This window comes from Amycolatopsis sp. CA-128772 (assembly GCF_002904295.1).
Classification (GTDB): domain Bacteria; phylum Actinomycetota; class Actinomycetes; order Mycobacteriales; family Pseudonocardiaceae; genus Amycolatopsis.
Genome location: NZ_PPHG01000070.1, coordinates 1 through 41,830 on the forward strand (window position 1 = coordinate 1; position 41,830 = coordinate 41,830).

General features: G+C 71.8%; 44 protein-coding genes and 2 pseudogenes. 23 read left to right on the plus strand and 23 right to left on the minus strand.

The annotated features are described in order from the left end of the window. The 5 genes and pseudogenes from C2L59_RS24750 to C2L59_RS24770 form a co-directional block, all read right to left on the minus strand. A pseudogene (locus C2L59_RS24750) lies at positions 1-226 on the minus strand (hypothetical protein); the annotation flags it as partial. A 157-nt stretch (positions 227-383) separates the two neighbouring features. Then, complete coding sequence (locus C2L59_RS24755) at positions 384-1,367, minus strand: Ppx/GppA phosphatase family protein (protein WP_103351902.1); 984 nt, start codon at positions 1,365-1,367, stop codon at positions 384-386. Positions 1,368-1,759: 392 nt separating this feature from the next. Then, a complete protein-coding gene (locus tag C2L59_RS24760) occupies positions 1,760-2,449 on the minus strand; it encodes a response regulator transcription factor (protein ID WP_103351903.1) in 690 nt (229 codons plus the stop codon). After that, on the minus strand, positions 2,446-3,687 hold the full coding sequence (locus C2L59_RS24765) for a cell wall metabolism sensor histidine kinase WalK (protein ID WP_199199243.1): 1,242 nt from the start codon (positions 3,685-3,687) through the stop codon (positions 2,446-2,448). The genes C2L59_RS24760 and C2L59_RS24765 overlap by 4 nt, the downstream gene beginning before the upstream one ends. 146 nt (positions 3,688-3,833) lie before the next feature. Then, positions 3,834-4,694: an oxidoreductase gene (locus C2L59_RS24770; protein ID WP_103351904.1), complete on the minus strand. Its 861-nt coding sequence runs from the start codon at positions 4,692-4,694 to the stop codon at positions 3,834-3,836. A gap of 67 nt (positions 4,695-4,761) precedes the next feature. Here C2L59_RS24770 and C2L59_RS24775 point away from each other — a divergent pair, with 67 nt between their 5' ends. Together C2L59_RS24775 and C2L59_RS24780 are read left to right on the plus strand one after the other, a co-directional pair. After that, positions 4,762-5,400 carry a LuxR family transcriptional regulator gene (locus C2L59_RS24775; RefSeq protein WP_103351905.1) on the plus strand — a complete coding sequence of 213 codons (639 nt, stop codon included), beginning with the start codon at positions 4,762-4,764 and terminating at the stop codon, positions 5,398-5,400. Further along, positions 5,397-6,269, plus strand: coding sequence for a hypothetical protein (locus C2L59_RS24780; RefSeq protein ID WP_103351906.1), 873 nt, complete (start codon positions 5,397-5,399; stop codon positions 6,267-6,269). The genes C2L59_RS24775 and C2L59_RS24780 overlap by 4 nt, the downstream gene beginning before the upstream one ends. A gap of 60 nt (positions 6,270-6,329) precedes the next feature. Here the strand turns inward: C2L59_RS24780 and C2L59_RS24785 are convergent, their stop codons facing one another. From C2L59_RS24785 to C2L59_RS24815, 7 genes are all read right to left on the minus strand, one after another. After that, a complete protein-coding gene (locus C2L59_RS24785) occupies positions 6,330-7,079 on the minus strand; it encodes a phosphoglyceromutase (protein WP_103351907.1) in 750 nt (249 codons plus the stop codon). A gap of 421 nt (positions 7,080-7,500) precedes the next feature. Further along, positions 7,501-8,364, minus strand: a complete 864-nt coding sequence (locus C2L59_RS24790; RefSeq protein ID WP_103351908.1) for a DUF4349 domain-containing protein — start codon at positions 8,362-8,364, stop codon at positions 7,501-7,503. 70 nt (positions 8,365-8,434) lie between these two features. Then, entirely contained in the window at positions 8,435-8,947 is a 513-nt protein-coding gene (locus tag C2L59_RS24795; protein WP_103351909.1) for a YbjN domain-containing protein, read from the minus strand. After that, positions 8,944-10,248 carry a D-inositol-3-phosphate glycosyltransferase gene (mshA, locus tag C2L59_RS24800; protein ID WP_199199244.1) on the minus strand — a complete coding sequence of 435 codons (1,305 nt, stop codon included), beginning with the start codon at positions 10,246-10,248 and terminating at the stop codon, positions 8,944-8,946. Before mshA ends, C2L59_RS24795 begins: the two co-directional genes overlap by 4 nt. A 22-nt stretch (positions 10,249-10,270) precedes the next feature. After that, entirely contained in the window at positions 10,271-11,086 is an 816-nt protein-coding gene (locus C2L59_RS24805; RefSeq protein WP_103351910.1) for an alpha/beta fold hydrolase, read from the minus strand. 3 nt (positions 11,087-11,089) lie between these two features. After that, the gene (locus tag C2L59_RS24810) at positions 11,090-12,268 is read right to left on the minus strand and encodes an Ig-like domain-containing protein (RefSeq protein WP_103351911.1); all 1,179 of its coding nucleotides are present in this window, start codon (positions 12,266-12,268) and stop codon (positions 11,090-11,092) included. Between the two features lie 228 nt (positions 12,269-12,496). After that, on the minus strand, positions 12,497-13,549 hold the full coding sequence (locus C2L59_RS24815) for a UDP-N-acetylmuramate dehydrogenase (protein ID WP_103351912.1): 1,053 nt from the start codon (positions 13,547-13,549) through the stop codon (positions 12,497-12,499). A 24-nt stretch (positions 13,550-13,573) separates the two neighbouring features. Between C2L59_RS24815 and C2L59_RS24820 the strand changes: the two genes are divergently transcribed. The 4 genes from C2L59_RS24820 to purU all read left to right on the plus strand — a co-directional run bounded on the left by C2L59_RS24820 (position 13,574) and on the right by purU (position 16,700). Then, complete coding sequence (locus tag C2L59_RS24820) at positions 13,574-14,080, plus strand: DUF2505 domain-containing protein (RefSeq protein ID WP_103351913.1); 507 nt, start codon at positions 13,574-13,576, stop codon at positions 14,078-14,080. After that, entirely contained in the window at positions 14,059-14,859 is an 801-nt protein-coding gene (locus C2L59_RS24825) for an SAM-dependent methyltransferase (RefSeq protein ID WP_103351914.1), read from the plus strand. Before C2L59_RS24820 ends, C2L59_RS24825 begins: the two co-directional genes overlap by 22 nt. A 151-nt stretch (positions 14,860-15,010) precedes the next feature. Beyond that, positions 15,011-15,697: a DedA family protein gene (locus C2L59_RS24830; protein WP_103351915.1), complete on the plus strand. Its 687-nt coding sequence runs from the start codon at positions 15,011-15,013 to the stop codon at positions 15,695-15,697. A 127-nt stretch (positions 15,698-15,824) separates the two neighbouring features. Next, positions 15,825-16,700 (plus strand): formyltetrahydrofolate deformylase, encoded by an 876-nt coding sequence (gene purU, locus C2L59_RS24835; RefSeq protein ID WP_199199245.1) that lies wholly within the window; start codon positions 15,825-15,827, stop codon positions 16,698-16,700. A gap of 22 nt (positions 16,701-16,722) precedes the next feature. Here the strand turns inward: purU and C2L59_RS24840 are convergent, their stop codons facing one another. Next, complete coding sequence (locus C2L59_RS24840; protein WP_103351917.1) at positions 16,723-17,772, minus strand: NAD(P)-dependent alcohol dehydrogenase; 1,050 nt, start codon at positions 17,770-17,772, stop codon at positions 16,723-16,725. 97 nt (positions 17,773-17,869) lie between these two features. Here C2L59_RS24840 and C2L59_RS24845 point away from each other — a divergent pair, with 97 nt between their 5' ends. The 4 genes from C2L59_RS24845 (at position 17,870) to C2L59_RS50405 (ending at position 20,813) form a co-directional block, all read left to right on the plus strand. Beyond that, complete coding sequence (locus C2L59_RS24845; protein ID WP_370444769.1) at positions 17,870-18,469, plus strand: TetR/AcrR family transcriptional regulator; 600 nt, start codon at positions 17,870-17,872, stop codon at positions 18,467-18,469. A gap of 9 nt (positions 18,470-18,478) precedes the next feature. After that, on the plus strand, positions 18,479-19,093 hold the full coding sequence (locus C2L59_RS24850; protein WP_103351919.1) for a pyridoxamine 5'-phosphate oxidase family protein: 615 nt from the start codon (positions 18,479-18,481) through the stop codon (positions 19,091-19,093). A 4-nt stretch (positions 19,094-19,097) separates the two neighbouring features. Beyond that, a complete protein-coding gene (locus tag C2L59_RS24855) occupies positions 19,098-19,721 on the plus strand; it encodes a haloacid dehalogenase type II (RefSeq protein WP_103351920.1) in 624 nt (207 codons plus the stop codon). A 144-nt stretch (positions 19,722-19,865) separates the two neighbouring features. Then, on the plus strand, positions 19,866-20,813 hold the full coding sequence (locus C2L59_RS50405) for a cold shock domain-containing protein (RefSeq protein ID WP_103351921.1): 948 nt from the start codon (positions 19,866-19,868) through the stop codon (positions 20,811-20,813). A gap of 342 nt (positions 20,814-21,155) precedes the next feature. On the opposite strand, the gene C2L59_RS24865 is transcribed toward C2L59_RS50405, so the two are convergent. Both C2L59_RS24865 and C2L59_RS24870 read right to left on the minus strand, forming a co-directional pair. Beyond that, positions 21,156-22,163: an NADP-dependent oxidoreductase gene (locus tag C2L59_RS24865; protein WP_103351922.1), complete on the minus strand. Its 1,008-nt coding sequence runs from the start codon at positions 22,161-22,163 to the stop codon at positions 21,156-21,158. Positions 22,164-22,257: 94 nt separating this feature from the next. Continuing rightward, positions 22,258-22,692 carry an SRPBCC family protein gene (locus tag C2L59_RS24870; protein WP_103351923.1) on the minus strand — a complete coding sequence of 145 codons (435 nt, stop codon included), beginning with the start codon at positions 22,690-22,692 and terminating at the stop codon, positions 22,258-22,260. Between the two features lie 198 nt (positions 22,693-22,890). On the opposite strand from C2L59_RS24870, the gene C2L59_RS24875 reads away from it, so the two are divergent. From C2L59_RS24875 to C2L59_RS24910, 8 genes and pseudogenes are all read left to right on the plus strand, one after another. Then, positions 22,891-23,607, plus strand: a complete 717-nt coding sequence (locus C2L59_RS24875; protein WP_103351924.1) for a GntR family transcriptional regulator — start codon at positions 22,891-22,893, stop codon at positions 23,605-23,607. Between the two features lie 12 nt (positions 23,608-23,619). Then, a complete protein-coding gene (locus tag C2L59_RS24880) occupies positions 23,620-23,847 on the plus strand; it encodes a ferredoxin family protein (protein WP_103351925.1) in 228 nt (75 codons plus the stop codon). After that, positions 23,844-25,232 carry an ABC transporter substrate-binding protein gene (locus tag C2L59_RS24885; RefSeq protein WP_103351926.1) on the plus strand — a complete coding sequence of 463 codons (1,389 nt, stop codon included), beginning with the start codon at positions 23,844-23,846 and terminating at the stop codon, positions 25,230-25,232. The genes C2L59_RS24880 and C2L59_RS24885 overlap by 4 nt, the downstream gene beginning before the upstream one ends. After that, a complete protein-coding gene (locus C2L59_RS24890; RefSeq protein WP_103351927.1) occupies positions 25,229-26,062 on the plus strand; it encodes an ABC transporter permease in 834 nt (277 codons plus the stop codon). The genes C2L59_RS24885 and C2L59_RS24890 overlap by 4 nt, the downstream gene beginning before the upstream one ends. Next, positions 26,059-26,778, plus strand: coding sequence for an ABC transporter ATP-binding protein (locus C2L59_RS24895; RefSeq protein ID WP_103351928.1), 720 nt, complete (start codon positions 26,059-26,061; stop codon positions 26,776-26,778). The genes C2L59_RS24890 and C2L59_RS24895 overlap by 4 nt, the downstream gene beginning before the upstream one ends. Beyond that, complete coding sequence (locus C2L59_RS24900) at positions 26,775-29,447, plus strand: fumarate reductase/succinate dehydrogenase flavoprotein subunit (RefSeq protein ID WP_103351929.1); 2,673 nt, start codon at positions 26,775-26,777, stop codon at positions 29,445-29,447. The genes C2L59_RS24895 and C2L59_RS24900 overlap by 4 nt, the downstream gene beginning before the upstream one ends. Before the next feature lie 10 nt (positions 29,448-29,457). Next, on the plus strand, positions 29,458-29,928 hold the full coding sequence (locus tag C2L59_RS24905) for a MarR family transcriptional regulator (RefSeq protein WP_103351930.1): 471 nt from the start codon (positions 29,458-29,460) through the stop codon (positions 29,926-29,928). Positions 29,929-29,938: 10 nt separating this feature from the next. Further along, positions 29,939-30,733 (plus strand): annotated as a pseudogene (locus C2L59_RS24910) (class I SAM-dependent methyltransferase); the annotation flags it as partial. A gap of 144 nt (positions 30,734-30,877) precedes the next feature. Here the strand turns inward: C2L59_RS24910 and C2L59_RS24915 are convergent. Further along, complete coding sequence (locus tag C2L59_RS24915; protein WP_103351942.1) at positions 30,878-31,798, minus strand: ABC transporter substrate-binding protein; 921 nt, start codon at positions 31,796-31,798, stop codon at positions 30,878-30,880. 137 nt (positions 31,799-31,935) lie between these two features. Here C2L59_RS24915 and C2L59_RS24920 point away from each other — a divergent pair, with 137 nt between their 5' ends. Together C2L59_RS24920 and C2L59_RS24925 are read left to right on the plus strand one after the other, a co-directional pair. Beyond that, a complete protein-coding gene (locus tag C2L59_RS24920; RefSeq protein WP_103351932.1) occupies positions 31,936-32,628 on the plus strand; it encodes an ABC transporter permease in 693 nt (230 codons plus the stop codon). Further along, positions 32,625-33,335 carry an ABC transporter permease gene (locus C2L59_RS24925; protein WP_103351943.1) on the plus strand — a complete coding sequence of 237 codons (711 nt, stop codon included), beginning with the start codon at positions 32,625-32,627 and terminating at the stop codon, positions 33,333-33,335. Before C2L59_RS24920 ends, C2L59_RS24925 begins: the two co-directional genes overlap by 4 nt. Positions 33,336-33,366: 31 nt before the next feature. Here the strand turns inward: C2L59_RS24925 and C2L59_RS24930 are convergent, their stop codons facing one another. After that, the gene (locus C2L59_RS24930; protein ID WP_103351944.1) at positions 33,367-33,930 is read right to left on the minus strand and encodes a cadmium resistance transporter; all 564 of its coding nucleotides are present in this window, start codon (positions 33,928-33,930) and stop codon (positions 33,367-33,369) included. Between the two features lie 61 nt (positions 33,931-33,991). Between C2L59_RS24930 and C2L59_RS47150 the strand changes: the two genes are divergently transcribed. After that, positions 33,992-34,927 carry a GNAT family N-acetyltransferase gene (locus C2L59_RS47150; protein ID WP_146060427.1) on the plus strand — a complete coding sequence of 312 codons (936 nt, stop codon included), beginning with the start codon at positions 33,992-33,994 and terminating at the stop codon, positions 34,925-34,927. Between the two features lie 194 nt (positions 34,928-35,121). Here C2L59_RS47150 and C2L59_RS24940 read toward each other — a convergent pair whose 3' ends face one another. The 6 genes from C2L59_RS24940 to C2L59_RS24965 form a co-directional block, all read right to left on the minus strand. Further along, on the minus strand, positions 35,122-36,570 hold the full coding sequence (locus tag C2L59_RS24940) for an aromatic amino acid lyase (RefSeq protein WP_103351933.1): 1,449 nt from the start codon (positions 36,568-36,570) through the stop codon (positions 35,122-35,124). Beyond that, positions 36,567-37,574 carry an ornithine cyclodeaminase family protein gene (locus tag C2L59_RS24945; protein ID WP_103351934.1) on the minus strand — a complete coding sequence of 336 codons (1,008 nt, stop codon included), beginning with the start codon at positions 37,572-37,574 and terminating at the stop codon, positions 36,567-36,569. The genes C2L59_RS24940 and C2L59_RS24945 overlap by 4 nt, the downstream gene beginning before the upstream one ends. Next, on the minus strand, positions 37,571-38,113 hold the full coding sequence (locus C2L59_RS24950; RefSeq protein ID WP_103351935.1) for a YbaK/EbsC family protein: 543 nt from the start codon (positions 38,111-38,113) through the stop codon (positions 37,571-37,573). Before C2L59_RS24950 ends, C2L59_RS24945 begins: the two co-directional genes overlap by 4 nt. Before the next feature lie 187 nt (positions 38,114-38,300). Beyond that, entirely contained in the window at positions 38,301-38,594 is a 294-nt protein-coding gene (locus C2L59_RS24955) for a DUF2516 family protein (protein ID WP_103351936.1), read from the minus strand. Between the two features lie 84 nt (positions 38,595-38,678). Continuing rightward, the gene (locus C2L59_RS24960) at positions 38,679-39,368 is read right to left on the minus strand and encodes a hypothetical protein (RefSeq protein WP_103351937.1); all 690 of its coding nucleotides are present in this window, start codon (positions 39,366-39,368) and stop codon (positions 38,679-38,681) included. After that, positions 39,365-39,769 carry a helix-turn-helix domain-containing protein gene (locus tag C2L59_RS24965; protein ID WP_103351938.1) on the minus strand — a complete coding sequence of 135 codons (405 nt, stop codon included), beginning with the start codon at positions 39,767-39,769 and terminating at the stop codon, positions 39,365-39,367. The genes C2L59_RS24960 and C2L59_RS24965 overlap by 4 nt, the downstream gene beginning before the upstream one ends. Positions 39,770-39,913: 144 nt before the next feature. On the opposite strand from C2L59_RS24965, the gene C2L59_RS24970 reads away from it, so the two are divergent. Together C2L59_RS24970 and C2L59_RS24975 are read left to right on the plus strand one after the other, a co-directional pair. Further along, positions 39,914-41,062, plus strand: coding sequence for a methyltransferase domain-containing protein (locus C2L59_RS24970; RefSeq protein ID WP_103351939.1), 1,149 nt, complete (start codon positions 39,914-39,916; stop codon positions 41,060-41,062). 125 nt (positions 41,063-41,187) lie between these two features. Continuing rightward, positions 41,188-41,830, plus strand: a 643-nt coding sequence (locus C2L59_RS24975) for a leucine zipper domain-containing protein (protein WP_103351945.1), incomplete at its 3' end; no start/stop codon positions are given.

Consider the following 41,830-nt stretch of genomic DNA (forward strand, 5'->3'; position numbering starts at 1 on the left):
CCTCCGAGGCCACCCGGTCGATGATCGCCTGCGGGCCGGTGTCGGTCACGCCGGGCCGCCGGTGCGAGCCGGTCGCGCCGGGCGGGGCTTCCGGGGTGGCGGGTTCGTCGTCGTCATCGGCGGCCCGCCGGCGGCGACGGCGTCCGCCGTCGACCTGGGCACCGTGCTGGGCGAGCAGCTCAGCCACGGTCTTCTGCGGCTGGTCGCCTCCGGTCTGGTCCGTCATACCTGGTAATCCCCTGCGCGCTCCGGGTCCTCGGCACCCCGCGGGGAGGTACCCGACGGCAGCTCGGTGGCGCAGCGCGCGCTGTACGCCGTCCTCTGCATGTCCGTCACCTCTCCACCGTGCCCATCCTCTGCGTGCGAAGTCCAGCCGTGTGCTTTCACCGGTCCTCCTGTGCGCCGAAGCGCCCGGCGAGGGCGGCTCCAGTCTCATCCGCGCCGTTCGAATGGTCCAGCCGCCGCAGGATGACACCCTCTCGCAGAGCCCACGGGCAGATCTCGAGTTCCGGCACACCGAGCGCCCGCATCGTGGCCTGCGCGACGAGCGCACCCGCCACGAGCTGGTGCGATCGGCTCGCGCTGACGCCCTCGAGCTGTGCGAGATCGGCGGCCGGCATCCGCGAGATGAAGGCCAGGAGCTGGCGCAATGCGGTGTCCGAGAGCGTACGTCGCACCCGCGGGCCCGCCGCCGAGGGGGCGGCGCCGGTCAGCCGGGCGAGCGACCGGAACGTCTTCGACGTGGCGACGACCCGATCGGGTTCACCCCATTTGGTGACCTTCCGCGCGAGCTCGGTGAGCTGGTCGTCCAGCCACGCGGACGTCGCGACGAGCTCCGAGCGCGTCGGCGGGTCGTGCTTGAAGCGGGTGCGCGTGGTCCGGCCCGCGCCCAGCGGCAGCGATTCGGCCAGCACGGGCTCTTCGTCGCGGCCCATCGCGACCTCGAGCGAGCCACCGCCGATGTCGAGCACCAGCAGCTGCCCGGCCGACCAGCCGTACCACCGGCGGACGGCGAGGAACGTGAGCCGCGCTTCGTCGGTCCCCGAGAGGACCTGCAGGTCGACCCCGGTCCGGTCGGCCACGCGGGCCAGCACCTTGGCGGAGTTCTTGGCTTCGCGGACGGCGGAGGTGGCGAAGGCCATCAGCTCCTCGCAGCCGAGCCGCGCGGCGGCGTCCTTCGCGGATTCGACCGCGGTCACCAGCTCGTCGGCACCGGCTTTGCCCAGCTCACCGCCGGGGGTGATCTGCTCGGCCAGGCGCAGCACGGACTTCTCGGAATGCATCGGCGTCGGGTGGGCGCCCCGGTGGGCGTCGACCACGAGCAGGTGGACGGTGTTGGAACCGACGTCGAGTACCCCTAGGCGCACGGGTGTCCACGGTACCGGCCCCAGCGCCAGGTCTCGAACATGTAACCGAAAACACTCGGTGCGGTACCGCCCCGGCGCGCCTCCACCGGGGCGTTACCGCACCAAAAAGGACTTACGTCTCGAACTTGTAGCGCAGCCCGCGCACCGTGACCAGGTGCCGCGGCGAGCCCGGATCCGGCCCCGACACCGCGCCGCGCCCGGGCCTCCGCACCGACCGAAACCGGCGCGAGTTCGAGTCCGAGGCGATGCCCTCACCCGGCCACCCCGCCCTTGAGCCGCGGCCGGGCCTCCCCTCCCACCGGAACCCGCGCGAGCCCGAGCCCGGCCCCCACACCGCGAAGGGGCGCCCCGCGAACCGAACCGCAAAGCGCCCCTCCCGGCACAAACCCGACTTACGTCTCGAACTTGTAGCCCAGTCCCCGCACCGTGACCAGGTGCCGCGGCGAGCCCGGGTCCGGCTCGATCTTCGAGCGCAGGCGCTTCACGTGGACGTCCAGCGTCTTCGTGTCGCCCACGTAGTCCGCGCCCCACACCCGGTCGATCAGCTGGCCGCGCGTCAGCACGCGGCCCACGTTGCGCAGCAGGTACTCCAGCAGGTCGAACTCCTTGAGCGGCAGCGACACCTCGGCGCCGTCGACCGTCACCACGTGCCGCTCGACGTCCATCCGGACCGGGCCGGCCGACAGCACCAGCGGGGCCAGCTCGCCGTCCGAGCCCGGCTCGCCGCCGCGGCGCAGCACCGCCCGGACCCGGGCGATCAGCTCACGCGCCGAGTACGGCTTCGTCACGTAGTCGTCCGCGCCCAGTTCCAGGCCCACGACCTTGTCGATCTCGCTGTCGCGGGCGGTCACCATGATGACCGGGACGGCCGAGCGCTGGCGCAGCTGCTTGCAGACGTCGGTGCCGCTCATCCCCGGCAGCATCAGGTCGAGCAGCACGATGTCGGCGCCGTTGCGGTCGAACTCCTCCAGCGCGGCCTGGCCCGTCACGGCGACCGCCGCGGTGAACCCTTCCTTGCGCAGCAGGAAGGCGAGGGGGTCGGCGAACGACTCCTCGTCCTCGACGATGAGAACCCTGGTCACAGGTTTCCTCCATGATCTGGGCTGTCCTGCCCGGTAACCACGAGCCTGGGGGTGCGCTCGGGGGTCTTCTCCTGCCGCGGTGCCGGCGAGGTCTTGGCCGCCCGCGCCGGCTCGGCGGCCGGTTCGGGGCTGACGTGCGCGGGGATGCGCAGGGTGAACGTCGAGCCGGTGCCCGGACGGCTCCACAGCCCGACCGAGCCGCCGTGGTTGGCCGCGACGTGCTTGACGATCGCCAGCCCGAGTCCGGTGCCGCCGGTGGCGCGCGAGCGGGCCTTGTCGGCGCGGTAGAAGCGCTCGAACACGCGCTGCTGCTCGTCCTCGGCGATGCCGATGCCGCGGTCGGTGACGGCGATCTCGACCATCCCGTCGGCCAGCCGCCGCGAGATGGACACCGGGCTGCCGGCCGGCGAGTACGCGACGGCGTTCTCCAGCAGGTTCGACAGCGCGGTGACCAGCAGCGTGCGGTCGCCCTCGATGAGCAGGCCGCTGGCCACGTCGGTGGTGATGCTGATGTCGGCGGACTCGGCCGAGAGCGTGGTGCGGCCGAGCGACTCGCGCACGACCGCGTCGACCTCGACGACGTTGAGGTCGGGCAGCCGTTCCGCGCCCTGCAGCCGCGACAGCGCGATCAGCTCGGTGACGAGCTGGCCGAGCCGGGTGGACTCGCGCAGGATCTTGCCGCCGAAGCGGCGGACCTCCTCGACGTCCTCGGCGGCGTCGAGCACGGCCTCGGTGAGCAGCGCGATCGCGCCCACCGGGGTCTTGAGCTCGTGGCTGACGTTGGCGACGAAGTCGCGGCGCACGGCCTCCAGCCGGATGGCCTCGGAGTGGTCGACGGCCTCGACGACGGTGAAGCCGTCGCCGAGCGGCCGGACCTGCCCGAGCACCGCCTCCGGCTGGCGGCCGCGCGCTTCGAGCGGCGAGAGGTCGATCTCCAGGGGTTCGTCGGTCTCGGCGACCTGTTCGGCGGCCTTGCGGGCCCGCGGGTCGGCCTGGTTGACCTTCACCAGGCCCAGCTCGTACGCGCGCGGGTTGTGCAGCACCATGTCGCCGAACCGGTTGAGCACGACGATGCCGTTGGTGGAGGAGCGGACCAGCCGTTCGAGGAGCTCGGCGACGGTCGGACCGGGCGGCCGGGCCTCTTCCCGGCGGGTCCGCAGCCGCGCCAGGAAGTAGCCGGCCACCGCACCGGCCACCAGTGCGCCGATGGCCAATGCGAGTGAAACAGGCGTGGTCACGGGCCGATCGTAAGCGGAGAAGTGGCCCTCCGGCCTAGCGTTGTCCGCCTTGTCGTGAGCACCGCGACACCTGGGGAAGACATGTTCGCCGGGGCTTCAGACGGCGTTCACCCGGCCGATTCCCCGGCGAGACATTCCGGGCGAATTCACCCGAGCGTGGTGAGGTCGTCAGCGGTCAGCTCGAGCGCCGCCGCCGCGACGTTCTGCTCGAGGTGCCCGACGTCGCCGGTGCCGGGGATGGCGAGCACGTTCGGTCCTTGGTGGAGCGTCCACGCCAGCCGCACCTGCGCCGGGGTGGCGTCGTGGCGGCGCGCGACCTCGGCGACCCGCGCGTCCTCGCCGGTTCCGCTCGCGACGGCGAAGAACGGCACGAAGGCGATCCCGCGCTCGGCGCACAGCCCGACGAGCTCGTCGTCCTCGCGGCGGGCGCTCAGGCCGTACTGGTTCTGGACGCAGACGACCGGCGCGATCGCCAGGGCCTCGGTCAGGTGTTCCGGGCCGACGTTGGAGATGCCCAGCTCGCGGATCAGCCCGGCCTCGCGCAGCTCGGCCAGCACGCCGAAGCCCTCGGCGAGCGAGCCGGTGCCACGGTCGAGGCTCTGCCCGATCCGGTAGTTGACGACGTCGAGGTGGTCGAGGCCCAGCTCGCGCAGGTTCTCCTCGACCTGGGCGCGCAGCTGGTCCGGCCGGGCCGTGTAGAAGTTGCCCTCGTAGTCGCGCCCCGGGCCGATCTTGGTGGTGATCACCAGGTCGTCGTAGGGCGCCAGGGCGGTGTTGAGCAGTTCGTTGGCCGAGCGCGGCCCGGCGAAGTAGAAGGCGGCCGTGTCGAAGTGGTTCACGCCCAGCTCGACGGCGCGCCGGAGGACGGCGAGCGACGTCTCGCGGGCGCGGATGCCGCCGTCCGAGGTGGACATCAGGCGCATCGCGCCGAACCCGAGGCGGTTGACTTCGAAGGAGCCGAGCTTCCAGGTGCCCGCCGCGGCGGCGGGGAGGGTGTTCGTGGTCATGCCTCCAGCCTTCCGGCGCACCCCTCGTGACCACCGCGGTTGGCATCTTGCTGCCACACTGGAATACGTGGAGAAGGTGACTGACGTCGTCATGGTGCGCGGCGAAGCGGAGCTGTTCGAACGGACGGCCCACCTCTTCGGGCTCGCCACGGAGATTTCCTGCGCGGCCCGCGACCTGCACACGTGGTCGGTGGCGCACCCGAGCGCGCCCGAGCGCGAGCAGTCCGTGCGCGGGATGACCGTGCGCAAGATCTACCAGCCCGGCGTGCTGCTCGACCCCGTGCTGGCCGATCACCTGCGGTTCACGGCCGAACACGGCGCCCGGATCCGGATCTCCGAGCGCGAGATCAACGAGACGATCCTGCTCGACCGCCGCATCGCGATCGTCGCCGGCGACCACGTCGGCGGCGTCCGCGGCTACACCGTGATCAGCAGCCCGGCCCTGGTGCAGGGCATCCAGTCGCTGTTCGAAGCGGCCTGGCACGGCGCCACCGACCTCGAGTCCTACCAGGCGCGGTTCACCGAGCTGGAAGCGCGCGAGATCCTCGAACAGCTGGCCTCGGGCTGCAAGGACGAGACGGCGGCCCGTGCCCTCGGCGTCGGCCTGCGGACCTACCGGCGGCGGGTGGCGGAGCTGATGGAGCTCCTCGGCGCGTCTTCGCGCTTCCAGGCGGGCGCCCGGGCGCGCGAAGCCGGGCTCCTGTGAGGCGTGCGCTGCCGGCGCTGGTCCTGCTGACGTCCGCGTGCACGGTGACCGGCACGGCCGTGCCGGTCGGCAGCAACCTCGCGCTGGTCGACGCGGCCCGGACGGGCGCGGCCCTCGACGCGGTGAAGGCGGCCGCCGAAGCGGTGTTCAGCTACGACTCCGGCAACCCGGGCGCCTTCGACCAGGCCGTCGCGGCGGACGTCACCGGAGCGGCGAAGGACCAGCTGACGCGGCTGTTCGACCAGCTCAGGAAGAGCCCGCAGCCGGTGCACCTGGTCACCCGGGTGCGGGAGGCGGCGGCCCTGGAGTTCACCGGCGACCGGCTCCGGGACCTGGCCGTGCTCGACCAGGACAGCGGCACGTCGAAGGGCCTGGCCACAGTGGCGTTCACGGCGATCCGGGACGGCGGGCACTGGCGGCTGTCGGACATCGCGGTGAACCCGGCTCAGCCCGCACCGGCGCCGCAGCCGGACGACGGCAGCCCGGGCGGGACGCGCGACGCGGCGCTGGCGGGCGCCCGCGCGGCGGCGGCCGGGCTGTTCACCGCCGACAGCGCCGACCCGGAAGGCAGCTACGCGCGCACCGAAGCGGTGGTGGCCGACCCGCTGCTGACCGCCTACCTCGCGAAGAAGACCTACTTCGTCGAGACGGTCCGCCGCAGCGGCACGAAGACCGTGCTCGGCCCGCACCCGATGGCCGGGGTCCTCGCGCTCACCGGCGAGCGGGGGATCGTGCTGTTCTTCACGACGCTGCAGGTCACCGACGCGGCGGGCAAGACCACCAGCCGCCCCCTGACGGCCGAGCTCGACGTCGTCCGCACCGGGGGCACCTGGAAGGCGACCGCCGTCCACCCGGTCACCGCGGCCTGAACGTCAGGAAGGCCACCTCCAGGGACGCCGGGTCCCCGAGGTGGCCTTCACGAACCTTGGTCAGCGGCCCTGGTTGGCGACCGCGGCGGCGGCTTCCTTGGCCGCGTCCGGGTCGAGGTACTCGCCGCCCGGCTTCACCGGCTGCAGGTCCTCGGTGAGGTCGTAGCGCAGCGGGATGCCGGTCGGGATGTTCAGGCCCGCGATGTCGGCGTCGGAGATGCCGTCGAGGTGCTTGACCAGCGCGCGCAGCGAGTTGCCGTGCGCGGCGACCAGCACGGTCTTGCCCGCGCGCAGGTCCGGCACGATCTCGGACTCCCAGTACGGCAGGAGCCGCTCGACGACGTCCTTGAGGCACTCGGTCAGCGGGGCGGCGTCGCCGAGGTTCGCGTACCGGGCGTCGCCGACCTGGCTCCACTCGTCCTTCGGGTCGATCGCCGGCGGCGGGGTGTCGTACGAACGGCGCCAGAGCATGAACTGCTCCTCGCCGAACTCGTTCAGGATCTGCTTCTTGTCCTTGCCCTGCAGCGCGCCGTAGTGGCGCTCGTTGAGGCGCCAGTCGCGCTTCACCGGGATCCAGTGCCGGTCGGCGGCGTCCAGCGCGATGTTCGCGGTGGCGATCGCGCGGCGCAGCAGCGAGGTGTGCACCACGTCCGGCAGCAGGCCGGCGTCGGCCAGCAGCCGGCCGCCCTGGCGGGCTTCGCCCTCACCCTGCTCCGAAAGCGGTACGTCCACCCAGCCGGTGAACAGGTTTTCCGCGTTCCACGTGCTCTGCCCGTGCCGCAGCAGCACCAACGTCCCAATCTCGGCCATGGCCACAGCCTGCCAGAACGCACCACCGGGCCGAGTGGTGACCTCCGTCCTACCCAGAGTGTGTTACTCCGAAGTAACACCTCACTCTTCGACATAGCCGGCTGCCAACAGCGCGCAAAATTCCGGCCAGAGACTGCGCACCGTTATCGAAGCTTGCAAAATTCACTCGAACGGGCTAGCCAGTAGCCTTGTGATTACCCGCCGGGATCTGACAGGTTGACTACGTCCCGAGCGGCCGGATTCCACGCACTCCCCGGCCGGATTCGGGCATTGACCGCGGCTCGTCTCCCCCCTGCCGAGCCGCGGCCCGCCCGGCCCCGTTGGCACCCCCCTCGTCACCGGGTCCTGATCGGCGGGAACTTCAGCGGGGCGGCTCGAGATCGCGACTCCCCCCTCCCTCGAGCCGTCCCGCCTGTTCCGCTCAGCCCTCGCCCGGCTCCGGCACCGCGGTCCGGCGACGCCGGTGCAGCCACCAGCCGAGCCAGCCCAGCGGCACGAGGAACAGCAGGAACGGCGCGATCGCCCCGAGCACCGTGAGCAGGCCGCCGCCGAAGACGAGGAACGCGTGCCAGCCACCGGCCAGGCCGCCGAGGAACCCGCTGTGGTCCTCGCCGGGCGGCGGCGGTGCGGCGACGCCGCGGACGGTCATCGCCACGGTCGCCATCGCGACGCTGCCGGCCAGGGAGTTCCGCTGCTGTTCCAGGGATTCGAGAGCCGCCTCGCGGCTCGTGAGCTCACCCTCGACCGACGCGATCTCGGACACCGAGGTCGCCCGCGAAAGCAGCGCCCGGATCCGCTCGACCGACGCCCGCTGCGTCGCCAGCCGCGCTTCGACGTCGACGACCTGCTCGGTCACGTCCTGGGTGTTCAGCTCCCGCTTCACCAGGCTGGTGCCCAGGTGCGAGAGCTGGTCGAGCACGCCGTCGAGCTTGTCCGCGGGCACGGCCAGGCTGAGCGTCGCCAGCTGGTCGCCGGTGCTCTCCTGCCCGGTGTAGCCGCCGGCGCCCTGCGCGATCCCGCGGGCCTGCGCGACGACGTCGACCACCTTGGGGGCGGTCAGTTCCAGCCGGGCGCTGCGGGAAAGCTTGCGTTCGGTGGCGCCCGGCTGCGGCGGGGCCACCTTCTGCGACCCGGCCTTGCCGTTGCCCTGCTGCGGCGCGGCCGGGACCGGCCCGGTTCCGGCACTGTCCGCCGTGGACGATGCCCCGTTCTCCGCCGCCGAGCAGCCGGCCAGCGCGAACGCCACCGCGGCGGCCGCGAGCCCGGCTCTCCATCGAGTCCGCATGGTGCGTCTCCCTCCAGTTTCGACTGGCGAGGAGACGGATGTCCGGTTCAGGGCCGTTGCACGGCCCGGGTCACGACTCGGTCAAGCCCGGTTCGTGCGGCTTTTCCGGCGCGACGAGGTGCTTGAACGCCTGCAGGTTGGCCAGCGATTCGCCGCGGGAGACGCGCCAGTCCCACTCGCGCTTGATCGACGTCGCGAAGCCCAGCTCCAGCAGCGTGTTGAAGTCGCCGTCGGCCGCTTCGAGCACCTGGCCGAGCACCTTGTCGAGCTCGTCGGCGCTCAGCGTTTCCTTGCCGAACCGGCCGACCAGGTAGATGTCCCCAAGACTGTCCACTGTGTAGTGCACGCCGTAGAGCTTGGCGTTGCGCTGCAACAGGAACCGGTAAACGTCCTCATGGGACTCGTCGGGACGACGGCAGACGAAGGCTTCCACGGAGAACGCGTGGTCGCCGTCGACCAGCCACGCGTTCGTCTGCAGCTTCTTCGTGCCCGGCAGCGTGACGAAGTACTTGCCCGGACCCCGCTTGCCGTACTCCAGCTCCGCGGAGTCCAAAGTAGACTGGATCAGCTCGTCCAGGCTCACACCGCCACCTCCGTGCGCAGGTCCAGCGCGCGGGTGAACGCGCTGGTGGCCTGAGCATAGATGTCCAGCAGCGCGTCGGTCGTGCGCCGCCACGAGAACCGGCGCGCGTGCACGACGGCGTTGGCCCCGAGCTCGGCACGCCGGTCCGGGCGCAGCGCGACGGCGGCGAGCGCGTCCGCCCACTCGTCGGCGCCGTGCCCGGGCACCAGCAGTCCCGAGACACCGTGCGGCACCGCCACCGGCAGCCCGCCGACCTCGGCGGCGACCACCGGCGTCCCGCAGGCCTGCGCCTCCAGGGCGACCAGGCCGAACGACTCGTTGTAGCTCGGCACCGCGACGACGTCGGCGGCGCGGAACACCCGGGCGAGCGCCTCGCCCGGCTGCGGCGGCAGGAACCGGACCTGCCGCTCGATGCCCAGGGACGCGGCCAGCTCGCGCAGGGCCTGCGGCTGCTCCAGCCCGGTCCCGGACGGCCCGCCGACGATCAGCACGACCAGCTTCGCCGCCAGCTCGGGACGGCGGCGCAGCATCGCGGCCGCGGCGTGCAGCAGCACGTCCGGCGCCTTCAGCGGCTGGATCCGGCCGGCGAAGGCCAGCACGACGGCGTCGTCGGCCAGGCCGAGGGCGACCCGGGCCGCGTGCTGCGAGCCCGGCGTGAAGCGTTCGAGGTCGACGCCCGGCGGCACGGCGTGCACCGCGTGCGGCTCGGCGTCGTAGAGCTCGATGAGCTGGCGCGCCTCGACGGCGGTGTTGGCGACCAGCCGGTCGGCCTCGGCGACCACCTGCTCCTCACCGATCACGCGGCTGCGCGGCTCGGGCTTGTCGCCCTCGGCGAGCGCGGCGTTCTTCACCTTCGCCAGGGTGTGCGCGGTGTGCACGAGCGGGACCGACCACCGGTCGCGGGCGAGCCAGCCGACCTGGCCCGAGAGCCAGTAGTGGGAGTGGATGAGGTCGTAGTGGCCGGGCTCGTGGAACGCCTCGGTCCGCAGCACGCCGGAGGTGAACGCGCACAGCTGCGCGGGCAGCTCGTCGCGGCCCAGCGGCTCGAACGGGCCGGCCTGCACGTGCCGCACGGTCACCCCGGGCGCCAGCTCGGCCACCGGCGGCTGGCCGGACGCGGTCGCGCGCGTGAAGACCTCGACCTCGACGCCGCGGCGGGCCATCTCGGTCGCCGTCTGGCTCACGTAGACGTTCAACCCGCCGGCGTCGCCGGTGCCGGGCTGTTCGAGCGGCGAGGTGTGCACGGACAGCACCGCGATCCGGCGCGGCGCAGCGCGGAACCTTCGGATGTTGCTGGTCACCTGGTCACGTCTCCTGCGTACGTCAGCATTCCTCGGCGAACTGCCGGAGCACCGCGTCGAACTCGGCCGCGGACTCGGCGAAGGGCGCGTGCCCCCCGTCAACGAACCAACGCCCGACGGCACCCGGAATCTTCCCGAGGGCGTGTTCGGCCGCCGAGGGCTCGATCACGCGGTCGGCCGTGCCGTGCACGACCAGAACCGGTTTGTCGATCGCGGCCAGCACGTCTTCGCTGCCGGCGTCGCGGCGGAACAGCGCCGAGCGGACCGATGGCGGCACGCTCAGCGACGCCCCGAGCAGGGCCTGGACCTGGGCGCCGGGCACCGGCCCGGTCACCATCCCGCGGCTGAACGCGGTGAGCGCCGGGACCGCGATGTCCGGATCGTCCGAAAGCATCGACCGCATGTGCTGGCGCATCAGCGCGCCGACGCGCCCGCCCGGCCGGTCGCGGCCGATCTCGGTGATGGCGCCGACCAGCACGAGCCCGCGCAGGCGTGCGGTGCCGTGCACGCGGATGTGGTCGGTCAGCACCAGGCCGCCGTAGGACCAGGCGACGACGATCGCGTCCGGGCCGGCGAAGTCCAGCACCGCGGCGAGGTCGTCCGCCCAGACCTGAGGATCGTCGTAGCCCGACGCGGGGACGTCGGAGGCGCCGTGGCCCCGGAGGTCCACCGCGACCAGGCGGAACCGCTCGGTCAGCGCCGGGTCGGCGAGCTGCGCGGCCCAGCAGCCGCCCGACTGCGCCCAGCCGTGCACGAACACGATCGGCCGGCTGTTTTCGGCGCCCTCGACCCGCAGGCCGAGCCGGACCCCGCCGTGCCCGACGACTTCGGTGCGCACGGGTTACTTCGCACCCAGCCCTTGCCAGGCCGCCCAGCTGTAGTTCCAGTCCTTGACGTCCGAGGCCATCGGCGCGGACAGCTTCGAGCCGGTGATCTCCACCGGGTCGCCGACCAGCGCGGAGTCGAAGTAGTCCTTGGCGTCGGCTTCCAGCAGGTTGACGCAGCCGTGGGAGTTGTTGTTCTTCCCGATGTTGGCCGCGTTGTCCTGGTTCTCGTGGATGTACTCGCCGTGGTTGGAGAACCGGCAGGCCCACTTCTTGTTGACGTTCGTGTAGCCGTAGCGGGCGTTGTCGAAGACGGCCGTCGGCTCCTTGCTCATGATGATGTAGGTGCCGTTCGGGGTGTTGCGGTCGACCTCGGCGTCCAGCCCGTTCGCGCACGGGTAGCTCTTGACCTGCGACCCGCCGCGGTAGACGCGCATCTGGTGGTCCGGGGTGTTCACCTTGACCACCTGGTTGCGGCCGATCTTGAACTTCGTCGTGACGTCGGCCTTGCCGTAGGCGCCGCCGCCCAGATCGACGCCGTAGAGCTTCGCCTCGACGTTCACGGTGATGTTCTGCGGCCAGTACTCCTTCGGCCGGTAGTCGACCTGGCTGTCGGACAGCCAGCCCCACGCGCCTTCGACGTTCTTGTCCGTCTTCACGGACAGGGCCTTCTCGACCGCGGCGCGGTTCTTCACCGGCGACGCGAACTTGACGCTGATCGGCATGGCCACGCCGACGGTCTGGTTGTCGGCCGGGTTGAGCGTGGCGCGGACCTGCTTGGCCGGGTTGATCGTGGTGAAGCTGCCCTTGAACTCGACCGGCTTGCCGTCGGAGCCGGTGGCCTTGGCCGCGTAGGAGTAGGTCTTGCCGTAGCCGAGCGGCTCGGAGCTGGTCCAGGTGAGGCCGTCCGGCGTGAGGTCGCCCTTGACCTCCTTGCCGCCCTCGGCGCTCAGCTTGCACTCGGTGAGCTTGCCGTCGGCGACCTTCAGCACGGCCGGCTTGAGCACCGGGACGTCCTTGGCGTCGGCGGCGGGCTCGGCCGTGATCTTCGCCACGGGCTGCGCGCCACCTTCGCCGTCAGCACCGGCCGCGCCCGTGGGCAGCGCGTTGCCGCCGTTCTCACTCGAACACGCAGCGGCGACCAGTGCGGCCCCAGCCGCCAGGGCAGCCTTGAAGACCGTACGCCGTTCGATCACCGAAACCTCCTGTGTCTTACGGGGGCCGAGCCCCCGCGCCCCGGCCGTGGGGGCTCCGCCCCCCGGACCCCCGAAGCGTCAGAATCCCCCGCCCACCAGCGGGCACCCGCCTTTAGCGCTGGTGGCCCAGCTGACGTTACCCGCCGGAAGGTCAAGACCAACCGTTCAGGTGACGGACGCCTTTGTCGACAAAGACGTCCTACCCACGTACGGGTTGCCCGGTTTGGCTCAGATCACGCAGTTGATCAGCAGCGGTTCAGGGTGCAACCGGACGCCGAACCGCTGCTCGACGCCGTCGCGGACCTCCCTGGCCAGGGCCAGCAGGTCCGCCGTCGTCGCCTCGCCGCGGTTGGTCAGCGCCAGGGTGTGCTTCGTCGACAGCGAAACCCGGTTCCCCGGACCGGGGTACCCCTTGCCGAAGCCGGCGCGCTCGATCAGCCACGCCGCGGACAGCTTGACGCCGCCGTCGGCCGGGTACTGCGGCACCTCCGAGCCGACGGCCGCCGTGATCCGCGCGAGGACGGCCTCGGCGTCGGCCGAAGGGACGATCGGGTTGGTGAAGAACGAGCCCGCGCTCCACGTGTCGTGGTCGTCCGGGTCGAGCACCATGCCCTTGCCGCGACGCAGCTTGAGGACGGCTTCGCGCGCCTCGGCGGCCGGGACGCGGGCGCCGATCTCGACGCCGAGCGTGCGCGCGAGTTCGGCGTAGCGGATGGGCGCGGAGAGGCCGTCTTCACGGACCTCGAAGCGGACCGAGAGGACGACGCCGCTGTCCGTGCCCTTGAGGACGCTGGTGCGGTAGGCGAAGCCGAGCTCGTCGGCCTTGAGCGTGCGCACCTCGCGCGTCACGCGGTCGTAGAGCTCCAGGGAGACGATCGATTCCGCGACCTCGCAGCCGTACGCGCCGACGTTCTGGATCGGCGTCGCCCCGACGCTGCCGGGGATGCCGGAAAGGCACTCGAGCCCGCCCAGGCCGGCCTCGACCAGCGCGGCGACGAACGCGTCCCAGTTCTGGCCGGCTTCCACGTCGACGTGGTCTCCGTCACGGCGCCAGCCGGTGTTCGCCACCGCGACGAGCGTGCCGTCGAACCCCGCGTCGGCCACCACCAGGTTGGAGCCGCCGCCGAGCAGCAGCACCGGCTCGCCGGCCGCGTCGGCCTCGCGGACCGCCGCGACGAGGTCTTCGCCGGTCACGGCGCTGACGAACCGGCGGGCCGGGCCGCCGAGGCGCAGCGTGGTGTACGCGGCGAGCTTCGGGAGTTCGGAAGTACGGGTGTCCACCCGCCTGACGGTACTGTTCGGTCCATGGGATCCCGGATCGAGCACCGCGCTGAGTTCTCCGCCGACGTCGCGTCCACGTACGCGGCCGTCGCCGGCGAGGACGCGCTGCGGGCCCGCCTGGAGCAGCTCGGCGGGCACGACGCGGCGCTGCTGGCGTACGAGGTGTCCGGCACGGACCTGCGGTACGAGCTGCGGCAGGGGATCAGCGCGGACAAGCTGCCGCAGGCGGTCCGGACGCTGCACAAGGGCGACCTGCTGGTGACCCGCACGCAGACCTGGCGGGTGAGCAACGACGGCACCGGCCGCCAGGGCAACGCGACCGTCGAGGTCGGCGGCGTCCCGGGCGAGATCAGCGCGCGGACCGCGTTGCTGGCCAACGGCGACAAGACGGTGCTGCGGACCAGCGGCGAGGTGACGGTCCGGATCCCGCTGTTCGGCGGCAAGCTGGAGAGCGTGATCGCCGAGCAGGTCACCAAGCTGCTGGAGCGCGAAGCCGAATTCACGGCGAAGTGGCTCACCGACGCGGACTGACCCCGGTCGGCGCGCCGACCCGCGGCACCACCAACCCCAACCGCCTGCGCCGGGTCGACCGGTGGATCGCGGCCGCGCCGGCGACGTCCCGGCTGCTGCGCGCGGCCGACGCGCCCCTGGTCGTCGACCTCGGCTACGGCGCCTCCCCGGTCACGACGGTCGAGCTGGCGCGCTGGCTGCGGCGAGTCCGTCCGGACGTCCGCGTGCTGGGCCTGGAGCTGGATCCGGAGCGCGTGGCTGCCGCGCTCCCCGCCGCGGCTCCCCCGTTGCTGGACTTCCGCCGCGGCGGCTTCGAGCTGGCCGGGACGCGACCGGTGCTGGTGCGGGCATTTAACGTGCTGCGGCAGTACGCCGAGGACGAGGTCCCCGGCGCCTGGGGCCTGGTGCTGGACTCGATGCCCGCCGCGGGCCTCCTGGTCGAGGGAACGTGCGACGAGATCGGGCGGCTGTCGACGTGGGTCCTGGTCTCCCGGGCCGGCCCGGTCTCCCTGACGCTGTCGATGCGGCTGGCCGGGCTGGCCCGCCCGTCGACGATCGCCGAGCGGCTGCCGAAGGCGCTGATCCACCGGAACGTGCCCGGCGAGCGCGTCCACGCGTTGTTGTCGCAGCTCGACGCCTGCTGGGCGACGGCGGCCCCGCACCAGGCGTTCGGCGTGCGCTCGCGCTGGCTGGAGACGGTCCGGCTGCTGGCCGCGCGGGGCTGGCCGGTGCTCGGCCCGCCGTCGCGGATCCGCCTCGGCGAGCTGACCGTGCCGTGGGCCGCGGTCGCCCCCGCCTGAAGCGCCCCAATGTGGCGTTCGGTGCGTCCAACGCACCCAATGTGGCGTTCGGTGCGTCCCACGCACCGAACGCCACATTGGGGTGGTGGTGTTCACCGGGCCACCCCCGCTGCGTCACCCGGCGGTGACCTGCGGTGATCACCATTGAGCCGTGGAACTCCTGGGGCAGGTCACCGAGCTGCTGCGCGACACGCTCGGCTCGCCGTGGCTGTGGGTGCTCGTCTTCGCGGTGTCCGGGTCGGACGCGCTGCTGCCGTTCATGCCCAGCGAGACCACGGTGGTCACCGTCGCCGTCCTGCTCGGCCCCGATCCCGCGCGGCTCGCCCTGCTCGCCGCCGTCGCGGCCGCGGGCGCCTGGGCCGGCGACTGCCTCGGGTACGCCGTCGGCCGGGCCGCCGGGCCGCAGGTCATCGCGCGGCTGCAGCGCGGACCGGACGGCCGACGTCGCTACGAATGGGCCCGTGACCAGGTGCGCCACCACGGCGGGCTGCTGATCATCGCGGCCCGCTACCTGCCCGGCGGCCGCGTCGCCAGCGCGCTGGCCAACGGCAGCCTCGGCTACCCGCTGCGCCGGTTCGTGCCGCTCGACGCCGCCGGGGCGGCGATCTGGGCGGTGTACAGCGTGCTGATCGGCCTCGCGGGCGGAGCCGCCTTCGCCGACGAGCCGGCCAAGGGCCTGCTGCTGTCCTTCAGCCTCGGCCTGGGTCTGGTGTTCGCCATCGAAGCCGGGCGGCGGCTACGGTCGGCCCATGCTCGAACCGATCGACGTCCACGCCGACGCGCTGAAGCGGGCGGCACCGGCGGCGGGGCCGAACTGTCCGAAGTAGACTGTCCATGACCTGGTGATGCACATCGCGCTCGTGCAGTGCGCCGCCGATGAGGTCTGCCGAGCGCTGTACGGCCGCCCCCCACCACGCGGCCCTCACCGGGACCGGCTCCCGGCGGTCTTACCAGCGCCAGGGAGAATGCCGGGGGTGACCGCTCCCGAACGCCGCTACGTCATCACCTTCGGCTGCCCCGACCGCACCGGCATCATCGCCCGGATCTCCGGGTTCCTCGCCGAGCACGGCGGCTGGATCGTCGAGGCGGCCTACCACACCGACCCGGACACGGGCTGGTTCTTCACCCGCCAGGTCGTCCGGGCCGACTCGCTGCCGTTCGACGCCGACGGGCTGCGCGCCCGGTTCGGCGAGGTGGCCGCGGAGCTGTCCGCCGAATCGAACTGGCAGGTCAGCGACACCGGCGAGCGGCGCCGCGCGGTGATCCTCGTGTCCAAGGCCGGGCACTGCCTGTACGACCTGCTCGGCCGCGTCGCTTCCGGGGAACTCGAGGTCGACATCGCCGCGGTGATCGGCAACCACGAGTCGCTGGCCGACATCACCCGCGCGCACGGCATCCCGTTCCACCACGTGCCGTTCCCGGCCGGCGGCAAGGCCGAAGCGTTCGAGCACGTGCGCAAGCTGGTCGGCGAGCACGACCCGCACGCGGTGGTGCTGGCCCGGTTCATGCAGATCCTGCCCGCGGACCTGTGCCGCGAGTGGGCCGGCCGGGCGATCAACATCCACCACAGCTTCCTGCCGTCGTTCATCGGCGCGAAGCCCTACCACCAGGCCCACACCCGCGGCGTGAAGCTGGTCGGCGCGACCTGCCACTACGTGACGGCGGACCTCGACGCGGGCCCGATCATCGAGCAGGACGTCATCCGCGTCGGCCACGGCGACTCCGTCGAGGACATGGTCCGCAAGGGCCGCGACATCGAGAAGGTCACGCTGGCCCGCGGCCTGCGCTGGCACCTGGAGAACCGGGTGCTGGTGCACGGCAACCGGACCGTGGTGTTCTGATCCGGTTGCCGTGCCCTTTCCGTCAGGCGCCGATGGTCGAGGCGTCGATGACGAAGCGGTAGCGCACGTCGGAGTTCTCGACGCGCTCGTAGGCCTCGTTGACCTTGTCGGCCGAGATCGTCTCGATCTCCGCGCCGATGCCGTGCTCCGCGCAGAAGTCCAGCATCTCCTGGGTCTCCGCGATGCCGCCGATCATCGAGCCGGCCAGCACCTTGTTGCCGCCGAGCAGCGAGAAGGCGTTGTAGGCCAGCGGCTCGCCCGGCGCGCCGACGTTCACCATCGCGCCGCCGACCTTGAGCAGGCTCAGGTAGGCGTCGATCGGCAGCTTGGCCGAGACGGTGTTGAGGATGATGTCGAACTTGCCCTTGAGCACGTCGAACGTGGCTTCGTCGCTGGTCGCGTAGTAGTCGGTCGCGCCGAGCTTGAGGCCGTCCTCCTGCTTCTTGAGGCTCTGGCTCAGCACGGTCACCTCGGCGCCCATGGCGGCGGCGATCTTGACGGCCAGGTGGCCGAGCCCGCCGAGGCCGATCACGGCGACCTTCTTGCCCGGGCCGGCGCCCCAGTGGTGCAGCGGCGAGTAGGTGGTGATGCCCGCGCACAGCAGCGGCGCGGCGACGTCGAGGTCGATGCCCTCGGGGATGCGGCAGACGAAGGCGTCCTTCACGACGATCTGGTTGCTGTAGCCGCCGTAGGTGTTCTCGCCGTCGAAGCCGACGCCGTTGTACGTCTGGACGTTGCCCTTGACGCAGAACTGCTCGGTGCCGGCCACGCAGTATTCGCACTCGCCGCAGGAGTCGACCATGCAGCCGACGCCGACGCGGTCACCCACCTGGTACTTCGTCACGTCCGAGCCGACCGCGGCGACGACGCCGGCGATCTCGTGGCCCGGGACCATCGGGAAGATCGCCTGGCCCCAGTCCTCTTTGGCCTGGTGAAGGTCGCTGTGGCAGATGCCGGCGTAGGCGATGTCGATCAGCACGTCGTCGGGACGCAGGTCACGGCGCTCGATCGTGGTCGGCGCCAGCGGCGCGCCCGGCGCCGGGGCGGCGATGGCGTGCGTGGTCGTGCTCATGGAACCCTCCAAGTTCAAGTACCGTCGTAAGAGGTCTCATACATGCCCTACGTAAGAGGTCTCTTACATATTCCGAGCGAGAGGCGTGAGCCAGGTCATGGGCGGCAAGTACCACCACGGCGACCTCCGCGGCGAGCTCGTGCGCGTCTCCCTGGACCTGATCGCCGAGCAGGGCCTCGAAGGTTTCTCGGTCGCCGAAGTCGCCCGGCGGGCGAAGGTCAGCCCCGGGGCGCCCTACCGGCACTTCGCCTCGCGCGAGAGCCTGCTGGCCGAAGTGGCGGGCAACATCGCCTGCCAGCTTGCCGACCGCGTCACCGCGGCGGCCGGTGCGCACGAGGACCCGCTGGACGCCCTGGCCGCGGCGGCGGGCGCGTACACGCGGTACCTGATCGAGCGCCGCGCCGGGATGAACGTGATCTACGCCGAGGGCCTCCACGGCCCGCAGCACACCGGCCTGCACGACCAGACCCGCCGGCTGACCGACGAGTTCCTGCTGCGCTGCCTGGCGGTCGCTCCGGACCCGGCGACCGCGCTGGAGCTGATGGAGCAGCTGTTCACCCAGGCCCACGGCTACGGCACGTTCCACATCGACGGCGTGTTCGGGAAGCACGGCTACTCGAGCGACCTCGTGGTGCACAAGTCCTCGGAAGCCGCCCGCGCGGCCATCGTCGGCCGGATTGTCGGTGGTGCCCGCTAGCTTGGGGACATGGGGATCATCGACTCACACGAGGCGCTGCGCGAACTCGTCGGCGACGTGGCCGAGCGGACGCAGAAGAAGATCATCGGCTACCTCGACGAGCACGCGCGCACGCTGATCGAGCACTCGCCGTTCGTCCTGCTGGCCACCTCGGCCCCGGACGGCAGCTGTGACGTCTCCCCACGCGGCGACCCGGCGGGCTCGGTGCTGGTGCTCGACGAGAAGACGCTGGTGCTGGCGGACCGTCCGGGCAACAAGCTGATCGACAGCTTCCGCAACATCGTCGACAACCCGCACGCGGGCCTGTTGTTCCTGGTCCCCGGCATGAACGAGACGCTGCGGGTGAACGGCCGCGCGAAGCTGCTGTCGGACGCGCCGTTCTTCGACGCGCTGGTCGTCCGCGACAAGCGGCCGAAGCTGGCGGTGGTCGTCGAGGTCGAGCAGGTGTACATGCACTGCGCGAAGGCGTTCCTGCGCTCGTCGCTGTGGGACCCGGCGACCTGGCCGGACCGTTCGACGCTGCCGTCACTGGGCACGATCCTGCACGACCAGATGGGCCTGGCGATGTCGGCGGCGGAGCTGGACGCCAGCCTCAACGAGCGGGCGCGCACTGAGCAATACTGAACGGGTGCTGTGCGTCTTCGACGTCAACGAGACCCTGCTCGACCTCACCCCGATGGACGCCGTCGTCGGCGGCCCCGAGCTGCGGCGCGAGTGGTTCGGCCTGGCCATCCACACCGTCCTGACCGTGACGGCGACCGGCGGCTACCGCGACTTCGCGGGCATCGCCGGCGACGCCGCGCTCGAGGTCGCCGCCCGGCACGGGCGGGAGCTCGACCTCGCGGCCATCGGCGAGGGGCTGCGGCACCTGCCCGCGCACCCCGACGTCGAACCCGGCCTGGTGAAGCTGCGCGAAGCGGGCCACACCGTCGTCGCGCTGACGAACTCGCCGCTCGCGACGGCCGAGGCGCAGCTGCAGAACGCCGGGCTGGCCGCCCTGCTCGACCGGATCTTCTCGGCCGAGCAGGTGGGCCGGCTCAAGCCCGCGCCCGAGCCGTACCACCAGGTCGTGGCCGCCTACCCCGGCGAAACCGCGGTCATGGTCGCCGCGCACGACTGGGACATCGCGGGCGCGCAGGCGGCCGGGCTGCGGACGGCGTTGCTCGCCCGGCCCGGCGTCCGCCCGCTGCCCGGTTCGCCCGAGCCGACGTTCACCGCGTCGGCCCTGACGGAGCTGGCCGAGCTCCTGTAGACCTGGTCTCAACTCGGCGTGTCGCCAGGTGAACCAACGCCCCCGTGGCTCCGCACCGCCCGCCTGTGGGGCCCGGCCCGACGGACCGGAGGTCTGTCAGAGAGACTGGGGGCCATTGCCCGCCCTCTCGACCTGGAGCCTTTGATGCCGCAAGGGACCGTCCGTTGGTTCGACGCCGAACGGGGTTTCGGCTTCCTCGCGCCCGAGGACGGCTCGCCGGACGTGTTCGTGCACGCCTCCGAGATCGTCGGGGACGGCGGCGCGAAACTGCTCCGCGAGGGTCAGGCCGTCGTGTTCGAGGTCGGCGAGAACGACCGCGGGCCCCAGGCGCTGCGCGTTCGCGTCACCGCCGATGCGGCCACCGGCAGCGCCGTGGGCCTGCTCGGCACCGTCAACTGGTACGAGCCGGGCAAGGGGTACGGCTTCGCGTCGCCGGACGGCGGCGGCGCCGACATTTTCGTGCACAGCTCCGCCATCGTGACCGGCGGCGTGGTCACCGAGGGGCAGCGGGTGGCCTTCCTGATCGTCGAAGGCGAGCGCGGCCCGCAGGCCGGGCACGTGATCCCGCTGGGAGCGGGGGCCGGCTCATCCGCTGCGGCCGGTATCGCGGACGGTGCCGACGGCACGGTGGCCTGGTACGACGAGGACAAGGGCTTCGGCTTCATCAACCCCGACTCCGGCGCCGGGGACGTCTTCGTTCACGCCCGGGCCCTGGCCGAGGGGCTGACGTGGCTCGCGGAGGGCGACCGCGTCGCCTATGAGGTGGCCAGTGGGGACAAGGGCCCGCAGGCCCGCGACGTGCACCTGGTCCGGGGCGCCGAGCCCCAGACGGCGCCGCAGCGGCCGGCACCTGCCGCGGCCGCCGGGCCGGCGGCGCGGGACGTGCCCGCACGAGGCGGCGAGGGCGTCGTCGCGCGCTACGACGACGACCGCGGCTTCGGCTTCATCACCCCGGACGCAGGCGGCGACGATCTCTTCGCCCACGCGTCCGTGATCATGGGGTCGGAGCCGCTGCAGAAGGGTGACCGGGTCCGGTACGCGGTGCGTCAGAGCGACCGGGGCCCGCAGGCCGACCGCGTCGAACGCCTCTGAAGAGGCGGCCCCACCGACGGCTGATCACTTCCCGACGAGAGCGCTCGTCCATCCCCGTCGATGGTGCCGTCAGCAACGCGGCTGCAGCCTCCTCCGGGAGATCGATCTCCCTCGTGGTGACGGGGCCCCGTGCCGACCCGAGGAGACACGTCCTGCCACTCACGTAACCGCCGCCACCCGGACCGCGCGGCGCTGGCCGGGACGGGATCAGGGGTTCGATCAGCTCCCAGAGCCGGTCTCCGACCCGCCGCTGCTGCGTCGTCTTCGCCACGACTGCCCACGATCGACGACCAGGACCGGCAGCTTACGCAGTGACACACCCTTGAGTTTCGAGACCAGGTCTCAGTCCGCGATCCGGACCAGCATCTTGCCGGTGTTGGCGCCCGACAGCAGGCCGAGGAACGCCTCGGGCGCGTTGCGGATGCCGTCGACGAAGGTCTCCGAGTACTCGATCTCGCCGGAGCTCACCAGCGGCGCGATCTCGCTGACGAACTGCTGCTGCAGGTGCCAGTGGTCGATCACCAGCAGGCCGCGGATGGTGAGCCGCTTGGCGATGACCTGCGCGAGGTTGCGCGGCGCCGGCGTCGGCTCGGTCGCGTTGTAGGTGGAGATCATCCCGCAGATGACGATCCGGCCGTGCACGGTGATCGCGTCGATCGCGGCTTCGAGGTGGTCGCCGCCGACGTTGTCGAAGTAGACGTCGATCCCCTCCGGCGCCGCCTTGTGCAGCTGCTCGACGACCGGGCCGTCCTTGTAGTTGAAGGCCGCGTCGAAGCCGAGGTCGTCGATCAGGTGGCGGACCTTCTCCGCCGACCCCGCCGAGCCGATGACGCGCTTCGCGCCCTTCAGCTTCGCGATCTGCCCGACCAGCGAGCCGACGGCACCGGCCGCGCCGGACACGAACACCGTGTCGCCCGGCTTGAACTCGGCCGACTCCAGCAGGCCCGAGTAGGCGGTCAGGCCCGGCATGCCGAGCACGCCGAGGTACGTCGACAGCGGCGCGGCGGCCCCGTCGACCTTCACGTACCGGCCCGCGTCGAGCACGGCGTGGGTGCGCCAGCCGGCCTGGTGCAGGACGTGGTCACCCACCTTGACGTCGTCGACGTTCGACTCGACGACCTCGCCGACCGCCCCGCCGGACATGACCTCGCCGACCCCGAACGGCGGCGCGTAGGACTTGACGTCCTTCATCCGGCCGCGCATCGCGGGGTCGACGCTCATGATCAGGTTGCGGACCAGGATCTGGTTCTCGCCCGGCGACGGCACCTCGGTGTCGACGATCTCGAAGTTGTCGTGCGTCGGAACGCCTTCCGGACGCGAAGCCAGCCGGATTTCGGTCGCCGTGCTCATCGTCGAATCCTCTCAAGTCTCGAAGCGGGGCAAGCGCCCCGGATTCCACCCGATGTAACCAGCTAACCGGGGCGCAGATTCCGATTGTGACTCGTCACACGATCTCGGCGAGCTTCTCCAACATCCCGTCGTAGATCTTCTTCAGCCCGCCGGGCGCGAAGGTCTTCTCGAAGAAGCCACCGATGCCACCAGCACCGTCCCACGTGGTCTCGATCTTCACCACACTGCGTTCACCCGCCTCGGTGACCGTCCAGGTGGTGACCATGCTGGAGTTCGCGTCGGTCTCGACGAGCGTCCCCGGCCGCGGCTCGGTGACGGTCGCGGCCACGTCCCGCACCCGCTTGGACGTCGCCTGCAGCTTCCAGCTCGCCTTGGTCCCGGCGCCGACGCCGCCCTCGGTCACCTGGTAGTCCCGGTAGTGCTCGGTCAGCAGCTTCGGGCGGGTTTCGGCGTAGTCGGCGACGAGCGCGCGGACCTTGTCGGCCGGAGCGTCGATCGTGCGCTCCGCGGTGGCCGTGACCTTTCCCATTTCACTCCTTCTCCCGGCGTACGAGTCAGGGTCCACGATTTCACCGCGCGGCGCACCACCGGCGGGCACCCTCGGACGTCCCAGATAGTGAGCGGCGGAAGTCCGCCCTGGACACCCGTTTGCGCAGGTCAGCGGCTCGCTCTGCGCGGCGGAAGTGGCGTAACACGGTGTTAACGTCCGCTGGCCATCCTCGCCGCCATGCCCACCACACCCCGGCGGACCCGCTCGGACAGCGCCAGACAGGTAGCCGACCTGCTGCGCCGTCAGGTGCTGGCCGAGGAGACGCTGCCGTGCGAGGAGGACCTCACGGTGGAGTTTTCGGCGACCCGGAACACCGTGCGCGAGGCCCTCGCGCTGCTGCGCGACGACGGCCTGATCGCGCGCCAGCCCGGGGTCGGCACGGTCGTCGTCGGGCACAAGTACCCGCACGGGCTCAACCGGCTGGCCGGCCTCGCCGAGGTGCTGCGCGAGCACGGCGAGGTCACCAACGACGTCCGGACGGCCGGCCTGGTGCCCGCGCCCGCCGTGGTGGCGCACCGGCTCGGCGTGCCCGAACGCTCCGAAGTCGTCTACCTCGAACGGCTGCGGCGGCTCGACGGCGTCCCGCTGTCGCTCGACCTCACCTACCTGCTGCCGGAAATCGGGAAACCGCTGCTGGAGCACGACCTCGCCGGGCGGGACGTCTTCGCGCTCATCGAGGAGACGTCCGGGCAGCGGCTGGGCTACGCCGACATCGACGTCGAAGCCCTCAACGCCGACCCCGAAACCGCCGCCGTCCTCGAAGTTCCGCCGGGTGCGGCGCTGCTGCGGTGGGAACGCCTGACGCACTTCGCGGACGGCCGGCCGGTCGACCTCGAATACATCCGCCTGCGTGGCGACCGCCTGACCATGCGCGCCCGCCTCGACCGCTCCTGAAGGGAAACCGCCGTGCCCCTCGTGCCGAACCGGGTCGACGTCCCGGTCACCATCGACGAGTCGAAGTGCCTCGACGGCTGCCGGCTCTGCGTCGACATGTGCCCGCTCGACTCCCTCGCCATCGACCCGGACACCGACAAGGCGTACATGCACGTCGACGAGTGCTGGTACTGCGGGCCGTGCGCGGCGCGCTGCCCGACCGGCGCGGTGACCATCACCATGCCGTACCTGCTGCGGTGAAGGGCGTCCGGATCCTGCTCGCCGCCGCGCTGCTGGCCGCGGGCTGCACCGCGAACGCGTCCACTTCGGACGACGTCGACGTCGTCATCGGCTACCAGTCGAAGACGATCAACACCGTCACCGCGGGCACGCTGCTGCGGTCGCTCGGGTCGTTCGAGAAGCGCCTCACCGACCTGGGCCGGCGGGACGGGAAGCGCTATCACGTCACCTGGCAGGACTACTCGACCGGCGCGCCGATCACCGCGCAGATGGTGGCCGGCAAGATCGACATCGGCTCGATGGGCGACTACCCGTTGCTCATCAACGGTTCCCGCACGCAGGAATTCGGCGACGGCCGGACCAAGCTGGTCGCGGCCACCGGCTACAACCTCCTGGGCGCGCTGAACATGGTCGTCGTGCCGCCGGGCTCGCCGGCCCACACCCTGGCCGACCTGCGCGGGAAGAAGATCTCGGCCAGCATCGGCTCGGCCGGGCACGGCACCACCGTGCACGCCCTGCAGAACATCGGCATCGGCCCCGACGACGTCCACCTGCAGAACCAGGCGCCCGCGGTCGGCGTGTCCGGGCTGCAGTCCGGCGCGGTCGACGCGCTCGGCCAGTTCGTCGCGTGGCCCGGGCAGCTCGTGTTCGCGAACCAGGCGCGGCTGCTCTACGACGGCTCGGCGCTGAACCTGCCGACGTGGCACGGCGTCGTCATCCGGAAGTCCTATGCGGACAGTCACCACGACGTCGTCACGGAGTTCCTGCGCGCGCAACGCGATGCTACCGATTACCTGCACGCGCACCCGATGGACGCCGCGGTGAAGGTGGCCTCCGCGACCAAGCTGCCGGCCGAGGTCGTCTACCTCTACAACGGCGCCGGCGGCATGGTCACCTTCGACCTGCCGCTGAAGCGCCCGCTGGTCGACGCGCTGGCGACGGACGCGCCGTTCCTGCGTTCGATCGGCAACATCAAGGAGCTCGACCTCGGCGCGTTCGTCGACGACCGCTACCTGCGTGAGATCTACGGTCCGGCTTACGACACCGCAGCGTCCTCATTGGACAATTCGGCGCCGGTCACCGGGTTCGACACCACGTGCTCGCAACCGGTCACCGATCCGCGGACCGCCGGCGAGCTGTGGCTGGCCGGGGAGTCCGTGACGCACCCCGCGGCGACACCGGCGTGCCTGCTCGAAGCCGTGGCCCACGCGGGAAAGCCGGTGCGCGCCGCCTACGTCCCGGACGCGGCCACGGGCACCCGCTGGTTCGCCGACAAGGCCGTCTGGGTGCGGGACGCGGGCGGCGCGCTGCTGCCGTTCACCACCGAAGACGGCGCCCGCGCCCACCTGGCCGGACACCCCGGCTCGATCGTCAGCTACGCGCAAGCCGTGGAGGAGTCCCGATGACCCAGACCCTCGAACACGAACCCACCGTCGTCGAAGCCCCGCCGCCGCCGCCGAGACGGCGCGTCAGCCGGCTCGCCGTCCGCGCGGGCAGCATCGTCGCCGCGCTGGTCGTGTGGGAGCTGCTGACGGCGTTCGACGTCGATCTGTGGCTGCACTTCGACCGCCTGCCGACGCCGGTCGAGGTCGCCCGCGACCTCGGCTACCAGCTCGGCACCGCCGTCTACTACCAGGACCTGCTCGATTCCCTGCGCCGGATCGTGACCGGTTTCGCGCTGGCCGCGGTGTTCGGCATCGCGCTCGGCACGGCGATCGCGCGCTCCCGCGGCACGTCCGACGTCGTCCAGCCGCTGCTGGAGGTGCTGCGGCCGATCCCGGCCATCGCCATGGTGCCGATCGCGATCCTGCTGTTCCCCAGCAACGAGCAGGGCATCGTCTTCATCACCTTCGTCGCCGCGTTCTTCCCGGTCGTGGTCAGCACGCGGCACGCGGTGCGCGCGCTGCCGGTGGTCTGGGAGGACGCGATCCGCACGATGGGCGGCTCGCGGCGGCGCGTGCTGTGGAACGTCGTGCTGCCGGGCGCGCTGCCCGGCGTGTTCGGCGGCCTGTCCGTCGGCATGGGCGTCTCGTGGATCTGCGTGATCTCGGCGGAGATGATCTCCGGTGAATTCGGCGTCGGCTACCGGACGTGGCAGGCGTACACCGTCGTCGACTACCCCGGCGTGATCGTCGGGATGCTCACCATCGGCCTGCTCGGCTGGCTCACGTCGGCCGCCGTCGAACTACTCGGCCGCCGCGCCACCCGCTGGCTGCCCCGAGGGGAGAACTCGTGACCCTGCGCATCGAGAACCTGACCGTCCACTACGGACCGCGGCCGGTGCTGACCGGCGTCGACCTCGAAGTCGGCGACGCCGAAATTCTGGCCGTCACCGGGCCGTCCGGCTGCGGCAAGTCGACGCTGCTGCGCACCCTGGCCGGGCTGCTGCCGGTGTCGTCGGGCCGGGTCCTGTCCGCGGGTGTCCCGGTGACCGGGACGTCGGCCGAGCGCGCGCTGGTGTTCCAGGACGACGGGCTGCTGCCGTGGCGTTCGGTGCGCCGCAACGTCGAGCTGCCGCTGGCCATCCGGCGCGTGCCGCGGGCCCAGCGGCGGTCCGAAGCGGAGTCGTGGCTGACGCAGGTCGGGCTGGCCGGCTACGAGGACCACCTGCCGCGGGAGCTGTCCGGCGGCATGCGCCAGCGCGTCCAGCTCGCCCGCACCCTGGCCGGTTCGCCGCGGGTGATCCTGGCGGACGAGCCGTTCGGGGCGCTGGACGCCCAGACCCGCACGGCCATGCAGCGCCTGCTCGTCGACGTCTGGCGCAAGCGGCCGACGACGGTGGTGTTCGTAACCCACGACGTCGACGAGGCGCTGTTCCTGGCCGACCGCGTGGCGGTGCTGACCCGCGACGGGCGGCTGGCGAAGGTCGTCGAGTCGTCGCGGCCGCGGACGGCCGAGCCCGCGGTGGAAACCGAGCGCGCCGAGGTGCTGGACGGGCTGGTGGCGGCATGACGTTCGAGGCACCGCCGGTGTCCACGCGGACCCACTTCGAGACGGACGTCCTCGTCATCGGCGGCGGCACGGCCGGCACCATGGCCGCGCTGACCGCCGCCGAGAACGGCGCGAACGTGCTGCTGCTGGAGAAAGCGCACGTCCGGCATTCGGGCGCGCTGGCGATGGGCATGGACGGCGTCAACAACGCGGTCATCCCGGGCAAGGCGACGCCGGAGGACTACGTCGCCGAGATCACCCGCGCCAACGACGGCGTCGTCAACCAGTCCACTGTGTACCAGACCGCGCGCCGCGGGTTCGCCATGGTGCAGCGGCTGGAGAAGTACGGCGTCAAGTTCGAAAAGGACGAGTACGGCGAGTACGCCGTGCGGCGCGTGCACCGGTCCGGCAGCTACGTCCTGCCGATGCCGGAGGGCAAGGACATCAAGAAGGTGCTGTACCGCGTGCTGCGCGCGAAGCACATGCGCGAGCGCATCACGATCGAGAACCGCGTGATGCCGGTGCGGGTGCTGACCTCCGGCGGGCGCGCGGTCGGCGCCGCCGGGTTCAACACGCGGACCGGCGAGTTCGTCACGGTCTCGGCGTCCGCGGTGATTCTCGCGACCGGCCCGTGTGGACGGCTGGGGCTGCCGGCGAGCGGCTACCTCTACGGCACGTACGAGAACCCGACCAACGCGGGCGACGGCTACGCGATGGCGTACCACGCGGGCGCCGAGCTGTCGGGGATCGAGTGCTTCCAGATCAACCCGCTGATCAAGGACTACAACGGCCCGGCCTGCGCCTACGTCGCCAACCCGTTCGGCGGCTACCAGGTCAACGCGGCCGGCGACCGGTTCGTCGACTGCGACTACTGGTCCGGGCAGATGATGGCCGAGGTGGCGCGCGAGATCTCGTCGGCGCGCGGGCCGATCTACCTCAAACTGACGCACCTGCCGGAGGAGACGCTCGGCGCGCTGGAGAACATCCTGCACACGACCGAACGGCCGACGCGCGGGACGTTCCACGCCACCCGCGGCCACGACTACCGCACCCACGACGTCGAGATGCACATCTCGGAAATCGGGCTGTGCGGCGGGCATTCGGCGTCCGGGGTCTGGGTCGACGAGAACGGCGCGACGACCGTGCCGGGCCTGTACGCGGCGGGCGACCTCGCCTGCGTGCCGCACAACTACATGATCGGCGCGTTCGTCTACGGCGACCTCGCGGGTGCGCACGCTTCGGGCTCGCTGCGCCCGCTCGTCGCCTTGCCCGAGGACCAGATCGCGCTCGCCCACGAGCTGATCTACCGGCCACTGTCCACTCCAGACGGTCCGCCGCAGCAGCAGGTGGAGTACAAGCTGCGCCGGTTCGTCAACGACTACGTGGCGCCGCCCAAGACGACGGCGAAGCTGGAGATCGCGCTGGAGACGTTCGCGCGGATGTCCGGCGAAATCGCCTCGATGGGCGCGCGAACACCGCACGAGCTGATGCGGTGCGCCGAGGTGACGTTCATCCGGGACTGCGCCGAGATGGCGGCGCGGGCGTCGCTGGTGCGGACCGAGAGCCGGTGGGGGCTGTACCACGACCGGACCGACCACCCGGGCCGCGACGACGTCTCGTGGCTGGCGCACCTGAACCTGCGCAGGACGGCGGCCGGCGAGATGGAGTTCGTCAAGCGGCCGGTGCCGCCGTACGTCGTGCCGGTGCCGGAGTTCTCGGTGCCGGAGTTCGCGCCCGAGGTCCTCGGCACGCACACGGCGTTCACCGGGCACACCCCGCCGGACGTCGTCACCGCGGCGCCGGCGCGGATGCATTCGTCGCCGCGGGTGCTGGAAGTCGTCGCCCTCGCGCAGGAGCAGCCGTCCCTCGAGGCGCTGGCGTCCTATTTGGCCGATCCGGACGCCGAGGTGCGCACGACGGCGATCGCGGCGCTCACCGAGTCGGCCCCGGACGGCTTCGGGGCCGCGCTGGTCACGGCGTTGCACGACATCGACGCCCGGGTGCGGGCCGCGGCGGCGGCCGGGCTGCGGGAGCTGGTGGAGGTGCTGCCGCCGTCTTCTCCCCTCGGAGACGGGCTGCGGTCGGCGCGGTCGGTGTCCGACGCGGACGTGCGGTCGGTGGCCCTGGACGTCCTGCGGGCGCTGCGGCTCGGCGATGCGCCGTTGTTCGCCGCCTCGCTGGCCGACCCGGCGGTCGTCGTCCGGCTGGAGGCGGTCCGCGGCCTGGTGTCGCTGGACGCCGCCTCGGCGCTGGCGGAGGCGGCCTCGGACGCGTCACGCGAGATCCGCGTCGCGGCGGCGGCCGGGCTGGGGACGATCGGCGACCCGCGCTCGACGGACACGGTCGCGGCGCTGGCGGCGGACCCGGACCCGCTGGTCCGCGCGGCCGCGTTGACGGCCGCGGCCGACCTCGGCTGCGGCGGCGACCTGGCCCGGCTGGCGGCCGCGGCGGTGGCCGACCCGGCGTGGCAGGTGCGGCGCGGGGCGGCGACGGCCCTGGGCGCGCTGGCCACGCCGTCGGAGCCGCTGCTGGCGGCGTTGTCCGACGAGCACCCGAACGTCCGGCGCGCGGCCGTCCAGGCGCTGGGCAAGTGGGCGGCGCAACCGGCGGTGGCCGAGCGGCTGCGGGCGCGCCGGACGGACTCGGACGCCGACGTCCGCGCGTACACGCGGATGGCCCTCGGCGGTTAGGCTGCCCGGCATGGGTTCGGGAGCGCACCGCCGGTCGACGGTGGCGGTGAAGGAGTCGCTGCGGGAGCTGCGCAACCAGCTGTCGCTGCTGAACCACCAGGTCAGCGCGCACCTGGCGCTCAAGGACGTCGACCTGGACTGCCTGGAGCTGATCGGGCGGCACGGCCCGCTGAGCCCGAGCGCGCTGGCCCGCCGCGCGGGCCTGCACCCGGCGACGATGACGGGCATCCTCGACCGCCTGCAGAAGGGCGGCTGGATCGTCCGCGAGCGCGACCCGGAGGCCGCCGACCGCCGTTCGGTGGCGGTGCGCGCCGTCCGCGGCCGCACCGGCGAGCTGTTCCGGCTCTACGCGGGGATGAACACGGCGATGGACGAGCTGTGCGCCGGCTACAGCGAGGAGGAGCTGGCCCTGATCGCCGGCTTCCTGAGCCGGGCGACGTCGGCGGGTCACACGGCAACGGGCGACCTGGCCAACGGCTGACCAGCGGGTTTGTGCTGTACTGCGTCCCATGTGGCAGTCGGGCGACGCGTACGAGGCGTTCATGGGGCGGTGGAGCCGCCGGCTCGCGGAAGCGTTCGTGCGGCAGCTCGACGTCCCGCCGAGCCGCCGCTGGCTCGACGTCGGCTGCGGCACCGGCGCGCTGACGGCGGCGGTGCTGGCCGCGGCCGACCCGGCGGAGGTGGCCGGCGTGGACCCGTCCGAGGGGTTCCTGGCGGCCGCCCGCGAGCGCGTGCCCGACCCGCGGGCGTCGTTCACCCTCGCCGACGCTCGCGAGCTGCCCTTCCCGGACGACCGCTTCGACGTCGTGGCGTCCGGGCTGGTCCTCAACTTCGTACCGGACCCGGCGACGGCCGCGGCGGAGATCAAGCGCGTGACCGCCCCGGGCGGCCGCGCCGTGGCCTACGTGTGGGACCTGGCCCACGGCATGGAGCTGCTCCGGCACTTTTGGGACGCCGCAGCCAAAACCGACCCGGCGGCCGCGGACCTGCACGAAGGCCGCCGGTACCCACTCTGCCGCCCGGAGCCGTTCGGCCGGTTGTGGACGGAAGCGGGCCTGACGGCGGTGACGGTCGACGAGCTCACGATCCCCACACCATTCGCGAACTTCGACGACTACTGGCAGCCGTTCCTCGGCCGGCAAGGCCCGGGCCCGGCGTACCTGGCGACGCTGCCGGAGTCCCATCGTGACCGGATCCGAGATTTGCTGCGCACCCATCTGCCGACGAACCCGGACGGCTCGATCCCGCTGACGGCCCGCGCGTGGGTGGTCAGCGGAACGGCCTGAGGAGTATCCGGCCAGATCGATCCCGCCGACGACCCGCGAGCAGGTGGTGCACGAAGCCGCCCGGCCGACGACCCGCGAGCGGGTGAAGCGTGAACCGGCCTGACCACCGCCGGCCGCCCTCGTCCGGGCGGCCGGCGGTTCGGGTCAGAGACCGGCCTGGGCCAGCCAGTCCTTCGCGACGTCCGCGGCCTGCTCGCCGTCGGAGTCGACCTTCTTGTTCAGGTCGCGCATCACGTCCGTCGTCAGCTTCGCGCTGACCGCGTTCACCGCCGTGGCGAAGTCGGCGCCGCGCTCGTCGAGCACCTTCTTGTTCACCGCCGGCACCACGTTCTCGGTCGGCACGATGTTGAGGTCGTCCTTCAGCACGGTGTACTTCGAGTCGCCGGTCAGCGGGCTGACCGAGTCGACCGGGATGACCGTGACGGCCCCGGACTTGAGCTGCTCGACCCGCGGCCCGGCCTCCTGGATCGTCTGGAAGCTGATGTTCGTCAGCTTGTAGACGTCCTTGAAGCCGAGGTAGCACGGAAGCCGCTTCTCGCACTCCGGCGGCCCCGCCATGATGACCTTGTCCAGCTTCTTGAGGTCGCTGATCGATGCGATCCCCTTGTCCTTGGCCAGGTCGGACTTGATGATGTAGGTGTTCTTGTCCTCGGCCGGCGCGAAGTTCAGCAGGCCGACGCCGCTGGGCTCGAACAGCTTCGCCAGCTGGTCGTGCTCCTCCGCCGCGGTCTTGCCGGCCTCCTTGCCGAAGCCGGTCGTGATCGCCGCGCCCTGGTACTCCGGGATGAACTGCAGTTCGCCGGACTTCAGCGACGGGTAGATCAGCTCCCGCGACCCCAGGTTCAGCTTGCGCGTGACCGGGTAGCCCTTGGCCTCCAGCGCCTGCGCGTAGATCTCGGCCAGGATCTGGCTGTCGGTGAAGTTGAAGGACGCGACGACGATCGGCGCCCCGCCCTTGCCCTGCGCGGCGGGCTTGTCACCGCTGTCGCTGCCGCCGCAGGCGGCCAAACCGAGCGTTGCCGCGACGGCCACCGCCACCACGGACGCGTTCCGGAACCAGCGCACGAATCCCACTCCCTCGTCACTCGAACAGACGAAAGGACCCTAGCCCCGTCCACCGACAAGAAACCACATCGTGGGACGAAGACCCCAGAATTCCCAACCGGCGGAATTTTCCCGCCCGATCGGGGTAGGGTCGGCCGGTGCACGTGACCGCGGTGACGCCCTTGGCCGCCGACAGCGGACCCCCGATCTTCCAGTGGAAGTGGGTGGACCGCAACGCCGACGCCATCGTCTACCGGCTCGTCGAGCACATCTCCCTGACCGGCGCGGCGCTGGGCATCGGCCTGGTGGTTTCGATCGGGCTGGCCGTGCTGGCCCTGCGTTACCGCTGGTCGTACGGGATCATCCTGGGCACCACGGGCGCGCTGTACGTGATCCCGAGCCTGGGCGCGTTCGCCGTGCTGGCGCCGTTCTTCGGGCTGACGTTCGTGACCGCGATGATCCCGCTCGCGACGTACACGCTGCTCATCCTGGTCCGCAACATCGTCACCGGCGTCGACCAGGTGCCCAAGGAAGTCCGGGAAGCCGCGATCGGGATGGGCTACACACGCACGCGGATGCTCTGGCAGATCGAGCTGCCGCTGGCCCTGCCGGTGGTGATCGCGGGCCTGCGCGTGGCCGCGGTGACGACGATCGGCCTGGTCACCGTGACGTCCATGCTCGGCCTGGGCGGCCTCGGCTACTTCATCCGCGCCGGCATCCAGAACACCACGCCCAACCCGACCGAGATCATCGTCGGCATGGGCCTGTCGGTGGTGCTGGCGGTGGTCGTCGACCTGCTGCTGTGGCTCGGCGAGCGCCTGCTGACCCCGTGGACCCGGAAGGCGCGATGAGCTTCTTCGACCAGTTGAACGCGTGGTTGGCCGAGCCGAACCGGTGGAGCTGGACGGACCGCGCGGGCGTGCCGTACCGGACACTGGAGCACCTCAGGTTTTCCCTGCTGGCGTTGGTGATCGCGGCGGTGCTGACGATCCCGGCGGCCCTGTGGCTGGCCCACTACCGCCGCGGCGCGTTCCTCGCGAGCAGCGCGGTGAACATCGGCCGCGCGATCCCGAGTTTCGGGTTGATCATCCTGTTCTGGTTCCTGGCCAGCCGCTGGGAGTGGGACACGACGTTCTGGCCGTTGCTGCTGGCGTTGGTCGCCTTGGCGATGCCCCCGCTGTTCACGAACACGTACGCGGGCGTGGTGTCCCTGGAGCAGGAGACGGTCGACGCCGCCCGCGGCACGGGTTACCGCGAGTGGCAGATCATGGCGCGCCTGGAGTTCCCTCTGGCGTCGCCGGTGATCCTGGCGGGCGCGCGCGTGTCGTTCCTCCAGCTGATCGCCACGGTGGCCATCGGAGCGATCGTCAACGACGGAGGCGGCCTCGGCCGCTACATAGTCGACGGCTTCGCGTTGGGCGCCCAAGGCTACGGCGAAATCTTCGCGGGCGGCCTGGCAGCGGTGATCCTGGCGCTGGTGTGCGACGGCGCGTTCGCGTTGTTGACCAAGCTGGCGACACCGCGCGGCCTGGCGTTGCAGAACGCCCGCCGCGACTGACCGGCGCGCCCAGCACCGCCCTGCCGATCCGCTAGAAAGCACCCAGCAGGATCAGCACGCCGAGTCCGATCAGGACCGCCGGCAGCACCACGTGCCCCCAGCGAGCGAGCACGCGGGCGACCCCCGGCCGGGTGGCCAGGAACCGGCCCGCGACGCACCACACCGCCACGCCCGCCAGGAACACCACCACGTAGCCCCCCAGGCCCGCAGGCCCGGTAGCCGCGAACGCCGGCACGTACACGCCGACGTTGTCCCCGCCGTTGGCGAAGCACACCAGCGCTATCCCGACCAGCCCGGTCGCGGGCGCCGGCTCGGTGTCGTCCTGGTGCCGTGCCTGCCAGGCCGCGCGGAGTCCGAGCAGCACCGGCAGCACGCCCAGCCAGCGGACCGCACCGTCCGGGAGCAGCCCGGCTCCGAGCGCCCCCGCGACCGACACCGCCAGGATCGCCGCGAAGCCGAGGAACTGGCCGCCCACGACCTTGAGCTCACCGCGGCGGCCGGCCACCTGGCCGAAGAACACCGCGAGCAGCACCAGGTCGTCGACGTTCGTCACCGCGAACATCGCGGCCGCACGTCCGAGCAGTCCGGCGTCCACGCCCACCCTTCCCGGTAAAACCGCTTGGCTGAGGCCGGCGCGGCACAGGACGATTGTGCCCATGCCCGTCGTCACGCGCCGCGGTTACACCGGTCCGGCCGACCTGCGGGCCATGCAGAGCCTGGCCCGGCGGGTCTGGTCGAAGGCGAGTTCGGTGCACGTCGGGGATCTCGCGTGGCAGCGGTTCCAGCACGCCGTCCGGGAAGCCGAGTGGCCGACCGTGCTGTGGGAAGCGGATGGCGAAGTCGTGGCCTGGGGGTGGATTTCGCTACCCGGTGAACTCGCGCTGCTCGTGGACCCGGCGCGCCCCGGGCTCGCGTCCGAGGTGCTCGGCTGGTTCGAAGGCACCGCCTCCGCCGACGAGCTCAGTGTCACCGTGCTCGACGCCGAGGAGCATGCCGTCGCCGCTCTGGAGCGCAGCGGTTACGCGCTGCAGGAAGGTCCGGTTTTCCAGTCGTATATGTCTCGCCTCCTCGTGGATCTGCCCGAGCCCGTGGTGCCCGGTGGGTTCAGTGTCCGGCCGATCACGCCGGACGACGTGGGCCGCCGGGTGGCGGTGCACCGGGCGGTCTGGCACCCGTCGCGGGTGACCGAACCGAGCTACCGCAACGTCATGAGCGCCTGGCCGTACCGGGCCGAACTGGATTGGGTCGCCGAAGCACCCGACGGCCGGTTCGCCGCCCAGTGCCTGGTCTGGCTCGACGAGCGCAATGCCGTCGGCGAGCTGGAGCCCGTCGGAACCTTGCCGGAGTTCCGTCGTACGGGGCTCGCCCGCGCGGTGTGCCTCGCCGCGCTGCACGCGGCCCACCACGCCGGCGCTCGCGAAGCCGTCGTGTATCCGGTGATCGGTCATCCGAAGTCCGTGGGTGCCCTCCCTCTGTATCGCGATCTGGGCTTCCGCCCGTATGCCCGCACCCTCACCTTCACGCGGACCCGCCGTCGTATCCCTCCTTCCCCGGGGCCCGCGTCCCCGGAGGGCGCTCACCGACGAACGTAGCGCGCCACCCGGCCCGCCTGTCCGATTCGGCGGTCTCCGGCGGCCGTTTATCCACATCGGGGCAAGGCTGTGGACAACCCGGTGGATATCCTCGACATGGCCCTGAAATCGTCGGCGTCGCGCGATAGTGTCGAGCCGGGGGGCGCCCCCGCGGGCCGCGGGCCGCGGGTCGAACGGCGGCGAGACGCGCGAAATCAGGTGAGCGTCGCCAGATCGTCGAAGAACGCCGTGCGGCAGGCCGCGATCAGCCGCTCGATCTCCGGCCCGAGCGGGCGGTCCTCGGCCAGTGGCGGCACCACCGACCGCACCCACCGGTAACCCGCGTGCAATCCCGGCACACCGTTGCCACCAGCCAAATTCCGGGCCTGGGACGCCGTGACCAGCTCGCACGCCGTGATCGCGAAAACGTGCGTGGCCGCCGCGCGCAGCTGCTCGCCGGCCGCCGACGAAAACGCTTGCACGTCCTCCTGGCCGGCCGACGTGTCGATCGAACCGAGCGTTGCCGGTGTCGCGAGCCGGCGCAACGCGTGCAATTCGCCCGCCGCTCGCTTGTGCAGCGGCACCAACCCCGCCTGCGGCCCCGGATCCGCCGTGAGCTGCGCCGGCAGGCCGCTGAACCGCTCGTCCAGCAAGCGGTGCGTCCGCTGCACGGAAAGCTCGCCGAGGTGCACCAGCGCCGCCGTCACGGCGTCCATCCGCAGGCCCAGGTCCACCGCGTGGTACCCCGTTCCCGGGATGAACGAGCCGTCGACGAAAGACGGCGAATCGCCGGGCATCGTTTCCCAGCGCCGCCGGGTTTCGTGCAGGTCGGCGTTCACCCGGGATGCGTGCGCGATGGCCCGCGGCGCCACGCGCACCGACAGCGGGGCCTGCACGACGCCGGGCCGCACCGGACCGATTCCGACGAGGGAATTCAGCTCGTGCAGCAGCGCCCGCAGGTGGTCGTCGCCGCCCGCCATGACCGGGGCGAAGACCTCGCGCGGCGCCCCGAGCACGTCGATCGCCATCGCTTCGGCGAGCGTCTGCAGGTCGATGAGCTGTTGCGTTTCGGTCCACCCGCGCTGCGCGTGCATCACGGCCAGCGGAGACCCTTGAAGCAGCGACGCGCCTTCTTTCGGCCCAAGGACATAAGGCGCGACACCGCGGCGAGCGAGCGCCGACGCGGCCGGCACTTCGACGCCGTCCTCCAGGACCGTGCCGACGCCGAGGAACGTCTGGAACGCGTGCGACAGCGCGATGATCTCGCCCGAACTGCCGAGGCCGAACCGCGGGATAGCGGGCGTGAACCCGTCGTTCAGGCGGTCCACCAGGAACTGAACCAGCTCCGCGCTCACCCCCGACCACGGCCGCAGGAAATCGCGCAACCGGACGACGAGCAGCGCACGGACGTCCTCGGGCGGCAGCCACGGCGGCCCGCCGACCGCGCGGCCGATCAGCAGGTTGCGCTGGTGCTCCGCCTGCTGCCGCGCGTCGAGGGCGACGCCCGCGAGACGCCCCATCCCCGTGTTGACGCCGTAGACCGGTTCCGCTCGCTCCGCAAGGGCCGTCAAGAGCTCTTCCCGGCGTCGCTTCAGGGCTTCTACCAGCGGTTTATCCAGAACCAACCGTTCACTCTCGGCGAACTCGCTGTCGGAGACGATCATCGGTAGGGCAGCATGGTGCCGACGCCGGAAGTCTCGGCACGGGCGAGGATCATGTTCGCCACGGCAACGTCCGTTGTGGACAGTCCGCGGTGCCAGAACAGGATCCGTTCGGCGTCGTGCTCGCGGCCTGGCTTCTTCCCGGCCACGATGTCGCCGATCTCGGCGTGGACCCCGTCCGCGGTGAGGAGGCCGGCGTTGAGCTGCGGGCGCAGGGCGCCGAACCGCGGGTTGCCGGACCGCGATTCGCGCCAGTCGTCGACCACGACCTTGTCGATGTCGTCGAGCAGCGTGAGCTCGAGCGCGCTGATCGTGCCGTAGGGCACCAGGAAGGTGCCCGGCCGGAGGAACTCGCGGCGCACCAGCGCCTCGGGTTCGACGAGCCGGGACGCCTCGACCTGGATGTCCGCGCCGTCCAGGGTCTCCTCGGCCGTGGCGCAGACGCGGACGTCCTTGCCGAGCCGTTCGGACAGCCGGCGGCCGAAGTCCTCGCGTGACTCCGGGCGCTTGCTGGTCACGCGGATCTCGGCGAAGTCGAACAAGGAGTCCAGCAGCACGACGTTCCACCAGGCGGTACCGCGGGCGCCGATGTGCCCGAGCACCCGTGAATCCGGGCGGGCCAGGTACTTCGCGCCGACGGCGGTCATCGCGCCGGTACGGGCCTCGGTGATCATCGTGCCGTCGACGATGGCCCGCGGCATGCCGGTGTCCGGGTCGAGCAGCAGGATCAACGCCATTTCCGAAGGGAGGCCCCGTTCGAAGTTCCCCACGAAGTCACCGACGACCTTCACGCCACTGACCTGCTTCGCGGACAGGTGGCCGCGGAGGATGTTGAAGTGGCCCTTGCCGCCGTTGTCCGGCACGAGGTGCGTACGCGGCTCGAAGACGACCTGCCCGCGGCCGTGGTCCGCGAGCACGTCCTCGACCGCGCCGACGATGTCGGCGTCCGTGACACCGAGCGCGTCGATGTCGGCGCCGGTCAGGTACCGGAGCCAGACGGACGTCACCGGGCGAGGTCCTCGATGAGCTCGGCGCCGGGCAGGGCGGCCAGCGCGGCGCCGGAGATCAGCAGCTTGCTGCCGCGGATCCCGCTGCCGATGACGAGCTCGGGTGCGTCGGCGACACGCCGGTCGATCAGGACGGGCCACTCGGCGGGCAGGCCGACGGGCGTGATGCCGCCGTACTCCATCCCGGTCAGCGAGACGGCCTCGTCCATCGGTGCGAACGACGCCTTGCGGACGTCGAGCCGGCGCTTGATGACGCCGTTGACGTCGGCGCGGGTGGTCGCGAGCACGAGCGCGGCCGCGAAGCGGACTTCGCCGGCGCGCTTGCCGGCGACGACGACGCAGTTCGCCGACGCTTCGAGCGGCGAGCCGTAGGTCTCGCAGAAGGCGGCGGTGTCGGCGAGCGAGGGGTCGATCTCGGCGACGCCGACGGCATCCGGCTCGGCGAGCGCGGCGAGGGCCTTGGCCACGGGCTCGGCGAGCAGGTCAGTACGCGTGGGGGCGGGAACGACGGTGAGGCTCCCGGCGATGGTCCAGGTCACGTCGCCAGGGTAACCGCGCTGTTCGCCACCGACCCGGCCACGGTCACGACCGCCGGGCCTTCGGGGCCACGGCGGGTATGACCCGCGGCCGGTCTACCAGCTCGGCGCGGGCGCCTGACCCGTCGGAGGGGACGACTGCGGGTCGCTCGAGGTTCGGGGCCACGGCGGGTACGACTCGGCGGCCGGTTTACCAGCTCGAGCCGCCGCGTTGGACCTCGATCAGCTTCGGGCGGACGTCCACGATGTAGACCAGCACCGCCGCCATCGCCGGGACCCAGAAGATCATCCCCGGGCCCATCACGTTGAACAGGGCCATGGCGAGCGTTGCGCCGCCCGTGATCAGCATCCAGACGGGCTTGGTCTTGCGGTCGGCCGCCGAGTACGCGTCGGCGCGCTGGAGCAGCGCGTGCACGAAGGCGAAGAGCCCGACCAGCGCGCTGCCCCAGTGGATGACATTGAGGATCCAGATGGCGACTAGCACAGCGACAGCTTACGGCAAACCGCCCGAACGACCCCGGCCCCGCCACCGGGGGTCCGGTGACGGGGCCGGGTGTTCACGGCGTTGTCACTTGTCGGTCTTCGGCGCGGCCGGCTTCTTCGCGGCGGCGCTCGTCGTGGTCGACGTCGTGGTGCGGCGGGCCGGGGCGGCCGTCTTCGGGGCCGTCTTGTTCGCGACCTTGCGGCTCGCCGAACGGGTCTCGTGGGCGACGTCGTCACCCAGCTCCTCGATGGCGTCCGCGGTCTCGCCGGCGACCTCGGTCACCTTGCGAGCCGTCTTCTCGCCCGCCGAACGGGTGCGCTTGGTCACCTTGGCCAGCACGCCGTCGACGCGCTCGCGGACCTCGGTGGTCACGACCTCGGCCTGGCCCTGCGCGGTGGTCAGGGCCTCTTCGAGCTGCTCGATGGCCTTCTTGACCTGCGGCTGCGTGGCGATCTTGTCCCACGCCTGCTCGCCCGACTCGGCCAGCTTGTTGTACAGCTTGAGCGCGGCCTCGGTGTACTCGTCGATGACCTTGCGCAGCTCGGCCGGGTCCAGCTTCTCGCGGAGGCTCTCGACGTCGGTCGGCAGCTCCTGCAGGTTCTTGCGGGCGACCTCGCCGCTCTTGGTCACGTTCTCCTTGGCCTTCGCCACGGCGTCGGTGACGGCGTGGGTGGCCAGGTTGCCGGCGCCGAGCGCGGCGAGCAGCGGCGTGCGGACCTGGTCGAACGCGGTGTTGACGGCCTTCTTGACGTCTTCGGTCTTGGGGGTGGTCATGCTGACTCCTCGGTGTTCGTGGCTGGGGCGGGGGAAGGCTCGGCGGCCGGCCGGGCCGCGGCGTTCTCCCGGCGGAAGGATTCGTAGACGTCGAGCAGGACCTGTTTCTGCCGTTCGGTCAGCTCGGCGTCGGCGCGGATCGCGTCACCCACCGGCCCGCCCGTCGGCAGGTCGAGGATCCCGGCCTGCACGTACAGCGCTTCCGCCGAAATGCGCAGGCCCTTGGCGATCTGCTGCAGGATCTCCGCGCTGGGCTTGCGGACCCCGCGCTCGATCTGGCTCAGGTACGGGTTGGACACGCCGGCGAGCTTCGACAGCTGGCGCAACGAGATCTTCGCGGTGTTGCGCTGCTGGCGGATGTACTCGCCGATGTCGGAAGCGATGTCCGCGACCTTCTCCATGGGACTGCCGGATCCTGACGTCCCACCGGACTCCGTCATCCGGTCACCTCCTCGCGACACCTTCGACGGTACGCGCGAGTGCTAGCTATTGCAAGCACCCTGCTTGCAACCATCGGGTGTGACGCGCACCGCTACCGTGGTGCCATGACGCGCTCGGCCCGGCTGCGGCGACGCCTCGTCGAGCACCTCCTCGACGAGGACGTGCTGCACGCGCCGGAGTGGATCGCCGCCTTCCGCGCCGTCCCGCGGCACGTCTTCCTGCCGCGGTTCTTCGTGCCGGCGGGCGGCCTGTGGGCGGCGGTCGACCACGGCGACCCGGGCTGGCTGGAGACCGTCTACTCCCGGGACGTGCTGGTCACGCAGCTCGACGACGACCCGGACCGCTGGGAGCTCGCCCGGCGCGCCGGGCCGGTCACCGGGACCCCGACGAGCTCGTCCAGCATGCCGTCGATCATGGCGATCATGCTCGAGGAGCTGCGGGTGCGCGACGGGCAGTGCGTGCTGGAGATCGGCACCGGCACCGGCTACAACGCCGCCCTGCTGAGCCACCGCTGCGGCGCCGGCCAGGTGTCCACAGTGGACATCGACCCGGTGATCGTCGCCGCGGCGCGCGAGCGGCTGACGGCGGCGGGGTACCGCCCGGCGTGCGCGGTGGGCGACGGTGCGCTCGGTTTCCCGGCCGGCACGGTCTTCGACCGGGTGCTGTGCACGGCGTCGGTGTCGGAGATCCCGCTCCCCTGGCTGGCGCAGACGAAACCGGGCGGGCTGGTCGTGACGACGCTGAACCGCCCGATCGGCGCCGGGCTCGTCCGGCTGGTCGTCGGCGAAGACGGCGAAGCGCAGGGCCGCGTCCTCGCGCGCGACGGCCGCTTCATGCCCCTTCGCGCGCACCGGCTGCCGGAGACGAGCCCGCTGCCGATGCCGTCGCGCGGCGACTGGGAGCAGACGCGGCTGCCGATGTCGGCGGTGCTCCAGCCCCGCCGGCAGTTCGAGTTCTTCGCGGGGCTGGCGCTGCCCGGCGTCCGGGCGGTGCGCGAGAGCGGCGACGACGAGGCGCCGGGCGTCGCCCTGATCCACCCGGACGGCTCGTGGGTCCGCCACCGCAAGCGCGGCGGCGCCGACGAGGTGGCGCAGGGCGGGCCGCGGGCGCTGTGGGAGATCGCCGAGGCGGCCTACGTCGAGTGGTGCGAGCTGGGCAAGCCGGACCGCGACCGGTTCGGCGTGACGGTGACCGGCGACCGCCAGGAGTTCTGGCTCGACGCACCCGGCGGCCGCACCTGGCCGCTGCCCTAGCTGTGATGTCCGGGGACGTTGTCCCGAGTTGAGGTGACTGGTGGCGGCCTGTCGTGCTGACAGGTGAAGGCCTCCGGCTGTGAAGTGGAGCTGTCGAGGAACCACATCACCTGCCGGAGGCCTTCGTGTCCCACCCTAACGCCACCCTGACCCCACGCACCCGGCTGCGGCTGGCGCGTCTGATCGTCGAGCAGGGCTGGACCTGTACCGCAGCGGCGAAGATGTTCATGGTCGCCGCCAGGACCGCTCGCAAATGGGCCGAGCGCTACCGCGCCGAAGGCGCAGCTGGGATGGCGGATCGCAGCTCACGCCCGCATCGCAGCCCTGCCCGCACACCCGAGCACCTGGTCCGCGCGATCGTGCGGTTGCGGTGGCGCATGCGGCTCGGGCCGGTGCAGATCGGCGGCCGGCTCGGCCTGCCCGCCTCGACGGTGCACGCGGTGCTGGTGCGCTGCCGGATCAACCGCCTGTCCCGCATCGACCGGGTCACCGGCGAACCGCTGCGCCGCTACGAGCACGACCACCCCGGTTCGCTGCTGCATGTCGATGTCACCAAGTTCGGCAACATCCCCAATGGCGGCGGGCACCGGTTCGTGGGCCGGGCCCAAGGCGACCGCAACCGGGCCGCGACCCCGGGCAAGCCCCGCAACGCCTACCGCAACCCCAAGATCGGGGTCGCGTTCGTGCACACGGTGATCGACGACCATTCCCGTGTCGCCTACGCCGAGATCCACGCCGATGAGACCGCTGCCACCGCCACCGCGGTGC

Coding starts and splice junctions, on each gene's coding strand:
- C2L59_RS24770 (WP_103351904.1), bottom strand. CDS start 4,694: ATGACCACGAACACCCTCCCCGCCGCCGCGGCGGGCACCTGGAAGCTC.
- C2L59_RS24785 (WP_103351907.1), bottom strand. CDS start 7,079: ATGGCCGAGATTGGGACGTTGGTGCTGCTGCGGCACGGGCAGAGCACG.
- C2L59_RS24790 (WP_103351908.1), bottom strand. CDS start 8,364: ATGCGGACTCGATGGAGAGCCGGGCTCGCGGCCGCCGCGGTGGCGTTC.
- C2L59_RS24820 (WP_103351913.1), top strand. CDS start 13,574: ATGGGATCCCGGATCGAGCACCGCGCTGAGTTCTCCGCCGACGTCGCG.
- purU (WP_199199245.1), top strand. CDS start 15,825: ATGCCGGGGGTGACCGCTCCCGAACGCCGCTACGTCATCACCTTCGGC.
- C2L59_RS24840 (WP_103351917.1), bottom strand. CDS start 17,772: ATGAGCACGACCACGCACGCCATCGCCGCCCCGGCGCCGGGCGCGCCG.
- C2L59_RS24845 (WP_370444769.1), top strand. CDS start 17,870: ATGGGCGGCAAGTACCACCACGGCGACCTCCGCGGCGAGCTCGTGCGC.
- C2L59_RS24850 (WP_103351919.1), top strand. CDS start 18,479: ATGGGGATCATCGACTCACACGAGGCGCTGCGCGAACTCGTCGGCGAC.
- C2L59_RS50405 (WP_103351921.1), top strand. CDS start 19,866: ATGCCGCAAGGGACCGTCCGTTGGTTCGACGCCGAACGGGGTTTCGGC.
- C2L59_RS24865 (WP_103351922.1), bottom strand. CDS start 22,163: ATGAGCACGGCGACCGAAATCCGGCTGGCTTCGCGTCCGGAAGGCGTT.
- C2L59_RS24870 (WP_103351923.1), bottom strand. CDS start 22,692: ATGGGAAAGGTCACGGCCACCGCGGAGCGCACGATCGACGCTCCGGCC.
- C2L59_RS24875 (WP_103351924.1), top strand. CDS start 22,891: ATGCCCACCACACCCCGGCGGACCCGCTCGGACAGCGCCAGACAGGTA.
- C2L59_RS24890 (WP_103351927.1), top strand. CDS start 25,229: ATGACCCAGACCCTCGAACACGAACCCACCGTCGTCGAAGCCCCGCCG.
- C2L59_RS24900 (WP_103351929.1), top strand. CDS start 26,775: ATGACGTTCGAGGCACCGCCGGTGTCCACGCGGACCCACTTCGAGACG.
- C2L59_RS24905 (WP_103351930.1), top strand. CDS start 29,458: ATGGGTTCGGGAGCGCACCGCCGGTCGACGGTGGCGGTGAAGGAGTCG.
- C2L59_RS24925 (WP_103351943.1), top strand. CDS start 32,625: ATGAGCTTCTTCGACCAGTTGAACGCGTGGTTGGCCGAGCCGAACCGG.
- C2L59_RS47150 (WP_146060427.1), top strand. CDS start 33,992: ATGCCCGTCGTCACGCGCCGCGGTTACACCGGTCCGGCCGACCTGCGG.
- C2L59_RS24940 (WP_103351933.1), bottom strand. CDS start 36,570: ATGATCGTCTCCGACAGCGAGTTCGCCGAGAGTGAACGGTTGGTTCTG.
- C2L59_RS24960 (WP_103351937.1), bottom strand. CDS start 39,368: ATGACCACCCCCAAGACCGAAGACGTCAAGAAGGCCGTCAACACCGCG.
- C2L59_RS24965 (WP_103351938.1), bottom strand. CDS start 39,769: ATGGAGAAGGTCGCGGACATCGCTTCCGACATCGGCGAGTACATCCGC.
- C2L59_RS24970 (WP_103351939.1), top strand. CDS start 39,914: ATGACGCGCTCGGCCCGGCTGCGGCGACGCCTCGTCGAGCACCTCCTC.